General features: G+C 41.1%; 68 protein-coding genes, 3 pseudogenes and 1 riboswitch (1 of these 72 cut by a window edge). Of the genes and pseudogenes, 9 read left to right on the forward strand and 62 right to left on the reverse strand.

Annotated elements, in window-relative coordinates; genetic code table 11:
• A protein-coding gene (locus SB847_RS05915; protein ID WP_265971487.1) for a type III polyketide synthase crosses the window boundary here: on the reverse strand, window positions 1–577 show its 5' portion. Its footprint begins 524 nt before the window's first position; 577 of the gene's 1101 nt are visible here — the first part of the coding sequence; the start codon lies at window positions 575–577; its stop codon lies beyond the left edge, outside the window.
• 164 nt (window positions 578–741) lie between these two features.
• Between SB847_RS05915 and SB847_RS05920 the strand changes: the two genes are divergently transcribed.
• The gene (locus SB847_RS05920; RefSeq protein WP_265971486.1) at window positions 742–1350 is read left to right on the forward strand and encodes a GNAT family N-acetyltransferase; all 609 of its coding nucleotides are present in this window, start codon (window positions 742–744) and stop codon (window positions 1348–1350) included.
• A 28-nt stretch (window positions 1351–1378) separates the two neighbouring features.
• Here SB847_RS05920 and SB847_RS05925 read toward each other — a convergent pair whose 3' ends face one another.
• Window positions 1379–1687 carry an MGMT family protein gene (locus SB847_RS05925; protein WP_007612133.1) on the reverse strand — a complete coding sequence of 103 codons (309 nt, stop codon included), beginning with the start codon at window positions 1685–1687 and terminating at the stop codon, window positions 1379–1381.
• A 221-nt stretch (window positions 1688–1908) separates the two neighbouring features.
• On the opposite strand from SB847_RS05925, the gene SB847_RS05930 reads away from it, so the two are divergent.
• Both SB847_RS05930 and SB847_RS05935 read left to right on the forward strand, forming a co-directional pair.
• Window positions 1909–2172 (forward strand): hypothetical protein, encoded by a 264-nt coding sequence (locus tag SB847_RS05930; protein ID WP_003153557.1) that lies wholly within the window; start codon window positions 1909–1911, stop codon window positions 2170–2172.
• A gap of 391 nt (window positions 2173–2563) precedes the next feature.
• Window positions 2564–2707, forward strand: a pseudogene (locus SB847_RS05935) (DUF421 domain-containing protein); the annotation flags it as partial.
• 248 nt (window positions 2708–2955) lie between these two features.
• Here SB847_RS05935 and SB847_RS05940 read toward each other — a convergent pair.
• The gene (locus SB847_RS05940) at window positions 2956–3522 is read right to left on the reverse strand and encodes a cysteine hydrolase family protein (protein ID WP_265971485.1); all 567 of its coding nucleotides are present in this window, start codon (window positions 3520–3522) and stop codon (window positions 2956–2958) included.
• A gap of 315 nt (window positions 3523–3837) precedes the next feature.
• Between SB847_RS05940 and SB847_RS05945 the strand changes: the two genes are divergently transcribed.
• Window positions 3838–4095, forward strand: coding sequence for a hypothetical protein (locus SB847_RS05945; RefSeq protein WP_410561702.1), 258 nt, complete (start codon window positions 3838–3840; stop codon window positions 4093–4095).
• Between the two features lie 444 nt (window positions 4096–4539).
• Here the strand turns inward: SB847_RS05945 and SB847_RS05950 are convergent, their stop codons facing one another.
• Window positions 4540–4770, reverse strand: a complete 231-nt coding sequence (locus SB847_RS05950; RefSeq protein WP_032863647.1) for a MerR family transcriptional regulator — start codon at window positions 4768–4770, stop codon at window positions 4540–4542.
• A gap of 248 nt (window positions 4771–5018) precedes the next feature.
• A complete protein-coding gene (locus tag SB847_RS05955) occupies window positions 5019–5162 on the reverse strand; it encodes a hypothetical protein (protein ID WP_162918044.1) in 144 nt (47 codons plus the stop codon).
• Window positions 5163–5341: 179 nt separating this feature from the next.
• On the opposite strand from SB847_RS05955, the gene SB847_RS05960 reads away from it, so the two are divergent.
• Window positions 5342–6034, forward strand: coding sequence for a hypothetical protein (locus SB847_RS05960; protein WP_014418178.1), 693 nt, complete (start codon window positions 5342–5344; stop codon window positions 6032–6034).
• Between the two features lie 92 nt (window positions 6035–6126).
• Here SB847_RS05960 and SB847_RS05965 read toward each other — a convergent pair whose 3' ends face one another.
• Entirely contained in the window at window positions 6127–7617 is a 1491-nt protein-coding gene (locus tag SB847_RS05965; RefSeq protein WP_335433438.1) for a glycosyltransferase, read from the reverse strand.
• Window positions 7618–7797: 180 nt separating this feature from the next.
• Here SB847_RS05965 and SB847_RS05970 point away from each other — a divergent pair, with 180 nt between their 5' ends.
• Window positions 7798–8736 carry a DUF6414 family protein gene (locus SB847_RS05970; RefSeq protein ID WP_101311979.1) on the forward strand — a complete coding sequence of 313 codons (939 nt, stop codon included), beginning with the start codon at window positions 7798–7800 and terminating at the stop codon, window positions 8734–8736.
• Here the strand turns inward: SB847_RS05970 and SB847_RS05975 are convergent.
• The 50 genes and pseudogenes from SB847_RS05975 to SB847_RS06220 all read right to left on the reverse strand — a co-directional run bounded on the left by SB847_RS05975 (window position 8724) and on the right by SB847_RS06220 (window position 45824).
• Window positions 8724–8918 (reverse strand): hypothetical protein, encoded by a 195-nt coding sequence (locus SB847_RS05975; protein ID WP_335433440.1) that lies wholly within the window; start codon window positions 8916–8918, stop codon window positions 8724–8726. The two genes, SB847_RS05970 and SB847_RS05975, sit on opposite strands and share 13 nt — an antisense overlap.
• Window positions 8919–9013: 95 nt before the next feature.
• The gene (locus SB847_RS05980; protein WP_335433441.1) at window positions 9014–10171 is read right to left on the reverse strand and encodes a peptidoglycan-binding protein; all 1158 of its coding nucleotides are present in this window, start codon (window positions 10169–10171) and stop codon (window positions 9014–9016) included.
• A gap of 45 nt (window positions 10172–10216) precedes the next feature.
• The gene (locus SB847_RS05985; RefSeq protein ID WP_040221739.1) at window positions 10217–10639 is read right to left on the reverse strand and encodes a phage holin family protein; all 423 of its coding nucleotides are present in this window, start codon (window positions 10637–10639) and stop codon (window positions 10217–10219) included.
• 49 nt (window positions 10640–10688) lie between these two features.
• A complete protein-coding gene (locus tag SB847_RS05990) occupies window positions 10689–10874 on the reverse strand; it encodes an XkdX family protein (protein WP_156240392.1) in 186 nt (61 codons plus the stop codon).
• On the reverse strand, window positions 10874–11236 hold the full coding sequence (locus SB847_RS05995; protein WP_156240393.1) for a hypothetical protein: 363 nt from the start codon (window positions 11234–11236) through the stop codon (window positions 10874–10876). Before SB847_RS05995 ends, SB847_RS05990 begins: the two co-directional genes overlap by 1 nt.
• Entirely contained in the window at window positions 11233–13056 is a 1824-nt protein-coding gene (locus SB847_RS06000) for a BppU family phage baseplate upper protein (protein ID WP_335433443.1), read from the reverse strand. Before SB847_RS06000 ends, SB847_RS05995 begins: the two co-directional genes overlap by 4 nt.
• A 14-nt stretch (window positions 13057–13070) precedes the next feature.
• Window positions 13071–15635: a peptidase G2 autoproteolytic cleavage domain-containing protein gene (locus SB847_RS06005; RefSeq protein ID WP_335433445.1), complete on the reverse strand. Its 2565-nt coding sequence runs from the start codon at window positions 15633–15635 to the stop codon at window positions 13071–13073.
• Window positions 15636–15688: 53 nt separating this feature from the next.
• Complete coding sequence (locus SB847_RS06010; protein ID WP_335433447.1) at window positions 15689–17392, reverse strand: phage tail spike protein; 1704 nt, start codon at window positions 17390–17392, stop codon at window positions 15689–15691.
• 14 nt (window positions 17393–17406) lie between these two features.
• The gene (locus SB847_RS06015; RefSeq protein WP_129004154.1) at window positions 17407–18246 is read right to left on the reverse strand and encodes a phage tail family protein; all 840 of its coding nucleotides are present in this window, start codon (window positions 18244–18246) and stop codon (window positions 17407–17409) included.
• Window positions 18240–22727, reverse strand: coding sequence for a phage tail tape measure protein (locus SB847_RS06020; RefSeq protein WP_335433448.1), 4488 nt, complete (start codon window positions 22725–22727; stop codon window positions 18240–18242). Before SB847_RS06020 ends, SB847_RS06015 begins: the two co-directional genes overlap by 7 nt.
• A 196-nt stretch (window positions 22728–22923) precedes the next feature.
• Window positions 22924–23301 (reverse strand): phage tail assembly chaperone G, encoded by a 378-nt coding sequence (gene gpG, locus SB847_RS06025; protein WP_014418189.1) that lies wholly within the window; start codon window positions 23299–23301, stop codon window positions 22924–22926.
• Between the two features lie 61 nt (window positions 23302–23362).
• The gene (locus tag SB847_RS06030) at window positions 23363–23971 is read right to left on the reverse strand and encodes a major tail protein (RefSeq protein ID WP_014418190.1); all 609 of its coding nucleotides are present in this window, start codon (window positions 23969–23971) and stop codon (window positions 23363–23365) included.
• Window positions 23972–23985: 14 nt separating this feature from the next.
• Window positions 23986–24369, reverse strand: coding sequence for a tail completion protein gp17 (gene gp17 / locus SB847_RS06035; RefSeq protein ID WP_014418191.1), 384 nt, complete (start codon window positions 24367–24369; stop codon window positions 23986–23988).
• Entirely contained in the window at window positions 24366–24764 is a 399-nt protein-coding gene (locus tag SB847_RS06040) for an HK97-gp10 family putative phage morphogenesis protein (RefSeq protein ID WP_043021774.1), read from the reverse strand. The genes gp17 and SB847_RS06040 overlap by 4 nt, the downstream gene beginning before the upstream one ends.
• Window positions 24765–25079 carry a phage head closure protein gene (locus SB847_RS06045; RefSeq protein ID WP_335433449.1) on the reverse strand — a complete coding sequence of 105 codons (315 nt, stop codon included), beginning with the start codon at window positions 25077–25079 and terminating at the stop codon, window positions 24765–24767.
• Window positions 25069–25371: a head-tail connector protein gene (locus tag SB847_RS06050; protein WP_014418194.1), complete on the reverse strand. Its 303-nt coding sequence runs from the start codon at window positions 25369–25371 to the stop codon at window positions 25069–25071. The genes SB847_RS06045 and SB847_RS06050 overlap by 11 nt, the downstream gene beginning before the upstream one ends.
• Window positions 25372–25388: 17 nt before the next feature.
• On the reverse strand, window positions 25389–25805 hold the full coding sequence (locus SB847_RS06055) for a collagen-like triple helix repeat-containing protein (protein WP_335433451.1): 417 nt from the start codon (window positions 25803–25805) through the stop codon (window positions 25389–25391).
• Between the two features lie 22 nt (window positions 25806–25827).
• Window positions 25828–27120, reverse strand: a complete 1293-nt coding sequence (locus tag SB847_RS06060; RefSeq protein ID WP_335433453.1) for a phage major capsid protein — start codon at window positions 27118–27120, stop codon at window positions 25828–25830.
• A 38-nt stretch (window positions 27121–27158) separates the two neighbouring features.
• Window positions 27159–27785 carry an HK97 family phage prohead protease gene (locus SB847_RS06065; protein ID WP_014418197.1) on the reverse strand — a complete coding sequence of 209 codons (627 nt, stop codon included), beginning with the start codon at window positions 27783–27785 and terminating at the stop codon, window positions 27159–27161.
• Window positions 27748–29028 (reverse strand): annotated as a pseudogene (locus SB847_RS06070) (phage portal protein). Before SB847_RS06070 ends, SB847_RS06065 begins: the two are co-directional and overlap by 38 nt.
• Before the next feature lie 4 nt (window positions 29029–29032).
• Window positions 29033–29203: a hypothetical protein gene (locus SB847_RS06075; protein WP_014418199.1), complete on the reverse strand. Its 171-nt coding sequence runs from the start codon at window positions 29201–29203 to the stop codon at window positions 29033–29035.
• 13 nt (window positions 29204–29216) lie between these two features.
• Window positions 29217–30926: a terminase large subunit gene (locus tag SB847_RS06080; RefSeq protein ID WP_410577461.1), complete on the reverse strand. Its 1710-nt coding sequence runs from the start codon at window positions 30924–30926 to the stop codon at window positions 29217–29219.
• Window positions 30923–31438, reverse strand: coding sequence for a phage terminase small subunit P27 family (locus tag SB847_RS06085; protein WP_335433458.1), 516 nt, complete (start codon window positions 31436–31438; stop codon window positions 30923–30925). Before SB847_RS06085 ends, SB847_RS06080 begins: the two co-directional genes overlap by 4 nt.
• Window positions 31439–31665: 227 nt before the next feature.
• Window positions 31666–32031, reverse strand: a complete 366-nt coding sequence (locus tag SB847_RS06090) for an HNH endonuclease (protein ID WP_335433460.1) — start codon at window positions 32029–32031, stop codon at window positions 31666–31668.
• Window positions 32032–32338: 307 nt separating this feature from the next.
• A complete protein-coding gene (locus SB847_RS06095) occupies window positions 32339–32977 on the reverse strand; it encodes a hypothetical protein (RefSeq protein ID WP_410577463.1) in 639 nt (212 codons plus the stop codon).
• A gap of 49 nt (window positions 32978–33026) precedes the next feature.
• A complete protein-coding gene (locus SB847_RS06100; protein WP_335433463.1) occupies window positions 33027–34076 on the reverse strand; it encodes a Kiwa anti-phage protein KwaB-like domain-containing protein in 1050 nt (349 codons plus the stop codon).
• Between the two features lie 139 nt (window positions 34077–34215).
• Entirely contained in the window at window positions 34216–34428 is a 213-nt protein-coding gene (locus tag SB847_RS06105) for a helix-turn-helix domain-containing protein (protein WP_335433464.1), read from the reverse strand.
• Between the two features lie 252 nt (window positions 34429–34680).
• Complete coding sequence (locus tag SB847_RS06110; protein WP_283002405.1) at window positions 34681–34830, reverse strand: hypothetical protein; 150 nt, start codon at window positions 34828–34830, stop codon at window positions 34681–34683.
• Between the two features lie 138 nt (window positions 34831–34968).
• Entirely contained in the window at window positions 34969–35181 is a 213-nt protein-coding gene (locus SB847_RS06115) for a helix-turn-helix domain-containing protein (RefSeq protein ID WP_335433466.1), read from the reverse strand.
• A 297-nt stretch (window positions 35182–35478) separates the two neighbouring features.
• Window positions 35479–35616, reverse strand: coding sequence for a hypothetical protein (locus SB847_RS06120; protein ID WP_167348363.1), 138 nt, complete (start codon window positions 35614–35616; stop codon window positions 35479–35481).
• Window positions 35617–35720: 104 nt separating this feature from the next.
• Window positions 35721–36236: a sigma-70 family RNA polymerase sigma factor gene (locus SB847_RS06125; protein WP_335433469.1), complete on the reverse strand. Its 516-nt coding sequence runs from the start codon at window positions 36234–36236 to the stop codon at window positions 35721–35723.
• A 14-nt stretch (window positions 36237–36250) separates the two neighbouring features.
• Window positions 36251–36380: pseudogene (locus tag SB847_RS06130) on the reverse strand (hypothetical protein).
• 127 nt (window positions 36381–36507) lie between these two features.
• Window positions 36508–37710 (reverse strand): DUF6575 domain-containing protein, encoded by a 1203-nt coding sequence (locus tag SB847_RS06135; protein WP_014418207.1) that lies wholly within the window; start codon window positions 37708–37710, stop codon window positions 36508–36510.
• 1 nt (window position 37711) lies between these two features.
• Window positions 37712–38086: a hypothetical protein gene (locus SB847_RS06140; protein WP_014418208.1), complete on the reverse strand. Its 375-nt coding sequence runs from the start codon at window positions 38084–38086 to the stop codon at window positions 37712–37714.
• Between the two features lie 236 nt (window positions 38087–38322).
• On the reverse strand, window positions 38323–38580 hold the full coding sequence (locus SB847_RS06145) for a hypothetical protein (RefSeq protein WP_335433472.1): 258 nt from the start codon (window positions 38578–38580) through the stop codon (window positions 38323–38325).
• A 35-nt stretch (window positions 38581–38615) separates the two neighbouring features.
• Window positions 38616–38819: an XtrA/YqaO family protein gene (locus SB847_RS06150; protein ID WP_025852610.1), complete on the reverse strand. Its 204-nt coding sequence runs from the start codon at window positions 38817–38819 to the stop codon at window positions 38616–38618.
• Between the two features lie 82 nt (window positions 38820–38901).
• A complete protein-coding gene (locus SB847_RS06155; RefSeq protein WP_229045370.1) occupies window positions 38902–39102 on the reverse strand; it encodes a hypothetical protein in 201 nt (66 codons plus the stop codon).
• Window positions 39103–39116: 14 nt separating this feature from the next.
• The gene (locus SB847_RS06160) at window positions 39117–39545 is read right to left on the reverse strand and encodes a RusA family crossover junction endodeoxyribonuclease (RefSeq protein WP_047935875.1); all 429 of its coding nucleotides are present in this window, start codon (window positions 39543–39545) and stop codon (window positions 39117–39119) included.
• Window positions 39546–39640: 95 nt separating this feature from the next.
• Window positions 39641–39784, reverse strand: a complete 144-nt coding sequence (locus tag SB847_RS06165) for a hypothetical protein (RefSeq protein WP_335433473.1) — start codon at window positions 39782–39784, stop codon at window positions 39641–39643.
• Window positions 39781–40728: an ATP-binding protein gene (locus SB847_RS06170; RefSeq protein WP_335433489.1), complete on the reverse strand. Its 948-nt coding sequence runs from the start codon at window positions 40726–40728 to the stop codon at window positions 39781–39783. The genes SB847_RS06165 and SB847_RS06170 overlap by 4 nt, the downstream gene beginning before the upstream one ends.
• A complete protein-coding gene (locus tag SB847_RS06175; protein ID WP_064107575.1) occupies window positions 40613–41314 on the reverse strand; it encodes a DnaD domain protein in 702 nt (233 codons plus the stop codon). The genes SB847_RS06170 and SB847_RS06175 overlap by 116 nt, the downstream gene beginning before the upstream one ends.
• 197 nt (window positions 41315–41511) lie before the next feature.
• Window positions 41512–42345, reverse strand: coding sequence for a PD-(D/E)XK nuclease-like domain-containing protein (locus tag SB847_RS06180; protein ID WP_410577466.1), 834 nt, complete (start codon window positions 42343–42345; stop codon window positions 41512–41514).
• Window positions 42269–43189 (reverse strand): hypothetical protein, encoded by a 921-nt coding sequence (locus SB847_RS06185; protein ID WP_410577468.1) that lies wholly within the window; start codon window positions 43187–43189, stop codon window positions 42269–42271. Before SB847_RS06185 ends, SB847_RS06180 begins: the two co-directional genes overlap by 77 nt.
• Window positions 43186–43374: a hypothetical protein gene (locus tag SB847_RS06190; RefSeq protein ID WP_335433477.1), complete on the reverse strand. Its 189-nt coding sequence runs from the start codon at window positions 43372–43374 to the stop codon at window positions 43186–43188. Before SB847_RS06190 ends, SB847_RS06185 begins: the two co-directional genes overlap by 4 nt.
• Window positions 43375–43475: 101 nt before the next feature.
• Window positions 43476–43673, reverse strand: a complete 198-nt coding sequence (locus SB847_RS06195; protein WP_032863598.1) for a YqaI family protein — start codon at window positions 43671–43673, stop codon at window positions 43476–43478.
• A complete protein-coding gene (locus SB847_RS06200) occupies window positions 43670–43927 on the reverse strand; it encodes a YqaH family protein (RefSeq protein WP_032859261.1) in 258 nt (85 codons plus the stop codon). Before SB847_RS06200 ends, SB847_RS06195 begins: the two co-directional genes overlap by 4 nt.
• A complete protein-coding gene (locus SB847_RS06205; RefSeq protein ID WP_335433479.1) occupies window positions 43924–44496 on the reverse strand; it encodes a helix-turn-helix domain-containing protein in 573 nt (190 codons plus the stop codon). Before SB847_RS06205 ends, SB847_RS06200 begins: the two co-directional genes overlap by 4 nt.
• A 57-nt stretch (window positions 44497–44553) precedes the next feature.
• Window positions 44554–45282: a Rha family transcriptional regulator gene (locus SB847_RS06210; RefSeq protein WP_335433481.1), complete on the reverse strand. Its 729-nt coding sequence runs from the start codon at window positions 45280–45282 to the stop codon at window positions 44554–44556.
• On the reverse strand, window positions 45279–45593 hold the full coding sequence (locus SB847_RS06215) for a hypothetical protein (protein ID WP_032863594.1): 315 nt from the start codon (window positions 45591–45593) through the stop codon (window positions 45279–45281). The genes SB847_RS06210 and SB847_RS06215 overlap by 4 nt, the downstream gene beginning before the upstream one ends.
• Before the next feature lie 12 nt (window positions 45594–45605).
• Window positions 45606–45824, reverse strand: a complete 219-nt coding sequence (locus tag SB847_RS06220) for a helix-turn-helix transcriptional regulator (RefSeq protein WP_025852635.1) — start codon at window positions 45822–45824, stop codon at window positions 45606–45608.
• Between the two features lie 152 nt (window positions 45825–45976).
• Here SB847_RS06220 and SB847_RS06225 point away from each other — a divergent pair, with 152 nt between their 5' ends.
• Window positions 45977–46354: a helix-turn-helix domain-containing protein gene (locus tag SB847_RS06225; protein WP_014418220.1), complete on the forward strand. Its 378-nt coding sequence runs from the start codon at window positions 45977–45979 to the stop codon at window positions 46352–46354.
• Window positions 46355–46716: 362 nt separating this feature from the next.
• Window positions 46717–47913, forward strand: a complete 1197-nt coding sequence (locus tag SB847_RS06230; protein ID WP_335433482.1) for a tyrosine-type recombinase/integrase — start codon at window positions 46717–46719, stop codon at window positions 47911–47913.
• Window positions 47914–47956: 43 nt separating this feature from the next.
• Here the strand turns inward: SB847_RS06230 and pbuX are convergent, their stop codons facing one another.
• From pbuX to SB847_RS06255, 5 genes are all read right to left on the reverse strand, one after another.
• The gene (gene pbuX / locus SB847_RS06235; RefSeq protein WP_410577472.1) at window positions 47957–49261 is read right to left on the reverse strand and encodes a xanthine permease PbuX; all 1305 of its coding nucleotides are present in this window, start codon (window positions 49259–49261) and stop codon (window positions 47957–47959) included.
• On the reverse strand, window positions 49258–49842 hold the full coding sequence (gene xpt / locus SB847_RS06240; protein WP_012117825.1) for a xanthine phosphoribosyltransferase: 585 nt from the start codon (window positions 49840–49842) through the stop codon (window positions 49258–49260). The genes pbuX and xpt overlap by 4 nt, the downstream gene beginning before the upstream one ends.
• A 99-nt stretch (window positions 49843–49941) precedes the next feature.
• Window positions 49942–50041, reverse strand: a riboswitch (purine riboswitch).
• 132 nt (window positions 50042–50173) lie between these two features.
• Entirely contained in the window at window positions 50174–51676 is a 1503-nt protein-coding gene (locus SB847_RS06245; RefSeq protein WP_410561696.1) for a carboxypeptidase M32, read from the reverse strand.
• 111 nt (window positions 51677–51787) lie between these two features.
• Complete coding sequence (locus SB847_RS06250; RefSeq protein WP_044802168.1) at window positions 51788–53707, reverse strand: ATP-dependent DNA helicase; 1920 nt, start codon at window positions 53705–53707, stop codon at window positions 51788–51790.
• Between the two features lie 103 nt (window positions 53708–53810).
• Complete coding sequence (locus SB847_RS06255) at window positions 53811–54002, reverse strand: hypothetical protein (protein ID WP_216061693.1); 192 nt, start codon at window positions 54000–54002, stop codon at window positions 53811–53813.
• Window positions 54003–54167: 165 nt separating this feature from the next.
• On the opposite strand from SB847_RS06255, the gene SB847_RS06260 reads away from it, so the two are divergent.
• The gene (locus tag SB847_RS06260; protein WP_003153548.1) at window positions 54168–54320 is read left to right on the forward strand and encodes a YpzG family protein; all 153 of its coding nucleotides are present in this window, start codon (window positions 54168–54170) and stop codon (window positions 54318–54320) included.
• A 40-nt stretch (window positions 54321–54360) separates the two neighbouring features.
• Here SB847_RS06260 and SB847_RS06265 read toward each other — a convergent pair whose 3' ends face one another.
• Window positions 54361–55527 carry a THUMP domain-containing class I SAM-dependent RNA methyltransferase gene (locus tag SB847_RS06265; RefSeq protein WP_015417697.1) on the reverse strand — a complete coding sequence of 389 codons (1167 nt, stop codon included), beginning with the start codon at window positions 55525–55527 and terminating at the stop codon, window positions 54361–54363.
• Between the last annotated feature and the right edge of the window lie 33 nt (window positions 55528–55560).

Below are 55560 nucleotides of genomic sequence, written 5' to 3' on the forward strand. Positions count from 1 at the left end.
GGGAAGTTCCGATTAAGTTGCTTTTTGACTTGTCGTTCGGCTGAAACGTTAAACTGCAGAGTTCAGCCGCGATGACAAGCACGTATGCTTCAGGATACGCGCGGCAGTATTCGTACGCCCTGGACAGGCCGGCCGCTCCGCCCGCGCATCCTAAGCCCCAGATCGGTATCCGTTTTGTTTTCGCAGAAAACGGAAGCTGATTCATCACTTTCGCTTCAATGCTGGGTGTCGAAAGCCCGGTGCTGGAAATAAAAAAGATCGCATCCACTTTTTCATATGGAAAGGGATTTGTTAAACAATCCGGGTTTGTTAAACAATCAAGTGCCGCATGCGCGCTATGCTTTACGGTTTCTTCCGTATACAGCCGGTTTTTTTCTGAAAAACCCCGTGCCGTTTTATACCATTCAATCGGCCGGACAAACTGCCTTGATTCAATTTCGCCGTTTTGAAAGGCTTTTAACAGCCGGTCAATATCCTTAAATGAATCGGCAAACATCCCTCTCGCAAAATCTGCCGCCGTTTCTTGCGAGACATGATATTCCGGAATGCTGGTTCCGACCGATAACACATATGCCATGCCCATCACCTCTTCACATAAAGGTTTCCGCTTTTTCCTGAATGTATGCATAAGTGTGAATCGAGGATTTCACTGACATGCCATTTTAATAGGAAATTGGCTCTTTTGAATGATAAACCGTTCGACTATACTTGATCCATTCATAAAAAAAGGTTGTGATAAGAATGCTGAAGCCCGTCCTTCTTAAAGGGTCACTCGTTCAGTTAGAGCCGATGACGATTGATCACACTCAGGCACTTTGTGAAGCTGCTTCAGAAAATAGGACGACTTACGCTTACACCCATGTTCCTGACGGAATCGAAGAAACAAAGCGTTATATTGAGCGCGCGCTTTCCGATTATGAAAAAGGACTTGCATTGCCATTTGCAGTACGGAGTCTTGAAACAGACCGAATCGTCGGAAGCACGCGGTTTATGGAGGCGGAAGTGTTTACGCGGCCGACAGACGCAGCTCCGGAAGTGTGTGAGATCGGCAGCACATGGTATGCCTCTGCCGTGCAGCGGACCGGTGTCAATACGGAATGTAAACTTCTGATGCTGACTCATGCGTTTGACGTGTGGCAAACTGTCAGAGTGACGCTGAAAACCGACGTTCGCAACCAGCGCTCACGGACTGCGATTTTGCGGATCGGAGCCCAATTTGAAGGAATCCGCCGCGCACACATTCCGGCTGTCGACGGCGGCCTCAGAGATACCGCCTACTACTCCATCCTTCGGGAGGAATGGCCTTATATCCGGCAAAACCTTTCTGGCCGGCTCGCAGCATATAACTGAAAAACCTGCCGATATACGGCAGGTTTTTTTACATATTCGGATCATGGACGTATAAATTGAGATCGATCCGTCCGTCTGACGTGACCGCTACCCCCTCAGCTTCAAGAGACAGCTTCTGTACAGAAAACATCTCTTCGTCTCTCAATCCGATTTCGCCCTTTGCATTGATGACCCTGTGCCAAGGAAGACGATGCTTTTTACTCATGGAGTGAAGAATCCTCACAACCTGCCTCGCTCCCCGCGGACTTCCCGCAAGATCGGCAATTTGACCATACGTCATCACTTTTCCTTCAGGAATCTGTTTGATAATGGCTACCGCCCGTTCCGTAAATGTCATGCAACTCCTCATTTCGCAAAAGCAGATGATTTTCGAGAAAATCAGCCACTTCCTGATCTTATTTTTATAGATGATAATTGCTTCATCATCATACTTATTACATCTCTGCGTTTAAATAGATTATCTGTTTGTTCACAAAAAATTAACAAAGATAAGCATGTACTTATTTAACATAATATGTAATAATACAATTGTATTAAAAAAGAAAAGGAGTGTTTACAATGAAAATGAAAAAAGCTTTAGCCGGATCAGCCCTATCACTCGCTTTACTCTGTTCTGCCGCCCCTGCTTTTGCCGCAGGTCCTGCTGATACACCTTCTGCAGAAAGCAAAACGAAGGAAGTATCTGCTTTGGCGACGTTCATACTTAATGGTTATGGCCCTGATTACCCTACTTCAATTTACCGGAATGGAATCACCTATTATTTAGACAACATCACCTTCCATGGTGCTGATGGCACTTGGACAGCCGTCTACAAAAGCTGATTTTTCATGACGGCGGAATGATTGTTCTAAGTAACAACTAAAAATAATCCGTATGTTACCGTGCCGATAAGAGAATAAATGATTGCTAACATGTTACTTTTTTCAACCAGACATTATTTTTCTCAATTCTATATTAAAGAAGTGTCAAAATTAAAAACTATTGACATGTTCTGTATTAAAGAAACTAAGGGTTAAGAACTTGTGCAGCAGATCATTTTGTTCCATGTTTGTTTTCCAGAAAAGAAGTTCCAAATATCTATTTTGACGGTGTCAATAATTGTTTTATCATGGAACGGAATCTGGTATGGGAATGATGAGCGCTGTTACGAATATGAAGGGGGCTCTGTCCCCTTTTTCTAGTTTCACTGACCTTAATAATTGATCCGATATATATGCCACTTTAGAAACTAATGGACAATTAGGCTACGAATTAAAAGAGGACTGTAAGCCTTTAACCATCAAAGATCTTAAAAATGTGATCGATCCAAAATGTCTTAACAAAGAGACCCAGCAAAAGCCAAAAAATCTTGAATAATTCGCTGATTAGTAAAGCCTTTTGTTATTCAAAACCGATGCCGAATCAGACCGTTAACCGCGCCATCATTTTTTACCGAAACCGGTTGACAAGAAACAAAAAAAGCATCTGAAGCAGATGCCTTTTCAGTCGATATTGCGACGATGAAAAGAGTCGGCAACCCCCGTATTTCCGACGAGGTCCTTGTATGCGCCTGAATATGCTTTTCAGCCGCCTATATCCACCGCCGCCCTTAGCCATAATGTTAGTCAGTTTGTTTTTATAAAATCATTGATTAATTGATCAGTCGTTAATATTGTGGCAAATTCATCATGCAATGTTGCCAGAGATATAGTGTGAATAGTCTCTGCATCATAATATGTATCATTTTGGTCTCTCATTCCGAAGGCTGCTGTTGCATCTGAAATCAGGTATGTATCAAATCCTAAATTACCGCTCATCCTTGTGGTTGTTGAAACACAGTGCGGCGTAGTCAAGCCAGTGATTACGACAGTTGTTATATCATTTGCTTTTAAAAGCTCTTCTAGATTAGTCCCAATAAAGCTGCTGTTTACTTTCTTGGTTATAATGACTTCTTTATCCATAGGTTTAACGATTTCCTTTATAGCAACCCCCTCATTTTTTGGATAAAATAAAGAACCAGGTTTATCAGAAGTATGTTGTATGTATATGACTGTCCATCCTTTTTCTCTCCATAATTTCAGTATTTTGCTGATATTTTCTTCCGCCTTTACGTTATTTCGTTCTCCCCACTTTTTATCATCAAAGGCTTTTTGTACATCCACAATGATTAAAGCTTTTTTCTTTTCTGCCATCAGATAACCTCCTATATTAAATTTCGTATTTATAACATTTTAAATAAAGTTTTTACTTTTGTACAATTGATTAAATTACTATCACATCTTCCCCGTTGGAAAAGTATTGAAATATCTAAAGTTCACCAGAGGCCAGCAATATTCAACTCTTTTTCTCTATATACTTATCAATATCCTGACATAAGCCCCAACAGTGAATGAAAGGATTGCCCCTAACTAAATTCACGCTCACAAAACATTAACAAAAAAACCCTTGGTTATTTTTGGATTGCATTTAATAATACAAGTGTATCAAAAAACAAAGGAGTGTTTAAAATGAAATTGAAAAAAGTTTTAACTGGTTCTGCCTTGTCTCTCGCTTTACTCGTTTCCGCTGCCCCTGCTTTTGCATCTAGCCCTGGTAATACAAATATCGACTCAACTCAAACAAAAATTTCGACACAAGCGACCAAAGATTCTTTTACAATGGATTACCTTCATAGATGGGATATTCCAAATACAACTGTTAAGAATGGTGTTACATATTACCTTAAGAAAGTCTATCGCGCAACTTTTGAAGGATGGATTAATTAAAAGAAGGGGCTTTCCCTTCTTTTACTCTCTTTTGTAAGAATTTGTGCACAAGATACTCGTTCACGTACATATAGTCCGGGACGGTTTTTCGGCGAAATAAGGCGGATGCCGCATCACTCAATTTTGTTTCTTTTCAAACAATGAAACTGATAAAAAAAGAGGATGCCTCACAATCGGAAGCATCCTCGATCTGGATAAAATAAGATGTTATTTTAAAGAAAACGGATAACTAACCCTCTTGAACCCTTGTTACATCAAGGATTTTTTTCGTTTTAGGAATCATATTATAAATAAGTTGTTCACTTACCGTACACTTTCATAACGTGTTATTTCCCTTTAACTTCAAGCTTTTGAGCACTTTCTAAGCAGAAACAAATTCACGCATTTTCATCCTTGAATGTGATTTTTGTTATTTTTGTGTTATTTTTTTTGAAATATAAATCATTAATCATCATACGGCCGATACTTCTTCCGACCAGCTTCCAGTTCTTTTTTTTGTGCCTCAACATGGCTCAGAAGAAATAAACTCACTGTTCCTACTTTCTTAACCGGATTCAATTTCCCAGAACTCACAAGAGCGCTTAAACGCTGTCTCGTGACACCGAGCAATTCTCCGGTTTCCGCTGCAGTCAGTACTTCTTTTTGAATGAACTGTATCTTTTCATTTTCTGTCATGTCTGTTCTCTCTCCAAATCAGAATAAAACCTTTTAGTATGGTGACGATCGCAGCCATATATAAGATGACAACTGCAATCTTCCCCAATGTTCCAGCTGTTTCAAAATCAATTGCAACAATACCCACTAATATAATAAACAACGTCGTCATATCTAATGTATTGTAGTGCTTTAAATATTTTTTCATATCATCGTGGACGTGATATAATGTAGGAGCAAGGGGATTACTCCCCTTGTCTTACTATGTTTTAGCGCTTCTTGCTTGTCCGGCGGGAGCGCTTTTTTCTGTTCTTCTCTCGCTTCTCGCTTTCCTTCTGCCAAATATCATAAATATTTTTGACAATGGTTACGATTCCAGCGATGATAAGAACTATGTTTCTGATCTCGTCCACTTTAGCACCTCCTTTCGATACTTTTATTATACCAAACCTATTTACGACAGTCAATAGGTTTACGTGAATTAATCTCCATTATTAAAAATTTTTTATTCATATCTTCGCAAAATAAAACTATGGATAAACATCCTTCATTCCATTAAAATGGAATCATCGTCTAAATTTAGGGGGATATTATGGGTATATTTCTAAGTTTTATAGGGGTTTTTTTGTTTATTGGGTTTATAGCAGGCTTGGTTTTATTTTTCATCAAACGAACAAGAAAACTTGGTAAGTTAACAGCCCCACTTTGTTTTGTGGCATCTATATTCTTTTTCTATTTGGGAGGACAGTTTTCAGATACAAGTTCTAGAAATAGAGACACAGGAACAGAATTAGGTGATAATACGAACATTACATCTTTAGATGAAGAAAAAAATGAAATTTCTTCTAAAGACAAGGAAGTATCTGTGTCAGATGATGATTCTACTGTAGTTCATGAATTAAATTGGTCAGAAAAGCAAAATGATACAACGTTTAAAATCGATCGTATTGGAATCGTTAAAGACGAAATGGAATCCGGTGCTGAGGGAACTATAGCTGTTCACTTTGTCATTGACAATGGAAGCAAAAAAGATATCTCAACTTTCCCGAACCAAGGTACCCTCCTTACCAATACTAAAGAACAGATAGATGCCAGTTTATCACTCAGTGAAGATATTGGTGGAGAAATTATGTCTGGAGCAAAAAAAGAAGGGTATGTGCTTTATCCAATAAAAAAATTGAAGGATCCCAATGAAATCAAATCAGTCAGAATAAAATGGGATTTTTGGCCGGATAAAGATGTAACTACAAATGTAAAGGATTTTGATATTAATTTAACTTGGTGAGGAATCGTAATGTAATCAGTTATAATGGTCATCTACATAAGAATAAAGTTGAATTATTAAGAAGCCCCTTTCAAAATGAAAGAGGCTTCTTTTTATTCGTTTAACAAGGCAAACCATGCTTTCTGATAAACTTTTTGGCCAAACCCTTTAAATATAGACTTCGTGCTCTTAGACAAACGCTTTCTTGTTTTTTCTTCAGACATGATTTTTATTACCCTGTCTGCCAATTCATTTTGGGTTTTAACAAGATAACCATTTTTCTCGTTCTGTATCATATCTTTAGGGCCGTATTTAATATCATATGACGTTACCGGTGTACCTGCGGCTAAGCTTTCAAGAATGGTTAGTCCAAATCCTTCAGATTTTGAAGTGAGTATTGAACAAGCTGCTTTTTGATAAACCTCAATTTTGTTGTCTGTAAACCCTTTTAATTCAATATTTTTCGTTAAGTTTAATTTTTCAATTAGTTCTTGAAAGTATGTTTCATGCTCACCCACACCATAAATTTCGTATTTCGCATCTGGAATAACATCAACTACTTTTTTGAATGCCTTTATAGCTTCCTCTAGACCCTTTTCTTTATGATAGCGGGACAAAGTTACCGCTAGGTGCGGATGAACCTTAGAATTATCCTTCTCAGTGTCGGGTTTACTTATTCCATGTGGAATAACGCGATAATTCAACCGCTCTCCAAACTCGTTTGAAAAGTCATTTTTTTGTTCCTCAGTCAAAAACACAATCTGATCAAATTTATCAGGGTTCTTGAATAAAGCATTATATTGTTGACTTAATTCAAAATCACCCTTCTCATTTAAATCGTAATGATTAGTGTGCAACACAACAACTTTTCTAACATCAGATAATCTTTTATCCAATAATAAACTGAAATTTTTAGGGTTGTCAGACATGATGATTGGTGATTCAATCTCTTTTGTTCGATTAGCTATCCAATATGCCGCCAGGTCTTCTAGGTTCTTAAATTCTAAAGGCTCGGGATAGAAAAGATTGCAGCGGAATATCTCTTCATCTTTAGGCTTTAACCATGTTGTGAGATAACATTTCCCATCCTTTCCGAAATAACGATCTAACTTTGGTTTGTTGCTGAACAAATCCATTTGGCGTTCACGTACTAAATAACCATCCTCGTTATATTCTTCTCTGCGAAGCCTGTGTCTAGCTTCATTCATGTAATCAATATATGCAAGCCGTCCGTTGTTATCGAACTTTTTGTACTTTACATACAGACCATCTTTGAAGTAACGAAAAGCATTGTTTGCTTTAAAAACGATGAAGCCTTCTTCTTCTTTATTCGGATTCCCTTTTATACGATGATCTTCTTTACTGTTCTTAGAAGGATCTAGATCATTGAATAAATTATAAACCTTCACTCTTTCATCGAGTTCATTGGCATTATAAAGATTTTGAATGATACTTTTATGATTCTTTTGAAAAAGAATGGTTAGAAATTGAGTTTCTTTATACTCTGAAACGAGTGTATTCGCTCTATGTATTGTTGCTTTGGTCATACCGCCTCTTTTTGCATTTAAGGAATTAAACAAAAAAACAGGACTAACGAGAGACATATTTTATCCCCTTTTCATATTTTTTCACTAGATTATATTACTATAAATGAAATTTTAATGAAATAGTCATATAAAAAGAGAATAATACTTTTTATTTCAATTAATTCACAAGAGAAAAATAATTTTTACCATTCTATAAAATTCCATGGTATAATTATCCTCATCAAAAGGGGGATTATAATGAAAGAAATACTATACTTAGATACTGAGCTAATGAACTCAAATTTAGCACAACTTGATCAAGGGCTTACTACAGACATTTCACATCATAGTGATTCTCAAAAAACTGAAAGTGATGGTTCTAATTATTCAAATCGTAAAAATGCCGAACTCGGCGCTAGACTAGGCATCGTTTCATTAAATGTGAATGGAAAATTAGGTGCTGATGCACAAGAAGGCTTTCATGAAGGGCGGTCTTTTTTAGAAGGAGAAAAAGACATTCTTAATAAATCTTTTCACGATTATTCTTTATCATTATTAATGGATAAGTTGACTGAGGAGGGCTTACTGAAAGAAACAGATTCTGATTTAAAAGAGGGCGACTTTTTTATAATTGAATCTGAATTGAGATTAAATGATTTTTCACTAATTAAGAGGTTTTGCAATCCCGAAAAAACAGAAAATCTATTATTAGCAGAAATCGCTGATTCTCCAATGACATATAAAGATGCAAAGAAACTCACAAATAAAACTAACCCCAATGCTAAAGATCGTGAGTTAATGGGTATAGCTGAAACAATTGTAACTATACATGATTCCGTTAAACCAACACTGTTGATATTAAAACAACTACACGCATTTAGTGATTATTTATCTGATATATTCGATGATCATTCATTTATTAAAGTAGGGAATAATGCAGGGGTAATTAAAAATTCCAGTTTACGGGAATCTACAACTTCCCTTTCGTTAAGATCAGAAAACAATAGGAAAGTTAAATTACTTGGACGCTTCACTTCAAAGAAACAAAGGGTGTTTAATGGTTTTAATCTTGAAGAATTAAAACCAGATGAATTCTATAAAATGCCAAATTTATTCCTTGATGTTGCATTAGGATCAATGCAACTTATTAACGAAGGCGATAACATTGTTAGTCCAATCGCCATTTATTTTGAATAATTATTAAATAAATCTCTTCTTTTTTTTCTTATTTTATCGAACTCTTCAAATTTGTTGTCTAAATTATTACTTCGAGCTTCCATACGTACCCTATTATTTTTTTGTGTTTTATCGAACTGGTCATTTAAATGATTAATCTGATCAACTGCTTGTTTTATTATGTTACGACCAAATTTGAACATTTTTTTCACCTCAGTTTTAAAATATCATATCATAAACCATTTTATGCATACAAAATTATAATGTGAAAAAGCTCCTTTCATTCAGGAGCTTTTTTTCATTTCAATAAGGCTTTAAGTTTCGCCTTTGTATCTGGTCCGTAAATGCCGTCTTGACGAAGCCCATACATTGACTGGAAACGTTTCACTGCATTCGCCGTCTTCGGTCCATACGCACCATCAATACCAAAATTTTTTGCGTTTTTATCCGGATAATAATGAAGAGTCGCTAACGCAGTCTGGATCTGTTTTACAGATTCCCCTCGGGTTAACGGGTTTGTGACTTTAAAAATACCCGCAGGCAGGCTGAATTTTGATTTTTGAGTGGTTTTAGGCTTTGAGGCTGTTACTTTCTTCTTGCCGCCGCTTTTCAGCTCATTATCGCTTTTGATATAGGAGACATTCACATATCCGTGGAATGTCTGGCCTTTTGAATTGGTGTATTCAACATATCCCCATCCGTTGACAGTTGATCCAAGCTGATATTTTACAACCGTGCCATTCGGCAGGTTAAGCACCATGGAAGAAGAGGCGCTCCGTTGTGTACGTAAAACAAGGCCATCGCTTGAAACCACCGTGTTTTTGATAAATCTTCCTGTGTCTGTATGGGTAACATCTGGATTTGATACAGGCACCGTTACAACCACACCACCCATTCGCTTTTTAACACGGGTTTTAAAATCGGCAAACCCCTGCGAGTTGCTTACCCATGGCGCCGGGCAGATTTTATGTGTAATGTCGTAATGTCGCACAATGTCATTGATTGGATCAAGTTTATACATTTTGCACAGCTCGGCACAAACTTGTTCTGCGCGGGCAATGGTATCAGGATGGAAAGTTCCGTCCTTTTCGATGCAAAGCTCCACGCCTGCAGACAAGAAATTCGCATTCGGCTTCAGCGCCGCGACACCACGGTATGGCTGCCCGTTGACGAATTGCTGAACGTCATTCGCATGATAGGCCACCTCATTCAACGGAATGATGCAAATAGCCTCTGTACGATCGACAAAGATATGTGCCGATGCAAACGTCTGTTTTTTCTCAGACAGATTTCTGTTCTGTACGGGGAGCGTTTGACCAAAGTATCTATAATGATTGGCAGCAGGCGCGCCGGGGTTTGCCGTGTAATGCACCACCAGTTTCTTCACGCCGTTGTTTTTGATTCCCGGCCGCGTCCATTTGTTAATATCAATATATTGGTTTCTGTATGCTGACATAAAAATCTCTCCTATTCTGTTTTTGAATACAAAAAAGCAGCCGGATTAACCAGCCGCCTGATCGTCTTTTTCTTTTGTCTGATCGTTGTCGCTTTCAATTACGTGTAGCCGGTCAGTGATGACGGCCGGGATTTTAACGCCGATCTGCGCCAAATTCTCCGTAATGGACAGTCCTTCGTTTGCGATGTAAAAAAGAACGGTTCCAAAGGTCAGGACGCCGTTCAAATTTGTTATCGTGTCAATAATGTTGGCGACGATGACCACCATAAAACTGAGCATCTTCCGCACATATCCAAACCATGCACTGCGGCTCCGGAGCTGCTTCATTTTCCATGCTTTTATAATGCCTGTGATAACATCCAAGATGCTTAGGATCAAAAGTAAATCAAGGTATTTCACCTCCCCGAATAGATATGTTCTTGCGATCTGTAAGCTTTCAAAGTTCAACATCACTTGTATTCCCTCCATTGTTAATCACCTCCTTCGAGGCAAAATAAAAACACCTCTAGGGTGTTTATCAGCTCCCTGTCCCGCCCACATCCACACTGATTGGCTGTTCTATAGCGGGATAAGTTAAACCAGTGATTTGTTTATATTGCTCTTCAGTAATTCTGTTCAATTCAACAAAACGGGCGACATTCGCGTTTGTATAATAATTCCGGCCCCAACCATAAATGGTCTTGATATTTGTAAACCAATCCATTATGCTTTTCCTCCCTCTGCCAACATAAGAAGCAAGTCAGCCAATATTCTTGACTGTTCCTCGGCTGCGCTTTGAGTTTCTGCCAACTGCTCCATAATGACAGCATTCTGCTGTTTTAAAATATCAACAGCCGTTGGCCCCTGAACATTTTTTGCGTGCTCTAATATAGAATTCTTTTCTTCTCGTGTAGCCGATTCTATCCATACCTGTTTGCTAGGATCGAATTTCGCCTTAAAAAATGAAGGTGGTTGAATTAGCGTGCAATTTTCAGGAATAATATAATTTCCTTGCTCATCTACTTCGCTAATAATAGAAGGTCCGATAAAAATAAAATCTTCTCCATACTTGTATGCTTGAATCATGTTGCAGTTCCTCCTGTTTGTAGCGGCACAGATACATCTATATAAAAACCATCTAATCTATTTGAATCAAGTGGCGTTGGATATTTAATCTTTAAGTCACCATCATCGTATACAATCAAATTTGCCGTTCCCCCTGTTCCGCTTAGAGCAACCGAAACGACAGCCCCTCCTATCGGCGTGTACTCAACTGGTATTGACCCAAAAATAATTTCTGCATCTACCCTTACGTGACCTCGTAATAACAACAAAGAACCCGATTTTGCATATATTGGCGTGCGTGTCCCCACGGTAGCACCGTTTTTCAGCGTAATATTTTGCCACACAGGATTTTCAAAATCATTATTTGTAATAATCCGTTTCCACCCTTTAAAAACGCCGTCAGTATGAACCGTGGTATGCCACAAAGTGTTATCATGGCTACGCCAAGCTATGATGGACTTTCTCCCGGAATCGCCTTCGATAACATCATAGTTGAACCAAGAACTATCATTTACAACAGGATTGTTTTTAACTGATGTGCCATTCGCATAATAATAACCTGAACTTAACGCTAGAACGTCTGTCTCATTTACTAATTGTGTTCGTTTTCCGTCATCCTTTGTCAACTTCGTCATCTGGCCGCCATTCCATTTGTCTTTTTCAGTTTTTGTTACGTGAATGTCCGTTTTATCGGCATGAATATCGACTTTTGACTGCGCGCCTTCCACTGACTCAAACTCACGCCATGACGTCCAAGAATCCGAGCCTGAGATTTTATTACGCATAAACTTTCGGCGGCCTGACGACGTTGAATCGCTGCTGCTATAGGACGTATATTCCTGATATGCATACGTTCCGTAGTTGTGGACGAATAGATACCCGTTATTATTCACGGGCGCATTTAATGCTGTCGTGACACTGCTCATATAGTATAAGCCTGTATCCGTTACCGTATTGAAATCAGCACCGCTTAGATACTTCGCCAGCCCATTATCTTCCGTTAATTTAAAGAGCTGTCCTGCATTCCATTTATCCTTTTCAATTTTTGATGTATGTCTTTCTCCGTTGTTATCGTGTTGTCGAAAAGCATAGTAATCAGCCTGTTTGATATTATCGACTTTATCAAGTCCAACTTGTGCCGCAGTAACCTTGTGCGGATTTGAAGTGTCAGAGGTGTGTTTGTCAAAATCCTCTTTCCTTGCTTGCACGTCATTTGTTACGGCAGATAGCCCTATCTGCGCTTTTGTTACTCCATGTGGGTTACTTTTATCCTTTGAATGCTTATCAAGATTCACCTGAACAGCGTCAGCCTTTTCTTGCGAGCCCTTTTTCGTTTCAACAGCTTCGAGATCGGCAAATTTCTCCCGTAATTCCTCAACGGTTTGACTGATTTCTTCAATGGTTTGGTTTACCCCGTCTCTCAGCGTTTCAAAGTCGTCAATGTAGTAGTCAGCTGTCGGAACGATGTTCTGATCTTCTAACGTTTTAGCGATAGAAAAGGTGAAAAATGAAGTTACCAGGGATTGTCCGTTTGTATAATATAGTTTGATTTCGGCCTTAACGGTTCCGTAATGCTTCAGTTCCTCATCAGACAAAATGTATTCAGCTGTACCATTGACTTTGTCTATAAGCGTAAGACTCTTTTTATAAAATGATCCGTCAGCATATAGCAGAACGATTTTTGCATCCAATGCTGACAAAGGCAACGGTACGCCATCCTTCACAAAAGAAAAGGACAGCTTGGCGCTGCCCGTATCTTGCGTCATAAATTGTATGTTAGTGGTTCGGCCGTTTGACCGTCCGGCATTAATATCGAATGACACGCTCCCCGTTTTATACATCTTTGATTCCTCCCTTAATGCTGCGGCGTAACTAGCATCTGCGCTACCCCGTAACCTTTTTTCACATCGAACGGAATTTTGATTTTCATAACAGTTCCGTATCCGGCGCTTTCCGCCTTTGTTGCAACACCATGGATGGCAGAAACACTATCGCCGACTGTTACTGTTTCGTCGATCCTAACGAAGACTTGACCGATCAAACCGATTACATGCCACTCGTCCCTTTCCTCTCTTGGTTTGTATTCCGCTTCAGGCTTATAATTCGGATTTTCAACAGGGATCTGAAGAATTTCATTTCCATCATTCACCTCACGATAAACCAGTCCGCCAAATTCATCGCGGAGATAACGATCATTCCAATAAAACGATGCTCCACCGAGCACAACGCCGGCTGTTTTTGAAACAACGCCAAGAATCTTGTCCCCTACATGAGCTTTACGAATCTTATCGCCTTCTAACGCAACAAGATAAGATGCCTCAATCTTTGAGCCGTCGGCAGATTCAAAATACTCCGCTAAGTCCTTTAAATTAGACACACTTTCAATAGCGCCTGTAGCTCGAACAGTCCCATTTTTAGCATTAAGTTCAATCTTTTTATTCGCTTCTGATGCGCTGCCATCACCGTGCCCCATCGCAAGGGAATAAGATTTACTATTCTTTGTAGCCTTTGAAAACATAACACCCGAAGAAGCTCCGTCTCCGGTCGTATGCGAATCGTACGAAAACATTACACCATTTCGTGATCCTTCTGTAGATGCTCCACCTGCGTTACCAGCAATCAGATTTCGCTCACCCTTTGCAATTGTTGATCCGGTATTTGCAATGATAGCACTGTAATTCGTAAGTGGATGCCCGGAAGATGTTGCTGCGCGGAAACCACCTTTGACGTTATTAGGAACGACAGAGTGCTTTTGGTCACCTAATACTGCCGCGTTTCTATAGCCATAAGCCCTTACTGCAAGGATGTTCGTTTGAGTATTCGGCGATGTAATGCCAGCTATACCATTCGAACCGTGCAGTAAACCATTAACTAAATTTACATTGTATACGCCGCCTCCTATTCCGATCCCATTAGGTGCTGATTCATGGCTTACAAAATCGGAAATGAAGACATCATCTGTTCGTTGATCGCCGCCAACAATCCGAATGTCATATTCAGCAGTTTTAAATCCAGTTACTTGAAGATTGGTAACGTTTATCTTTCGACTTTTATATTGAAATGCAATAACTGAATCTCCTTTATAGTCGTATGTCGGATCCCCAATCGCTGTAAAACCAATGATTTTCACTCTCTGATATGCCGAAACAACTAGCGCCTTTGGAGCTAGTCCTTCATAAAGCGAATTGAACCTTGGTTCTCTTGACGTGCAGTCTACTAACGTCACATCACGTGCAGTCTCACTCCACGGATCCGTCGCTAAATGATGCCCAATGTGTCGCAAATCAAATGATCGGACGTCCCGAAAGGATTCATGACCTCGAATATGGACGTTACAAGGTGCCGGCCATTCTGCATGGGCCTTAACTTCTACCCCGCGGACGTTACCTTCAGTATAGTTATCAATCACCCATATATGCTTAGAACCATCATCTACTTCAATACCGTTTGAATTGGCCCCGCCTTTACGATGTGCCTTCCCGGTAGGGTTTGTCATAACATTATGTGTAATGAAAACGTATTCGCTGTAGTGTGTGGTAATGCCATCGTCACCATAACCAGAGCCAACACAGCGGTCAATCCAAATATACTTACTGCCAGTTGCGGTATAATTTTTAGCAGTTATATCATATGTCGGTGCAGTTATATCGAAGCAATGCAACCCCGGATTAATACCCTCAATTTCACGGATAATGCCGAACTTGACTTGCGCAAATGTCAAGCAGCTTGAATGTATCCCGCCAGTCGCTCCTACACCGCCTTGACGTTCCGGATTCCAATCAAGAGACATACCTTCAACAACAATATTCCGGTTGCCTAACGTATGATCAGCATTTGTAACAACCCACTCGCTGGCCGGTGTATCTTCATGGAGCTTAAGTGTAGTGACACCCATACCTTGACCAATCATATATGTCCAAGACGGAAGTTTGACTCCTTTAACAACATATGTGCCGGCTGATAGCATGAGGCGAACCTTACCAGTGCCAATTGCCCTTTTAAACGCTTCTGAACTATCGGTTTCTCCTGTTGGATCAGCACCGAAGTCATCTACATTGACGGTTCGTTTAATCTTTTGGAGAAGCTTGTTATACTCTTTATCCAGCCGCTCCTTGAGCAATGGAGTTATATTTCCTTCAGCATCAACCCGCGCATCCACAACTTCTTTTACATTTGTTCCATCAGCATTTAAAATCAGGTTGCGTATCCGGTTATATAGACCATCGATATATGAGCGTAAAGAAAAGCCGCCGTGGTCAATTTGCTCCGACGAGTGGGCTTTATTGCTCTTTTTATGGCTGTTTATCTCGTTTTCAAGACTATTCAATCCGTTTTCAACGGTCTCAGCATCTGCTCTTTGTTCAGCAATATACCTTGCGTTTCTAGTGGTGTCATAATCCTTGATTAACTTGAATCCCAATGTGTCACTCTCCTTTCAAGACAAAATAAAAAACACTCTTAAAAAGAGCGCTTCTAAATCATCATTCTCAATTTTTGTACATAACGCTTTTGATCTTTTAATCGCTTTTCTTGCTCCATCCGGATATCCTGAATATCTTTACGGAAATTAGCAAAGTTCAATGTTGGCTTTGCATATGGATTTAAGGGCTTATATTGAATGGAAAGCAGCCGGACATCGTCTTCATAGGTTACGCCATAAACTGTATCAGCCAACACATGAAGTGTGTCTCCTTTCCAAAAATCATCTTGTATGTCAAGAAGCTTTGGCTCATAGATGTATTCATAATCCACTTCGATCTCCATTTTCGGGTAAGGATTCACGTATTTTTTAAGCGCCTCCATCATGCTGGACTCTTTTTTATAACGCTCGTCGCGCAGTGGCTCAGCCCACCGCGGCATGCCATCAAGCAGGAACTTATTTTCCTCAGGGTGCTTGTAAAGGACCGGCTCAAAGACGTACTCCGTTTTTTTGCTGTCGGTACTGCTGTTTTCCTTTATTGCTCCGTATCCCCGTGCTCGGGTAGAGCAGCCGTCTGTCGATGTTTTAATTTTAATGCCGGGCATATTATAACGAGAGTCGAGAGTGTGATTGATACGCTTTCCCATCTTTTTATAAACGTATATCTTGTAATTATCCACATCAAGCTCTAAGCCGTAGTCTTCCACAATTTCGCTTATCAGCTCATTCGCGAACTTATCACCAAAATTCTCCTGCTCCACACTTTTAAATTCACTTTCCTTGTCTTTGAAAATGTAAGAGAATTTCGTCCCCTTCAATGTGAAATCAAGCATTTTTCGTACAGTCAGTGTGCCGCTGATCGTCTCTTCTACATAATGGTTGTTCAAAACGGCAACGAAAACATGGCTTGCAGAAACTTTCTTGCTGAGTGTCTTTTCCTGATCGACTTCGATCATCGTGATAAAGTATTTTTGATGGTTAAATTTCTTTTCGTCCAGGTAAAGAATATTGTCATTTATGAGCAAGTCATATTCAATGCCGTTATCAGCAGTCCGAGTGATCGTAAACTCAATATCTTTTTTTCCGGTAGTGTCATCTAATAGATCCGGATCGGCACCAATGACTTCGACCACTTGATTTCCGTCTTGGCTGGAAACATGCAGCTGAGGGAAGTAAACGTCTTTTGGCAAATTTTGATTTAGCGTAATGTCTTTACCATCATATTCTTTACTTGGTATATCCGGCTCAGGATCTGGTGTGCCCGGATTACCCGGTTCATCTGGTACTCCCTCTGATGTATCATATTTCGTTAATTTATAGGTGAAAATGAGGCTATTCAATTTTGTTGCGTAATTTGGGTCAGTAGCATACCCGGCTTTGACAAGAGCCGCAGTTGCTTTCTGATAGTCTGTTTCCCCGACGACAGCTTTATAATGTTTTTTGTCCCAGCTAAGGCCATTTAAGTACAGGTTCGCCAGGTCTTGTATAGATTCTTTCCATGAAGGGTACTTCCTGAATTTAGCCGGAACTTGTACGTTTTCTCCGTTGATAACTTCCCATGTTTGCATGATGACATATTGGCCGTTGTATTCGCCCTTCATACCGAAAAGGTTATGTCCTTTTGTCGCCAATTCACTTGTGCCCCAAGCGCTTTCTAAGCATCCTTGCGCAATGATCAGTGATGCGAGAATACGGTGCTTTTTATATATTTGCTGGGCGTCGCCGGCAATCTCTTTAATAAAATCTGTATTCGCCATATAAACCGCCTGCCTTACAAGTAGTAGAACCGTGTGTCAAATTCTATGACAAAATCATCGGCATTTTGAATTTCAAACTCATTCCAGCCAATTTCGAGATTCGGCAGACGTCCAGATGTTTTTATTGGTTTATTATTGAGCAGCGCGTACTGCTTTAAAAATGATACCTGCTGTGACTTCTTCAACTCCTGTTCAATCGTTAATTTCTCGCCATTAGTATGATTGATTAGCGTTACATTCTTCCCCTTGGCCTTCAATAGGACGTTATACGCGTGATCTAGTGGATTGATTTGGACATCTCCGGAATTAAAGACAGAGAAACGTTTCTGATTCTTAAAATAATAGGCCAGGTTGTCATCTGATTGCAGGTTCATACCAATGTTCCAGTTCTCTCCTGACTGATTCTGCGCTGTTTTGGTTGAATGCTTAGATTCTGCCATTCCGGTAATATTGGTAAACTCGACAGAAAAAACAGCATGTGTTTTCTCCTTTTCTTTGGAAATGCTGAAATTCCCATCACACATAACAAGGAAACGGCGATTCGGCCATAAGTCAGTAGAAATATAATAGGCAAATGGCTTCACCAATAAAGCATAGAGCTGATGCCTAAGCATATAAAAATTGTTGTGAATTTTTGAATTCATATATACTTCTACAGTGACTTTTCTTGATGAATAGGTCACATCACGTGGATGCTGTGCTGAGATAACACCATGACGCCGCGGGATCGTGATTGTTTCCCGATTGATAGCCGGCGCTTCTGCCAAAAAACTCAACACTTCAAATTGAGGGAGCAAGCTGTCAAGGCTCTGCTCCCCCAATCCGTTATCAAAATCCAAAAATAGTTTTACCAAGCAGGCTTACCCCCATTTCTATATTGTTTTCTTCTATATCGGTCAGCGCTCGTTTGGTCTACTCGGGCCCCGTCAATATAAGTGTTGTTATCTTTTAAGACCAGCTGTTGCAGTAGCTGAATGTTCTGCTGGAGAGCGTCAATCTGCTGCCCCATCATGCTGATTTGCCTTTCTTGATTCTCCACGACCCGAGTCATATCGATATTGACACTTCTATCATTTTCAGGCTGTGCTGCGGATGCTTTTTGGAGTAATAGCAAAGCCTTTGAGATCATCCCTTCTTGCAGTGAAGGCAGTACGCCAAGCTCACGCCCAACCCGCGCCCACAATCCGATATTCCTTTCGCGGTATGCCGGATCTTTCGTAATGGTGGTTTCATCGTACCCTCGTTCGTTGAGGACGGCGAGCTTGGAGCCGCCGCGCCCCGGAGAAGTACCGCCCTTTGCATATCCCACATACGGGCCGCCGCGCGCCATTGATTTCAAGCCGGGATGATTTGATATATCTCCATATCGCCCTTTGATGTAATTAATGGCCGCCAGAATGTTGTCCACCGGATTAAGAATGTTGTTATGACCCGGAAATGCGTTAGAGGAAAACGTACTCGGAATGGTCTGCATTAACCCCCTTGACGGGTTTCCTGCTCTTGCATTGGAATCTGTAAGGTTAATGGCATTCGGATTTCCTCCTGACTCTTTCATGGCAATCGTGATTAAGCCGGGAACCCATGAAAACGGGACACCAGCAATGCCGACCGCTTCCGATACCCATTTTTGGACCTGGGCAGATCCGGTTGCTCCTTTATAGGCATCTGCAGTAAAAAATCCCACATCCGGCAAGACCCCTTTTAAGAATTGAAGGGCACCGCTTTTTAGCGTTTTGAGAATACCAGTCCCTAACCCGTCTATTCCGGTCCCTGTTTTAAACGGGATCATTCCTTTGAAAATGCTGCTGATTATCTTTTGCGGTCCTTTGATAATCATATCCATAACGTCAGAGGCGACGTCCTTCGTTTTGCCAATGACATTCTTGCCGACAGAGACAGCGCCTTTCACCAGCTTTTTCGACCCCTCAAACGCATTCTTGAAGAAGTTTCCGACCCCATTTGCATAACCGGGAAGTCCTGTGGCAGCTGCTTCTTTCGACTGAGCGTGCGGAAGAACAGACGTGCCGCGCGGAAGATCCCACACTTGCGGGCCGCCCATTCCGACAATGTAAGTGCCGATGCCGGGCGTGTGAGCAAGCTCCCATCCTTCTTCGCCGACTAATGCCCGGCCGCCTGGGTGGAAGTCTGTTCCCTTGGCATAGGATAATCCTGGTGCGATTTGCATTGTGGAAGACTGGCGACTATCGTACCCTGCTGGTTTCCATTCTGGAATTGTAGGCGCATGAACAAATTTTAAAAATGCATTTATCCCATCAGTAATGGCATTTACTTTGGTTGCCAAATCAACTTTGAATAGATCCCATTTCCCGAGCACTTCTCCTGTTTCCCAATCAACCTGATCAATATGCCCTTCTGCTTGCTTCTTCGCTTCCTTTACGACGCCTTTATGAGTTTCCTCTGCTTCATTAATTGTCTTTTTAGCCTGACTCCTTGCGTTTTTAACTGTTTTATCGTGTTCTTTTTGAGAAATTGATCCTTTTACATAACGCTGCTCATCCGCGGCATCAATAACGGCATCACGTTGTTTCTCAGCTGCTTTAATTGTTTTTTCTTTTGCCTTGTTACTGTCTTTTATAACAGCAGCCGCTTGTTTAGCAGAAAGATTAGACGCCTCTTCTTTTAACTTCTTAGATATCTTTATCTGCTCAGCCTTACTTCGTGAGAGCGCAGTTTCCATTTCAGCAAGCATTTCACCTTTAATTTTTGCTATTTCTTTATCTTCTTTTTCTGTGGTTTTTCGATTTTCCCGGGCGGCAGTTCTATAAATTTCATCCACTCTGTCAACATACTTTTGGATCTTCTTTTGTTTTTTCTCGTTATAGGCATCGATTTTGCCAATGATTTTATTTTCTTCTTTGTCAGACATTTCGTTATTAGAAGCATAAAATTCTTTCAGCACTTTAGTTGCATTGTTAGCGCTGGTTTTGTATCCGTTTTTCAAAGAATCACCCATGTCTTTAAAGCGCTTTGACATGTCACCTGCGATGTCGTTCGTGATGGTAGCATTGGTCGCTTTCAGGGTGTTCAGCTTGGCTGTAACCTCAATGTTCATGTCTTCATAGGCGTTGACGGCTTTTGCTGTGGATTTTGATACACCGTCTCCAAAATCAATTGTTGCCGGGAGCACTCGTTTCTTTAAATTGTCGTAATACTTAAATCCGGCATCAGCTAAAAGAGTCACACCCGTAATTAACGCGCCGACTGGACCGCCTAACAATCCAAGTCCGCCACGTAAAAGACCGACAACAGCAGTGCCTTTTTTAAGTATGTTAAACAGGCCGAAACCGCTTTTTGCAAGCTTCATAAATCCGCCTGCCCCTTTTACGGCATTTAATCCGGTTTTGATAATTCCGGCACCGAACTTTAACAGCTCAGGAGCAAAGGTAAGAACGAGTCCGGCAATTGTCCCGATTGGACCTCCGAATAGAGTAAGCCCAGTACCGGCCACCCGGGATGCGCCGCCAAGCCCGCGCATCGCTTTCGAGCTTCTATTTGTCGATTGCTCCAGCCGGCCCACTCGTGTCGCTGCCACGGCGTTTGTTTGGTTGAGTCTTTCCATCCGGGTGGCTGCTACCGTTGCCGCAGTAGAAGTTGTCGCAATGCCAGCTGCCGCTGTTCGGGATGCAGCGCCTGCCGCAACGGCTTCAGTCGTATAAACGCCGAGACTTGTCGATGCCCGATTGACGTTACCGGTTAAATATCCCCCCGCTGTGCGGAGCATGTTCCATCCTGCGGCGATCCTCGGTAAAGCTCCAAGTACCAACAAAAAAGCCCCGCCCAAAAGAGAAAATACCGTAACTGCTCCACCTGTAATAGCAATAGTGCTTGCGACGGAGTGCGGTAAGGCGTCGAACCACGTCACTAATGAGGTCAGACCCTCAGTAGTAGCTCTGATGATCGGTATAAACTGGTTTCCCATGGTGATGACGGCGTTGTTTGCTGCAGATTTCAGATATTCTACGGATCCGGCCAGATTGTCCATCTGCTTGTCAGCTACTTTTTCAGCAATGCCGCCGCTGTTTTCTATTTCCGCTGTAAATTCTTGCAGTTTATCTTTCCCTGCATGCATGAGTGTGATAAAACCAGATAGAGCATTCTGTCCGGCAAGCTGCTTGGCGATCCGGATCTGTTCTGTTTCAGTATAATTTTTTGTCTTTTCTGTGATCTGTCCCATGATGTCGGCCAGTGGGCGCATCTTGCCGGTAGAGTCCGTCACTTTCAGACCTAATTCCTCAATTGCGGAAGCTGCCGGCTTAGGCGGAGCCGCCAAACGTGTCAGCGTTGCTCGAAGGGCTGTTCCGGCCATGTCTGCTTTAATTCCGCTGTTTGCCATAATACCGGTTGCTGCAGCCAACTCTTCCATGCTGACACCTGCTGTTTTAGCAGCCGGAGCCGCGTATTTCATCGTTTGGCCAATCTCTTGCAAAGTGGCATTGGAGTTCGTGAACGTATACGTCATTGCATCAGCAACACGGTTTGTGTCCTCTGCCTTAATATGAAATTCAGTTAAGATGTCAGAAACGATATCAGCCGTAACGCCGAGGTCGGTTTGTCCGGCGGCAGCCGTCGCAAGCAAGCCGGGCATAGCACCGATAATTTGGTTCGTCTTATAGCCGGCCATCGCTAAATACTGCATGCCTTCGGCTACTTGCCCATCCGTATATTGCGTAACAGCGCCGAGATGTCTAGCTGTTTCTGTTAATGATGCCAATTGATCGTCCGTTGCGTTCGCCAATGCGGCGACACGGCTCATATCTTTCTCGAAGCTTGCTGCGGCCTTAACGGTTGCACCGATCCCAAGCGCTCCGGCGGCACCAATCCCCGCTAACGCCTTTCCTGTGGCTGTTGCGGATTTATAAACAGCGTTCAGCTCTTCTGATACATTCTTTGAATCCTTTTTAAAAACAGAAAAAACGCCTGCAGCCCGACTGCTGCTGTCTGACATGGTCTGAAACTCTTTGCTGACTTTATTCATCTCTTTGCCGAGATTCTCATGAACCGCAATAGCATCATTCAAACGCCGCGCCTGAATCTGTGTCTCACGGTTGTCTTTTCCTTTTTGTCTGACCAGTTCTTCATACCGTTGACGGTGTTCCTGAACTAATCTGCCTTGAATCTTATACTTATTGCTTAAGCCCTCCATCTGTGATTGCAAGAGCTTTGATTGGTTGCCAGCATTTTTATAAATGCTTCCGGCTGCCTTCATTTCTGAATTTGCCAGGCGCATCTGCCTTTTTAAGCCTTCAATTCCTCGGTTAAATCCTGTATCATCAAGACCGACCTTAACGACCATATTTCCTATAGGTTGAGCCATATGTATCCACCCCGCTTTCCTGGCAAAGATTCAACAAAAAAGACAGGCTATAAGCCCGTCTAAAAGAAGACATCTTCAAATTTCACTTCTTCTGGTTTATTGGTTTCGGTCAATATCTCTAAATAGTGATATATGTCCATCTCGTCAATTGCGTTCATACTCCACCCTTGTTGCAGGAGAGTGGCGTAAATTTCATTTATTTGCTCGATTCCGCGCTCGTAGGTGTATTCTTCTCCGTCTGTTCCGGCAAAAAATCCTGATCAGCAGCCTCAATTTCTTTATAGCCAGCAACTTCCGAGAGAATGCGGCTCACTTCTTTCGCAACTTCAAAAGATTCCAGCCCCTCAAATAATTGATCATAAGTAAATTGATTGCGGAATATCCCAACAATAAATTGCAGCTGTTTTTCGAGGATTTTGATGCTTTTCTCCAAATTATCCGCTGTTTTTTCCGCTTCTGCATTTAATCGTAATGCTTCAAGAAGTGTTTTTGTATTGGTCCGGGGTGCAATAAATGTTTTAAATTTCTTTTCATCTTCGAACCATAGTTTAATAGAAATATGTTTTTGAGCCATGTTGACTCCTCCTTTTCATGCGAATACAAAGGGAAGCTCTTAAGCTTCCCTAATCCCTAAGTTAAGCACCTAGATCTGTACTTGTTTTTTGATCGGCAGTGGATGATGTATAGGCACTGCCATACACTTTTTCATAAAACTTATCTAAATCGAAATTAGGAGCATCTTCATCCGCGATCACTTTATATACATCATCTTGGTCTCTTTCAAGAAATTCAGCTGACAACTTAGAAGTTTGAAAGTCCACTTTTTCTTTTTTTGTATTCCAGTCGTCATCAGGCAGCGTAAACCGACCTTGGACTAAGCCGACATATCGTCTTTTTCCATTAGCTTTCACACCAAAGAAAGTCATAGCAATCCAAGGCGGAGTAACATTCTTCTTAAATAAATACAGTCCGTCTGTGGTTTCCTCTATCCCAAACAAATTGACAAGGTGTTCTGGCGGAACATCTCTCATCTCTAAGTCTAATTTCGTTGAACCAGTTGAAACAGCAAGGTCAACTACCTTGTTATCAGCATATTGCTTTTCTGTAGATGAATCAGTTGCCATCTTTGCATTTATTGCATGTGGATAGTCGACAATCTTGCTGGCAACCCACAAGCCGTTTTCTTTTTTTAATGGTGCGTATTGAACGCCTTCTAATCCCACCATTGAGCTGTATTCAGGCATCATAAAACCTCCGATTATAGTAAAATGTTTGCCTCAAACCGATAACCTTTCCGAATGAGGCGCTCTGATTGTAGAAATTCATTGATAAGAACTGTCGTTTGAAAATCCAGTTTTCCCATAACATCCAAGATAGCCGCCATAATTGGATCACACGACTGGTTGTGATACACATCAATTTGATACAAAGTGCTATCTTTAATTGGATGCCCGTCTGCCCATTCAGTCGTTCTGTACTCTAATTCTTGAACCACAATGTAAGGTGGTTGGCTTTCCAAACCTTCTGGCACAGCCAGTTCATAGATGTTTTCAGGGCCAGTCAGCATTAAAAGCGCTGGATCTTTTTCCAGCGCTTCAAATACTTTATTTTTTAGTTGTGATGATCTTTCTACTAGATTCACAGTTTAAAGCCTGCCTTTATGACTTTTTCCATTGCATCAAGCATCTTGCCATTCGCCTTTACCATACTCCGGTGAATAAATGGATTGGCAGCTTGATGGAGCGTGCCGAATTCCGGCAAGTGAACACGGAATTTTGTATCTTTTGTAGGGCCTACAACTGCGTATATCTCTCCGTCTTCATCCCTTCTGATTCGGCTGCCAACGATAATATCCTCATCAATGTGATGGTGGCTGCCGCCGATGGCAGAGCGCGGCGCTTCATCGTTGATCTCTGCCGCTAAAATTGTTCCTCCTGCTTTCACAGCTGCTTTATGGATTTTTTCATCCTTACGGGCCAGTTCTGCGAAAGTGGACTCCAATTCTCTAAAACCTTTCAATTCCAGTTCGAAATTCATTTAACTCACCACATTTGCCTTGATCGTAATAAAATGGCGGCGCGAATAGTTCGGCAAGATAGCCTCAATTTCATATGAATCGCCCTGAAAGACGATTCGCATATGTTCATTGATATCTTCCCGGTGCCGGATTGTAAATTGAACTGTTTTTTCTTTTTGTATGGCCGCTGCAGCATAATATTCCCGGCCCTTTAAGCCCTCCGCCTTTGCCCAGCATTCAATAACTGTTTCCCACCTATCATTTCCCTCAACAGGCAGACGGCCGCCGGGCTTCTTTTTTTGAAATTGAATGCGGTAACGCATATCATTCAGCATCTGACGCCCTCCCCGGCAATGTATATTTCAGCTGATTGATTAACGAGGTCAGCACACCGTCTAAATTAGATGTTGTACCAGCTATTTCCCTGTTCTCATACCAATGTGCCACAAAAGCATTTACGCACATGGCGGCCCGGGCTGATTGATTGGGAAAAGCAAGGCCCGTTGCCGAAGTGATGTATTCTTTTGCGGAGGCAATGAACGCGAGAATTAAATCGTCCTCCAGGTCACCATCAACCCGGAGGAATTTTTTCGCTTTTTCTAATTCTATTTTTTCAGCTTCTGTCATCTGGCATCACCTGCCTTTCATTCTGCAGGAGTAGTTGATTTCAGTTCATCAATTTGTTTTTGCATACCATCAAGTACAGCCTTCACTTCACTGTTCAGATGATCCATCATGACGCTGCCTGTTCCAATGTTATTGCTGCGAACTGATTTGTCAGCAAGCATTTCATGTACAATGCTGCCCTCATCAATAACTGCTGGATCACCTTTTTCGCCTTTAGGACCTTGCTCGCCTGTTTCACCTTTCGGACCAGCAGGACCAGGTTCCCCCTGCGGTCCTGGTTCACCCGGATCCCCTTTAAGCCCCTTTACAAAGAGTGGGTTTTCTTCGCTATTGTCAGCAACAGAAATATCCGTAATAGGCGCTCCTTCCCCGTTGTCTCTTGCTGACGTTAGCACACCGTTACTTTCGTTTAGAATGTTGTTTAGTTTTGCCATCTTTTAATCAATCCTTTCAGTATTAGTTTCCAAGATCAGCAGATTGTTCAGGTGTTTCCACTTTTGCATCCTCACCAACAACAAGATCAGTTACAATGATTGCAGCTTCTGGATCCACTACTTTTCCGTCGAACCGCTCAATACCGCGGAAATATGTCTGATCCGTAAGAAAGGCATCTCCGCCAACATCTGTAGATTTGATTTCAAATTTTTGACGATCAAACATGAAGTAGCCGCGTTTAAAGTCGCCGAAAAGAATGTGTGTTTTCTGTGTTTTATCATCCGTAAGGACTTCATCATAGATTTCAACCGGACGCCCAAATAGCAAGAAATTATCCTCATTTCTTGGATCCTCCGCTAAAATGCCGCGGCCGTTTTTGTCTTCGATATTTGCTAGGGTTTCAAACGCTTCAGTATTCATCACCCAAACAGCGTTACGTCGATAACCGCGCTTAATTTGGTTTTTCACTTTTCTTAAAAACTTAATCGTAATGAGTGACGGCGCTTTAATAGACTTGAATTTGCCGCTGCTAATGATACCTTCAACGTTTTTCTCACCACCGTCTCCATAAAAAATTTCATCATTCTCTGTTACAACGGCTGATTCAGACAGCCAGTCCACGATCTCTTGAACAAAATTCACAAATGAATCATTTAACAACTCACTGGAAACAGGCATGATTCCGGCAAATTTCTTGACGTTATACCAAATTTGATCAAATTCCATATTCTTCAGTTCTTTAATCTGTTCTTTCTCCGCTGTGTTATAAAGTTTTCCGGCAACGCCTTTACGAACCGTATAATTTCCGGATGGCGCAGTTTTCGGAACAACACGGATCAGATTACGAACAGAGTTTAGTTCCTGGATAGATTTCAAAATTTCTTTTGAAATATCATCCGGCACTGTATAGCCGCCGTCTTTATCGCTGCCTGCAGATAATGCACGGTTTTCTTTCAAAACGCGTTCCATCATGTTTCGCTCTTCTGTTTCAAGATCATGGCTGCGGCCGGTTAGCACCTTCAACCACGCTTCCCGGTATTCTTTCGTCGCTGTTAAGATATTGCGATCTTCCGCCTCTTTCTTTGGTTCACTTTTGATTTCTGCAGCAAAGTTTCGTTCCTCGCCAATCTCCGGAAGTTCTAAACTGCGGCCCTCTGTCATTAATTCAATTTGACCCTGCAGCTCTTTTGCTTCTTCAAGCATGCTGCGAGCTTCTTCAGGCTTTCCATCCTCCAAAAGATTTGAAGCCTCTTGTTTCTTTTGTGTGAATTTTTGTCTTAATTCACGTTCCTTTTTTGTCATTGCTACTGGCATTCGGGTATCCTCCTTAGATTTGAACATAAAAAATAGACCTATAACGTTAGGTCTAAAAGTTCCAATTCCATTTTTAGTTTTTCTATTGGCGCATCGCGCATTTCTTTAATCTGTTCAACTTTTTCTAAACTGCGTTCACCGATCACAGCCTCCGTATCGTTATAAGCAGGCGTTGTAACAAGTGATATGTCAAAAATACGCTCGATGTTATTGATTCGACGTTCATATACATCTTCTTCATCATTATGACGCCATTCATCCGGCTCATTCTTGTTATAATTTAGTGAAAAGGCGAAGGAACACTGATTAATGACTCCGCTTCTGATATTCTCCATTAAATCTTTAGCATACGTCGTATCTGTGGGGGTAAAACGGAATTTTAGACCAATAGCATCTGTCTCTAATTCAAGCCGCCCAGCATCGCCAGAAACGGTGTTTCTCGCTAACGGATAATCCTGGCGGTGATTAAAAAGCGCTACTACGTTTGAAAGGTCCGTGGAAGCTAATGCATCCCGGCTGATGATTTCTTTAAACCATCCACCTAAACGCTCAGACCATTTTTCAAATTTTAAGGCGTAACCCTCAATAAAATCTCTTTTTTCTTCCCCTTCACCAGCAGAACGCAACTCAATCTTCGTTGTTAGGTGGCGAACTTCCTTGCTCATGTATGTCCTCACCTCCCTTAACGGAACCTGATTTGTTCATTTGATACTCCTCCAATGAATCAAGGAATGTATAGTTAAGCGATACAAGGTGCCTATCACCGTGTTCAATTGCGTTTTTCTCTTCAAAAGCACGAATTTCATTTATATTTAATGCACTGATCCGTTCCATAATTTCATAATACTCCGCCCTAGATTTCGCATCACCGCGCAGCTCGCTGTTTACATTGAATTTGATATAGAACCCGTCTTTAATCTCTTCATCAGTAAAGAGTTTCGTAATAATTTCCTGTTCAAAAGAAACCAGCCACGGCTGCAGCGTGTTTTTTACGTATTCAATCGATTGGTGTTCAATATTATTGAATGTTGCCCGGTCCAGCTCATTGATTTTATGCAATGGAACTTTAAAAATAGATGCGATTTGTGCCTTATTAAATTTCATAGACTCCACAAACTGAGCTTCTTGCAACGGCATAGATATTGATTCATAAGAAAGACCGGCATCTATAATTGCAATGTTCCGACCGGCATTTACCTTTTCCCATTCATCTCTTGCCCGCTGTTTTGCATCTTCGTCTATTAAAGTCGGAACTTATAAGATTCCCCGCGGTGTCGCATCATTTTTATATAATTTCGCATTAAATTTTGTGGCAGCCGACTGCGCGCCAATATGCTCCCTTATAACTCCGATAGGACTCTTACCGTTGATCCCGTCTTCTGTCATACCCTTGAAATGCAGGATTTCATCTGCATACAATTCAACACTTTTTGAATTAATGACCGTTTCATACCACAGCATACCTGTGTTTGGGTTTACATAGGCTTGCGTATTGGCCGGGTTTAATGGCAATAGAGCTGTAATAAAGCCATTCCGATCTGTTTTTATATAAGAATAGGCATTCCCCCACGTACAAGCATGAGTCATCATGAGCTTTTTCCAAGTAAAAGCCGTCATGTATTGATTCGGTTTGAGATAAAGCAATTGGGCAACAGGATGATCCATACTGCTTATAATATTTCCTTGCTTCTTTTTGAATGTATGGACGGCAAGCTTCGCAATGTCATCAGACAAGACATTTACACATGAAAAAACATCTGGGTGGATAAGTGCTGTTGATTCACTGACGCGTTCACCGCTAGCTGTTTTTGAGCCGCCGAACATATCTATAATCCAATCAGGAGGATTTGCGAGGCCCCAAGGCTCTTCATCATTTGATCTCTTAGAAAACAGCCCTTCCAAAAACAATTAATCACCTCCTTTTCTTACTGAGCAGCAGTGCATAAAATATAAAAAAGACACCTGTCAAAACAAGACCGATGTCTGTGTGCAAACGATATGCAGCTGCCAATATAAAAGCAGCACCTATGATAAAAAGAAAATCATTTAAAAAAAGCATCATGGCTGTCAGTATTTTCTTCACTTCTACACCACCTTTAGAAAGAAAATGAAGCTGACTTGATATATGCGTTTAAATCAACCTCATTATTGATTTGAGAAGCCCGTACATACGCATTTACAAGCGCGGCGGCCGGGTCAATCCGTTGGGTTGATTTTGATTTATCCAGCATGATGTTCTCTTGAGCATCAACTTTTGTTACAGCGTTCCCCATTGCCCAAGTTAGAAGATCATTTTTCGGGTGTATGATTTTTTTGGACTTGACCTTTGCTCTGAAGTCTTTTGTCGGCTCTGAGAGTGTTGCCACCCCTTGGCGGATTTCAACCATTACATATCCGTCTGCCTCCATTTGCTGAGCGAACTGAGTAGCGTTATATGGATCGTATCCGATTTCCTTGATGCGCCAGCCATGTTCCTTCTCCATTTTCTTAATATACGCTCTGATATAATCGTAATCGACGACAGCACCATCTGTTGTTGTTAACCAGTTCTTTTTCTCCCATACATCGTAAGGGACCTTATCCGTGTTCATCCGCTCATGGAATGTATCCTCTGGCATAAAGCCGTGACTATCAACCGCAAAACTGCCGTCATCTAACGGGAAGATGAAAGATGCGGCGGTTAAATCAATCGTTTTTGACAAGTCAATGCCGACATAACATTCTCGGTTCTTCAGCTCAGGAAATTCATCCGAACCGCAATCCGCCCAAGCTTGCATATCCATATAACCATTCTCGCGCATATTAACCCAAATGTTCATATTCTTTGTCATGAAATTTCTCATCTTCTCCGGCACAGCAAGCGCTACTTCCAATTCTCCACGTAAATAATTCAGCCCGTATTCGTTAGCTGCCACAATAGGGTTTGCTTTTATCCAATTGCGCTCATCTTTAATGTCATCGTCTTTATCTAACTCATTAATCATCACAAAATACTTTTCATTTTGCTCAACTTTATTGGGATCCAGTATACGTGAAACGTAATCGTATTCCACACGATAGGCGGGATTATTTAGCTCAAACCCTGCTGTCGTAATAATCATCATTAACGGTTGAGCACGAGCAGCCATACCAGAAGCGAGTACATCGTAAATCTCTGAAGTTTTATGAGCGTGATATTCATCGATGATGCCGCATTGCGGGTTGAACCCGTCCCCCGTTTTACCTGCATCTTTCGAAAGCGCCTCTATTTTTGACTGTGTTTTGGGATGTTCAATCTTACCGTAAGCAATTCGGTATTTCTTCTCCGGCTTATTCAAAAGGTCACTTTGCATAATCTGTGCTTTAATTTCGTTCCAACAGATTTTTGCCTGTTCCGTTTTTGTTGCACCTATGTAAACCTCGGACATGTATTCGTCGTTAGCCATTGCCTCATAGGATCCAACACATGCCAGGCTTTGTGTTTTTGTGTTTTTACGGCCAACCTGCCAATACACTTTTTTAAATCGTCGATAGCCGTTATCCTTATGCACCCAACCGTACACATTGCCGAAAATAAATATTTGAATAGGCTCCGGCACAATATTTTCACCTTGCAACGGCCCTTTCGTATGCTTGAATTGTGTCATCCAGTAAAGAAAGCGACGCGCTTTCTCATCATCAAAGACGTACGGAAACTCTCTGGTACCTTCTCGGCTGATATCATTTAAAAAGCGCTGACAAGCCCACACGTGTTTTTCACATGCGACAATCTCACCCGATATAACGTCGCGTGAGTAATCAATAAGAAATTGTTTTATTGTCTTCATACATTACCAAACTCCTTTTCCGCAGCCGTCTTTTCTCGTTCCTCCTGTGTGCGGGTAATAGCGAGTTTTGCCCGGGCAGATGGCGTAAGGCCGAAATCATTCGCAGCTGATTTCATTTGATCATAGTAATTCTTTTGCCGCTTCAATAACGGATGCTCTTCACCAATCAACTGAATAGGATTTCCATCCTCATCATGTCCCTCGGTATGCACCATGATTCCATCTTTTTCAATGATTTCTGAAATGGAAACATACTGAGAGTACGCATTACAATAGGCGGCCAACATGCTGATATCTGCTTCAGTAATAATCTCCACCTCAGATAACAAAGCAGCAACCCTTTTAAATTCTTTTTTCGCAATTTTATTTAACCAAGGTGGCGCTTTAATATTGTCGGAGCGCATTTTTATCTTTTTTTCGTGGTCAGCACGGGCAGCCAGCTCATCCGTATTCTTTTTGTTAGGATTGCCTTGAATTAATTGAAGTGTTGCAGATTTAGCAGGTCTCGGCATGTTTTCACCTCATTTCGTTTCAAAAAAGTACGTTTTTTTCTTGTTTTTTTCACCAATCGTGATACGATGGAATCAAACACAAAACCAGTCGTACCAAGCCCTCTCGGTTGATTTGCCGAGGGGGCTTTCTGCTGTTTCCGGAACTTTGAAAAGCGGTGTTTGTTTACAGAAGGGGGATCGCCGTTCTCCGTTCGTTTCCCTTCCAGAGATTTGTTAGGGGGGGAGGGTCACTTGCCCTTACTGCCGTGAGCCTTGTTATGACAGGCATTACACAAGCTTTCAAGGTTCTTTATGTCCAATCGTTTCGACCAATCTTGCTTTACTTCCACTATATGATGCACCATGTCAGCCGGAGTAAAGCAATGATTTTTCAAACAATGCTGACAGAGATAATTGTCTCGTATCAAAGCAAGTTGTCTTGTTCGTTTCCATTCAGTTGATTTATAAAAACTTGTTATTGTTTTGTTTCTTGAATGTTTGTTGTAATGTTTTGTTTCTTCTTGTTGTCGTGTCTTGTGTGCATCACAGTACCTTTCCCGGGTAAGAGCATGGCAACCACGGGAGGAACATTCCTTTAGGGGCTTGGGCGGCATGAACTTACATCCTTGTTCCTTTGTTTCGGTGTGAATGCCAAAAAGAATTGAAGTTCATATACATTGATTCCATCAATATCCCTTCATTCTGTCCCGCCATATTTATCCCCTTACATGTCTTCGTCTCTTTTTCTATGCTCTCTCCATACTGTGTTATGAATCCCATGTATGCAACCTCCTTACATTCCCTCTAAACCGACACCGTACTCAAGCCGTTAGCCGCCAATTGTCTCCTTGAGATTTATCGGAATCAGTTTACAGGGAATATAAAAAAGCACCCCGAAGGATGCTTTAAATAATGAAACGTTTATGCTTTTGTAATAAGATATATGTTGCTTATTAATCTTCTCCCTCTGTATCTATCATCTAAGTCTGGATTTTTGCTTTTAGTGATTATGATTGCTTTGATTCTAACTGATGGATCTTCTTGCTCAGCTTCTTTAGAATGTTGAGAAATAATTGCTTCATAAACCTGGTATCCAGTCGTAAAGAAGAGGGGGCAAACGCTTATAAAATCAGTTTTCACGTATATAATAATAACAACAACAATAATTAAAAATGAAACAGCTAAGTTAATAAATGATTCATAGTCTAAAGAAAACAAAGGTAGAAGAAGAGACATCAGAAAAAAAGTATAGTCATTTACACTTAATTTTTTTATGCTTCTTATTGCAAATTTCAAGCCTGTATTTCCTCTGTTTAAATTGCTTTCCTGATCTTTAAGTAGCCACCTAATAACGAGTTTATACATTAGGTATGAAAACAAAATTATAAGCAAGATAACAATAAATTCAACACCATTTTTAGTTAAGGTCTTTTCTATATACTTTATTATTTTAATATTCCCAAACAAATTAAGGCTATCAATAAACCGATAAACCATAATTAAAAAGAGAGGGAGGTATGCAGTATACCAGAGATAATATTGTTCTTTTTTCCCCCACAACATCATTTTCTCCTCTCCATTTAAAAAAGGGAACCCTTACTAACAATTATTATTCATAAGCTGCTACTACTTTATAGTTCTCAGTTAAAAAAGATCGAGCAATCTTATCGGCAAAAAAATGAATTAAAGGTTTTGGATTTTCACCTTTTTTAAACTTTATTCTTTTATTTTCAAAATCAATAAAACTAAATAGATCCCATATAGTACCTAGTTCTTCTTTATATTTCTCTTGTTCTTCTGGATTTTGCGGTGTTCTCTGTTTTAAAATAGATAATTCATTACATCTTTCTTCAAATTTTTCTTGAAGTGCATCTAAAGTGTCTGGTTGTATTTGGGCTAATCCTCTAGAAAAAATAAATCTTTTACAACTTTTCTCGAACTCTTCGATATCCGCCTCAGGACCCTCAAAAAACGGCATGGAAACTATTGTCTCAAGGTTTGCATCCCTCTTCTTATTAATTTCATCTCTATAATCAAATGTATATTCGAAGTTTGTAACATTGTCGATAAAAATCATATTATCAATTAAAATAAAATCAAAATTTCCACCTAAATCAATTACAGTATGTTCAACAAACTCAAATTGGTTAGTGTTTTTAAAAATTAGCTTTCTCTTCCTCGAAGTATTTTTTTTAGCCCCTTTGTCACCTCTATAATAACCAAATAACGCTTCTTTCCCATTATAAATAACTCGAGCAATAATAAAGTTTGTTTTTTTCTCGTCATACATTTCACTATTATTTCTAATAGCTTTAATTAAATCATCTTTCTTCTTTTTCAAGGTTTGTGATTTATTTATATCTAGTTTAGCTAATTGTTCTTTTCTTTGTATCTCGTCATTATAGTCCCCTATATAAAATTGACCAGCTTCGTCACCATCCTGCTTTTTTAAGTCCTTTAACTTACCTACCAGCTGTTTCTTAGCCCATAATAGGACATCAGAGGCTAAAGCCACTTCTGATGACTGATAATATATATCAGCTTCTTTTTGCTTTTTTAAAAGGTATAAAGAAAAATCAAATTTACCTAAGTCATCTTCTTTTCTTTCATCCAGCTCCGTTAGAACATTGATTATATTGTGTGTATCGTTTAAATTCATATTCTTCCCCCCCTTTTTTAATTATCGGACAACTATTGGGGGAAAGAAACATTCTGCAAAATTTGTCGAACGAAAGTAGCCTTTCATAAATAGATGGCAACCGTAAGACGAAAAAGCATCATTTTACTATAGGTGCAGATTAACGTTTCTTTTTATAAGCAGCAATATCTTTTCTTAAGAAGAGTCGATCTCTATTCGTCATTTTGATTGGCTTCAGTGTCCCATGATCAACTAGCTGTTTAAGGTTTTGACGAGTGCATCCGATGATTTCAATCGCTTCTGATGTGGTTATGACTTCTTTATCAAGGAACTCTCTCAATTCTTCGACATCACTAAATACAAACTTATCCATCCTTTGAATTCCTCCATTTCATAACTACGTTTATAATCGTCAGTGTGAGCCAGATAACTGCCAGCACAATTGATATTATGTCCAGTACATTTAGGTTGTTATAATCCATTCGAGCGAATTGTAAGCAGAACAAGACGAAAAATAACAGTGTTGTTGAGTCTAATATTTTTTTCATTATCCCCGAGCATGGAATTTTTCAATGGTTTTGTTTAATGTTATAGTATAAGAAGGGGAAGTGATTCCCCTCGTTAGTTATGAGCGACGTTTCTTCTTGCCGGGAGAACGTCGTTTTTTGTTTTTATCACCCTTTAGGTCTTTGATGTTCTTGATCAGTGTCGTAATCCCAACGAGAATTCCGACTAACCAAGCTGTATCCCTTAGGATGAATTCAACGATTTCCATGCTCGTTAACACCTCCTTTCGATACTTTAATTATAACACTTATATTTACCACCGTCAATATTTGTATATGAAAAATATTGATTTTTTTCCAATAAATTTTTATCATTACATAAAAAAAGCACCCTATTTTTCGGATGCTCATTTCCGTCTATTCTTTTGAAAATCCAAAATATCCTCTTTCAGAAAAAGCCTGTCCCGAGGCATTTCTTTCATTGGCTCCAATTCCCCGGTCTTTACTAACTGGTTCAGATACTGACGGGTAAAGCCCAATACTTCAAGAGCTTCACTTGTATTGAGTATCTCTTCTTTTAAGAATTTCTTAATTGCATCACGCTCTTTAGGCTTGTACACCTTTGAATCATCCTTTTCTCTCACGATATTTCAAGTAAAGGGAAAATGCTTTTTCAATGATTGAAACAATAAATAAAATGATTAGACTGATGTCGAGAGCTGTTTTCAACGGGCCCGCTGCTACATCCTGACGGAAAAACAGCATATAGGCTAGGGCGAGAAGAACAACAATATCGGTAGTGGACTGTACACTTTTCATTTTTTGAAAGTGGCTGGCTTTCAAGTATTTTTCTTTATTCGCTGGATTTGTTATACTTGGAGCAAGGGAGAAGCGCTACCTTCTCCCTCGGCTCAAAATCATCTGCGCTTTCTTGGTCGACGGCGTTTTTTGATTTTGGGCTTTTTTGTTTTAAGCTTTTCCCTAATGATGAGGATTTTTTCAACAACTGTGAGAGTTGTGAGGATAATCCCCAGTACCAATGCGATTTCAGCCACTTTCTTTCCCTCCTTTCTATACTTTAATTATACCTCGACGCTTTACTTACGTCAAGTAATTTAATGGGCTTTTTTCATTATTTCTCCAATAAAAAAGAGCCTATTCACGCTAAACAGAATAGGCTGTGATCTGCTCTATTTTTCATTTTCAGACGGGAACGTTCAATGTTCTTCTGCACAGTTCCTTTTTTAATCCTCAATAACTGCGCTATCTCTTCGAAAGACATGTTTTGCACAGCATGCATAATGAATATGTCTTTTTCTCTTTCTGTGAGCACGGAAAGGGCGTCAGCGATTCTTTCCTTATCCCAATCGCTTACCTCCCCTTCAGCTTCCTGAACGATTGCATAATCTTCCGACAGCGCATCAATTAAACGCGGATCAGCAAGAATTGTTCTTTGATAAGCGTCTCTTCTGTCAGCACCTCGGCGGGCGCCGGGCTTTCTTCCGTTCTGGAGCCATTCGAGAGTGAATTCAATATCACTGATCATGCTACTGATAATCTTTTTATCGTTGATCTGTTCAGCCGTCAGATTGACTTCAGCTGTATCTTTGTAGAGCCGATACATTTTTCTTGTTTCTCTTAAAGCTCGTTTGTATTCAATGATTAAATCTTGCATTCTGATTCCTCCCCTTATTTGCGCTTAAATGCGCCGCCCTTGCCTCGTTTAAGTGTTTGTATGTTTCGTGTTCATGATTTGTTACGAGAAACGTTCTGAGCGCTCCTGCGTGTTTTTATTGGGCTTTTTCTTTTCCTGCTTCATATCATTCCTCCGTTCAAATAAAAAACGGACACCAATCAGAGCACAGTGATTCTGTGCAATGATCAGTGTCCGCAGGCTTTCCGTCTTGGACTATATTCGATTATGGAGTAATATTTTTAAAACCATCCTACTCCTCAGGCTGTTTATAACCAGTTAATTCGTACTTTATTTTCGTTGTATCCTCTACTAAGTCTTTTATTATTTCTTTTCTAACTGTCGCTTTTATAACACTTGGTACACGGAATTGTATGTTTCTATTTTTCAAGTCCGCAAATAATTCTGGTGCTATTTTTCCTTTAATGTCACCAATTGAGGTTGTGGAAACTCTGAACTGATTATAAGCAGTGTTTACACTTGTTAGTTCACCTTCCACTTCAATATCCTCATAAGCAATTTCACTATTTTCTTTAAGAATATTTATTAAAATATCTAATTTTTCATATGAATTTTCTCCAAAAGTAACTACTTTAGAATCACCGTTAGATTTTGTGCTCCCTTCCAGCTTAAACGTGTATTTATTTTCAGATACCTTTGTAAGCATATTTTTTAAACTCTTTATACTTTCAAATGAATAGGACTCATCAAGAAAAATCTGCTCTTCGATTTCTTTTTTATTTTTTGTTGTAATATCCTGTATAATTTCAAAAAGATGGCTTAATGATTTTTCTGGAACTTCGAATATATCATCAGAATCCATTTTTATCCAAACTCCAAATGATGACGGTTGTAACGAGTCAACTCTAAGTTTAATTTCTTCAGAAAAGCCTTCGCCTACTAAATTCTTTCCAACATCTTTTGCAATATCATTGATTGTTTTTTGGAAGTTGCCAAAAATATCCAACAGGAAGTCCAAACCTATGTCATGACTATTTTGAAAATCCTTAAGAACCAGTTTAAATTTGCTGTCTATAATTTCTTCTTGAATTTTTGTTAATTCCTGATTTGTAACATAATCATACTCTACATAAAAATCTTCTTCTGGAAAACTTTCAGAATCAAAATTATTTGCGTCAACAACTTCAATATTTAGTTCTGTATTAGGTTCAGTTATAGAGGGATCTATAAAAAGATGATGTAAACGCCTTTTTTGGTACAGTTTGTTTAATAATTCTAAAACCGAAATTCTTTGTTCCAATAAACTTTTGCACTCAATAACAGAAATTCTGCAAAATAGCCATTTATCTATATTATCTTCACTTTCTTCAATATAATAATTTAGATAAAGTTCTTCTGTAGGAGACTTAGAAATGAAAAATAAAGGAAAGTCATAGTATTCAAATATATGAATCGGCTTTAAGCTTTCCAAATCGGAGTGTTTTTTGATTTTCATTTTAACCCTCCTCTATATCCCCTGCAAACATTTTTAACATATCGACATCCTGAAATAGCCATAAATTTAAATGTGATCCTCTTATGTTGTGTATCCCGCATTCTTCTGTTATTTTCCCTTTGTTAATTACTTTATTCCTAAAATGTTTATGCTTTCTTCTTAATCTCTCTGCTGCTTCTCTTTTCGTAAAAAATGAAATAGCCAGTGCTTCACATTCAAGATCTGAAGGATAACGTTTTTTACTCTCTCTGTGATTGAGAAAATCAGCCTCTTGTAATGTTTCACTTTTAGTCAACCTAAATACAGGTTCAACATCTTGTTGAATAGCATCCGAAGGTGGACACTGAGGAGGAAAATTTTTTTCTTTGAAAACCATTCTGCTGTATCCTTTCCTTAATTCATTTAAAAAATACCCAAAATTTATAATTGTTTATGTAATTTGATCTAAAAACAACTATAGCAGTGTTTTTAATTTTGAGTACATATTCGACAAATAAAGACAGGAAAAGACAGAATGTTAGTTTTTCAAATGAAAAAGTTGCCATTCTAACTGTGTTTCTTAAAGCACGTTCTAATAAATTTCTAATATCAAATTTGATGTAGTTTTATTAATCACTCCCCTATCCCTGGCAGGACAGAGATTACAAAGAACACAACCGCTACAACCGTCAATATCAACCAACCATTAGTTTTATCCCGTTTTGCAATAATGGTTTCATCACCAATCATCTTTAAATCATCTGAACGCGCTACAAGGACCGGTATATATTGTTTGGGAACTTTCAAATAATCTGCTGCCTGTTCGACGGTCATCGCTTCATCTTTCGTTGCTTTGACGACACGTTGTAATTTGACTTGTAATGGCATCAATTCAAAAACCCCTTTTCTGAATAATTACATTCGTTTTATTTCACCTTGAATCCTATTTCGTGATCGACTCGCGCAAAGCTGCCTTTTGAGGTTTGGATGATGGTCTTTCCGTGCTCTGGGACATCCAATACATGCGCTGTTCCTTCAGTACCATCTAAAACGATGATACGGATTTTCCCAGGCTCCATACTTTGCTGAATACTTCCTTCATGATTTTTAATTTCTTTAGGGTTGTACACCTAGACTCCTCCTGTGCTATGATAGAAGTACCAATTCGAATCATAAGCACTGAGGCATAAGCTTCGGTGTTTTTTTATATCCTTAGTACGGATTTTCCCAGCCGCTCATTGTGAATGCTGGAGACGGCTTTAATTCCTCTCGGTATATGATTGGATGTTTTTCGACATATGCTGCCAGTTCTTCCGGCGTCATCTTCCATTCCTTTACCGGTCCTGGTACGTAAGGATTGTTGTTGTTTTCTTGCATGTTATTGACCTCTTGATTATTTAATTTAGGATCCATAGAAAAGCTACCTTTCATGACACAATCTCAGTTATAATGACTTCCACCCGCGGCTCTTCACTGTAAAACTTACTGACCTTCAAATCGACTACCTGACTATCATCCTTGTATATCAGATGGTTTAAAGCGTCTTTGACACCTTTTACATAGTTATCGACGTCCGGCTTTGTTACAGGGCGTAAAAGGCCTTTTTCAGCGTTCTCCTTTTTCCTCTTCGATCCGGATACAGCTTTCGGCATCGGTCTGAATACTCTGACTTCCATTGCGACAGGACCAGTAATAACCTGCTTTGGCCGATGCTGAGATGCAACCAGTGCCACATACTGCTTAAAATTTTTTGACTTTACAGGATCGTACATTCTAACCTTTCCGTTTTGAATGGATCCCCGCGGCCGTCCTTGTGCGATCGGCTCTCCATAAACAATAAACTGAATAGAACTCAACAGCCTTTTACCTCCCGTCAATCTGTTCCCAATGCTCGATCTGCTTTTCCTTGTAAGGTGCAGTCAGTAATATGACTGGCAGCGCCGCAACTGCTTTAAGCACTTCTCACCAGCTCCAATTGCCTTATTTTCTCCTCCAGGATCCTAATCGCCGGTGTGAGATCCTGTCCGCCTGTCTGTTCAGCCGGGCCGAACATGTAAATCCCTCCGGATCCTTGAACGTTCGTTTTTAAGCTCATTCCCATTCTCCTAACCTATGATTTAATTGCATTCGGTCTCCCTTGATGATTACCGTATAATTACGGCACATCTGATGGATCCGTGATCCGAGCGCTTCGTCTATATCTAATAATGCTGCTGTATCTAATTCTGATGAAATCAGCAGTGGCTTGTGGTTCAGGTAGCGATAATTAACAACCGATTGGATCTGCTCAACCTGCCAATCTGTGGCCCGCGGTTCTCCCTTTACTGGTTTAAATAAATCGTCGATGAATAGAACGTCCGCTTTTCTCATTGCATCAAGCTTGGACTCTAGTTGGTCAAAGTTATCTCTTAAATTCCCCATCCCTTCAACGTAAGGGAAATACATGCAGTAAACAGATTTTTTCTTAATAAGGTTGTTCATAATTGCCGTTAATAGGTGCGTTTTTCCGCTGCCAGGCTGCCCAAGGAGGGCGATGCTGTTCGAACGTTCTCCTTTAACTTTTTGAAAATCCTTAAAGTATTCCATAGCGCACTCATATGCTTCTTTAATCATGTCAGGCTTTCCGTCTGTAATGAAATTACCGAATAAAAGCATTTCAAATTCCTCCGTAATGCCGCTGGCCTTCATAAGCCGCGCGATCTTTTTTCGTTTTACACACTCGCATTGCTTTGAAAATGTGGTTTTCCATTCCCGGGCCTTATCCGGTAAGCACACTTTTCCTGCAAGGTAATCCTCTTCCCTCACCATTTGATCAGCATTTAGACTCTCCATTGTTTTTTGTTCTTTTCTCAGCTGCCGTTCAGTATCTTGGTGAACCCGATAAACAATGATTCCTTTGTCCTTGCAGTCAGGACAATCATATTCAGCCTTTTCTTCTGAGGCGGCCTGTTCCGCTGAAAATTGGGCTGACCTGTCCTGTAGTTTTTTGAGAATGCCCGCCATTGCCATGTCCGTACTTTGTGTTTTGTGAGCTATCATGCTGTTTTTTCTCCTTTCTTCTCTGCGTAAACGGATTTGATAGAACTGCTTCAATGTAATTTAAACCAACCTTGCTTCCCTTGTTCCTGAAAGCCTGTTTCATAGCCTCCATGACCTTCTCCTCGCCGTAATCTTCAACCATATAGCCAATTCGCTGAGCTTCAATTGGTCCGATAGTACGGGCGACTTTGTTCTCGAATAATTCAAAGACATTTTTCACTTTTTCATCAACTTCCTTTCTTTCTTCCGACACTTGGACAAGGTCCTTCTTCTTGTTGTAATTGCCAAGCTGTATGTAATCCGCGTAATTCAGAACTGTAACAATAAAGCCGCGTTTTTGCGGCAGCCTGTCCAGTTTTAAATACTCCTGCTTGACCATTCTGTCTAACGAGTATTTGATCTGATCGGATGACCAATTAAAACGCTTTGCTAATTCCACAAGCTTAATGATTGTCTGACCGAGTTCTAAATCCTGATCCGCTCTATACTCTGCCCGTTTGAATAAATGATCGTATATTGTCTCATCCCGTGAATCTTTAAATGGCAGGCGGGGTAAAATGACATATCCTAATCCTTGCGTATCCATATCGCTCACCTACTTCCTTTTACACACTGCTGTTAGAGACTTAAAATCAATATCTGTTAATTCTAAAGATGGTTCATTTGTCTTCAGATAGTCCGTTACATACCGTGTATATAAGCCCTTCCTCATATCACGCCTTACTGTCTTAACCAGCCAGTAATAACAATGCGGAATCGGAACCTTAATTAAATCCTTTTCCATCAGCTGATCAGCTCCGAGAAATGAATGATACTGTTTAACTGATTTGTTGCACGGCAATATTTGCATCTCTCACATCGCTCCGGCTTTTCGCCGCCGTGTTTCACTTGCAGGATACGACCCATACGCTGCTCAATTTCTTCAAGCTCTACTTCCATTCGGCCCTTATCGATATTGATGACTGCCTTATCCGGCGGATCCTCTTTAGACACCCCCACGATAAGAGGTTCAAGCCACTCGTTACGCCCAGTCATACGCCTTTCCATTTCTGCGTAGAGCGCCATCTGTCCGATGTATCCGTATGCTTCGACAAACGAGCAATAGCCTATTTCCGGATTCCACACCTTTTCTCGAAGTGAACGGGTTGTTTTCAGATCTGCAAAACGGCTGCCGGCCGGGTTGTATACGTCCAGCTTGCCTTTCCACGGAACGCCGAAAAGTTCAGCCGTTACGATAACTTCCTTTGCTCCTTGCAGAACGAACATACAGAGTTCGTCATGTTGAATCGCCTCAATCATCAGATCAGCTAACTGATATTGCTTGTACAGCTGGCCTTTTTGTGTAAAAAGTGATGGCGTGTTTCTCTTGAATTCATCAAATACCTGTTTCCCTTCAAGCCAGGCATGAACATATTGACCGAAGAGGAGAGCTTCTGAACCCGGCGACACCCATTCACCGTTAATCTTGGCCATTGTTGCCGCCTCGCATTGCAGAAAGCTCTTATATTGAGAATTTGACATGTAATATCTATCAATCTCGTTAGAATAGTAATTCTCCTTGTTTAGCGCCGGAATCATCCTCATCAGCAGGATCACCAGCCTTTTTCTTTTTTTCATCTGCCTTCCCAACTTGCTCTTTTTGCTTTTTGAACTCTTCTTCAGCCTTTGACTTAGTCGCGCCTGTGGCCTTGATATTGAAGTAATCCTCTTTTTTTGCCATCCCATCACGAAGGGACGTGTAAATGCATCCAATTTTCAAGAAATCTTGTTCAGTGAAAGCATCGATCGCATTGCCGATGTATTCCTGGATCATTTCTTTTGTAACGCCAAACTCTTTTTTGAAAAGAGATAAAGCGTTTCTGAGACGATCCTCCAAAGGTTCTTTATGACCGCTGATTAATGTTTGCTGACACATATCAACCGCAGCATCTACGATATCGCCTGGAATTACTCCAAGTATGCAGGCACGCAACCGTCGCGCGCCTTGATTGGCAACCATTTCATAAATATCCCTTGGATCATCAAGCTTTGTAATAGCACCGCGCGCTTTCCGTTCATGCTTAACCGTGAAAATCTTGGTTTGACGGGTATTCGTTTCGAGGTCCCAGGCATAAGCCATGACAGACGATTCTCCTGCCTTCTGTTCCAATTCCATAATCCCGTAATCAATGTTCCCCCAGTTCTGCGCCAACGCTTCAGCAAGACGTATAGAAGGACCGGATACTTTTGAGCCGCCTCGCGGATATTCATACACCGCGTTCTCGGCCAACAGTCTCCGTTCACATGCTTTCTTAATCCGATCGAACGCCGCGTATACATCCCGCGGAAATTGCTTAGCGATAACCATAGCAGCCTGAACCTCCTGAGCTTGACGACTGATCATAGCTTCGGTAGTCACGCTGGTTGCCTGTTGAGGTGCGGGCATGTAATCTGAGTAATCTACCTGAGATAATCCATTCATTTCGCTGCCACCTTTCTCAAATAAGCTTCTGTGCCGAGCCTCTGCCATTCTCGGTATGCGTCCATTGACGGAAAACTGAATACAGGACATCCATAGTTGTCAAATGTAATTGAACCGCCAACCTGACTTAAACGTTCCTGGTCGTCCGCCCGGTCGCTGAATGACACTGTAATTGATTTTGCCATTTATAAAACCTCCATTGTTTTCTATGAGGCGTTTTGATATAATTAGATTCCAATCAATAATCAAAACGCCTTACGAAGTCCACTTTGCCGAGTGGGCTTTTTTATTGCGCTGTTTGAAATTCAAAACCAAGCTGCTCCTTTAAGTACCGTTCAAGATTATCCCTCAAAATTACCTCGCCGCTGTCGATTACATAATCATCTGTTGGCATTATGATGTCCCCAAAAAAATCCTTTTTCATTTCAGGTTCTGATGTTTTATCGTGCCAGTTGTTCAAAACCATTGGATTTTCAATGTTCATTGCGAGCACCTGCTTATTACAGTTAAATTAATACCTCGCTGCTGCATTTTCATAGCTACATCGTACAAACGACCTTTGTTTGCTAACCGGTTAATATCCTCCGTCAAAACTTTTATGCTTCCGGCTAAGCTAATGGCTTCCTCGTAATCACCATCACGCAAGGCCTCACATAGCATAATCGCCAATTCTTCTGCTGAATCCACTTTCCGTTTAGCAGCTTCTAAATCTGATGTAAGAAATTGATTATTGTTCATATCGTAATTGCCTGCCTCTCCTCGTGTTTTGCCATTGCTACTTGATCAACTAGCGCTTTTCTTGTCCACCTATCCGCTAGTTCTTGTATCTTTAAACCGTGTCCGCGGGCTAGTGAATAAACGAGTGTCTTGTTTGCTGGGATAAGATCGAAAATCTGTTTAATATCACCCATTGGCAGTTCCCCTGCCCTCCTACCCGGCCTGTCACTTGCCAGCCAACGGGCTAGGTGTTTTGTTGCTTCCAAGGCCTCTTCCAACTGATGGACCATATTGATTACCGCGGCACTTGCACTTTCATTTAATGCAGGATCAATGGGTGCAGCCGCTGTTGGGTGCAGACGGAAAAGATAATGCACGAGATCAATATGTTCATAGGCTTCACATATTTCAAACCACTTAATGCATAGTTCAGGAGTGAGTTTGCTAAAGCCATTTTCCACATCAGAAACATATCGTTGATCCTTTCCCCCAATTAAATTACCGATTTGATACTGTGCAAGGCCTGCCGATTTTCGGACACTACGCATAATCTGCGGTAAATTTCGCAAATTGTATGGGTTGTTCTCCATATGTTTGCCTCCTGATATATTCAGTTTTTTACTGGTAAAATTTAAGTAATGAAAATACTAACTTGCCAGTTGCTTTTTCAATTTGTTAATGATGTAGGCTTGTCCCTTTGGTGTAATCTTCATTGTGAGCCACGTTTTTGACTTTCCGCTTACTTCTCGAACTCCCTGTGCTACTTCAAAGTAACCGCGGTTCACATATTCTTGATAGGGCTCATTTTTGTTGGAGAAGATCATCTTCCAATCTCGTAATTTCTGAAACAACTGCCTCTCACCAATAACAATGCCTTGTTTTGATGCAAGTTTTGCAACCTCTCTGACAAGCAGGGACTTTTCAGACGCCATACACGATTCAGCAAAACTGACTAAAGGCTCCTGAATTCTCAATGTTTGTTCAAGTTGTTGCCGTTCTTCCTGTTCGGTGATCCATCGCTTTGCTCGGCTGACTGGATCATCAATCATATAAGATGGCTGCTTTAGTTTCTGAAGCTCATTTTCCATTCGGTTAAACTCCGAAATATACTTTTCCTTGAACAGCGCTGCCTTTGCACCTGTGTAACCAAAAACTAAGAATGTAAGACCATCACGCTTGATGAGATATTTTTTATAAGTGCGATTTCTATTGTCCTTATATTCAACCTCCCCAAAATTGTGGAGATTAAATTCTTTACTAGAATCAAGGTTTTTAATATCACGTAAAACATGATCATGACGCTTTCCGAATACCTCAGCAACAGTCAGGCTATCGGTTACAACTTGATCGCCTTCAATAAAAACAAGTTGATTCATGCGGTTGCCCCCTTACGGAAATACTGGGTATTTTCCTCCACCCAACGGGTATTTCTTTCAATCCATTTAAAAAGCAGCTGGGTTGGAATTTTCTTGCCGAACTCATCATTTACCGGGAAATCAGGTCGCGACATGAGTTCAGACATTTTTGTTTGACCGCATCTGAGTACTTTCATCGCTTCTTCTCTGGTTAAGATGTGAGGAAGCTCATTCAACGCCCCTAGTCGCTCAACCAACATATCTGTTGCCCTATCAGCAATTTTTGCTGCAATTTGATCAATGAAGTTATCGTCGTATTGCATGGTAAACATATTTGGTACCTCCTATGCTGTGTTTGATTTTTGTTTCGAAACGACGACATTTTCTTCAAAAAAAAGCGTCCAATCGACATCAAAGTTGTTAGCAATTCTCTTTGCTAGTTTTACTGAAGGATTTCTCTTTCCTAATTCAATGTTCGCGTAAGCACCTCTAGAGATACCAATTTCCTCAGCTGTTTCCTGTTGGCTTTTGTCTCCACGGATGTCTATCAACCATTTCCTCAATAGATTCACCCCCTATTTGCGTCGAAACGAATCATTTGTTTTTATGATATCGTCCATTAGAAACAATGTCAATAACTTTTTCGTCGTTTTGACACAAAACTTTATTTGTTTCATTTCGACACGTTATAATGTTTAATGAATGAGGTGAAATTATGTTTAAAGACCGGTTAATTCAACTCCGTAAAGGCAAGAAGTTAACACAAGAACAAATGGCTGAAAAGGTTGGCGTTCACAGGGGCACATATGCTAATTATGAAAGAGGCCATAGACAGCCAGACTATGAAACATTAGTTAAAATAGCTGATTTCTTTGAAGTCTCTACAGATTACTTGTTAAGAGGTCAAGAGTACTACCAAGATAAAGCTAAAGAACTCCGTAAGCAGAATGATGTTCGTTTTGATAATGTCGAAGGACAGGAACTGATGACGGAGGATGAAAAAGATAAATATCTTGCAGATGCTCTAAGGCGACTTGATGGGATTGAAAAAATGATTGCAGAGAATTTCAAAAACAAAAAAGAGGAAAAGTAATTATTCTTTATTGTTTATTAAGTTATTTCTGTTTACTAATAAGATCGGAACTTGAACCGAAATACAAATGAACCCGATCCGAAAGGATAATTTCACCATGTTCCTAATCCCTTATGGTTCAAGGGTTTTCAATCTTATTCTCATCTGAAACTGATCCGGACTTGAACGGAATCTCATCAGCAAAAATCGAGTCGTTGAGAAAAGTCCTGTTTTTTAAATTTTGATTAGCCCTTGTAGGGCTTTTCTTTAAACAAAACACCAGAACATAAGTTCTTTTCCAGAATGCATCAACTCTCCTCCCCTACTTATTAATTTCATTTGTATTTATAACAACTCCTATACTTAATCTAAGAGGTGAAAGAATGTATACCAAAGAATTAATCAAGGGTAAAAAGTGGTTAGCAGTTGGAGAAGGCCCTCGTGACCCAGTCACCGGCAAACGAAAGCAAATTCCGCGGCGGGGTAAAACAAAAAAAGAAGCTGAGCAAAGAGTCCGTGATGCAATAGCAGCTTTAAATGAAGATGGCATCGATGAATCAAGAGTGAAAAAGATAACTTTTGATCAAGTCGCAGCCGAATGGCTGGAAGAGTATATGTTAACAGGGAAGAAAAAGAACACTGTCCGAATCAGACGAGAAGAGATAAAAATATTAAATGCCTACTTTGCCAAATCCATCATCAATAAAATAACCTTGAGACAGTATCAAAAAATACTTAACAAACTAGCAGAACAAGGGTATTCACGAAGCACTATGAATGGAGTACATACGACAGCAGGCATGATATTTAAGTATGCTGTTAAGGTAAAGTTTCTCAAAAGCAATCCTATTGCAGATGCTATAGTGCCTAAAAAAAGAATAACCGTTGAAGAAATTGAAAATAACAACATAGCTGAAAAATACCTCGAAAAATCGGAGATCGAGGAATTTCTTTTAGCAGTTAAAAATCACGGTCTACACATGGATCTGGAACGATTTTATTTACTTGCTTTTTCAGGTATGCGATCCGGGGAGTTATGTGCCCTCAAATGGTCTGACATCAATTTCGAAACAAAAGAACTCCGAATAACTAAAACCATTTATTCAGAAAGTAATAACATGAGAGAGTATGAATTAACTCCACCCAAAACACCTGGATCAATTCGGACAATTGCTATAGACGATCAAATTATAGCCATGCTGAAAGCATATAAAACGAAAGTGAAAAAGATGCATTTGCAATCACAAACAAAATTATCTGAGTACCATAATGAAAACTTTATTTTCGCAAGAGAAAACGGGTACCCTTACCTGCCAAAAAGCATCATTTATCGGATGGAAAGAATTCTAAAAAAAACATCCATAAAAAAACATGCGACTCCTCACATATTCAGACACTCACATATCAGTATGTTAGCTGAAGCAGGTGTCGATATTGCGACTGTGATGAAAAGAGTCGGCCACGATGATGTGAAAACAACAATGAAAATCTATACCCATGTTACAAATAAAATGAAAGAGGATGCCTCACAAAAAGTTCAACAAACTTTCGGAAGCATCCTCGATCTCGGGATTTCATAAAGAAATGTTATTAAAATGTTATTTTTTTAAGAAAAACGGGTGACTAACCCTCTTGAACCCTTGTCACATCAAGGGTTTTTTTCGTTTTAGGAATCATATTATAAATAATATTCAAAAGGACGGCGGTAAAGCTTCCGGCGACGATTCCGTTTGTGGTCAGCAGATTTAAGTAAGACGGCAGGTGCTTAAACATATCGGGAACGACGGTTACACCGAGTCCCAATCCGACCGAACACGCGACGATCAGAAGGTTTTCCTGCTTTTTAAAGTCAATTTGACTGAGCATTTTAATGCCGTAGGAAATGACCATGCCGAACATGGCCACCATCGCGCCTCCCAGTACCGAAGACGGGATGATGGTCGTGAAGGCTGCGATTTTCGGAAAAAGGCCGAAGAGCATTAAAAGTGCGCCCGTGACACCGATAACCGCGTTTTTCTTAATTCCTGTCAGCTGCACGAGGCCGACGTTTTGGGAATAGGCCGTATACGGAAAAGCATTAAAAATGCCGCTGATGAATACCGCCACGCCCTCCGCGCGGTAGCCCTTTGCTAAATCACGTTCAGACAGGCGCCGGTTTGTCAGGTCACCGAGAGCGAAATAGACGCCGGTTGACTCAACAAGGCTGACAATGGCAACGATGGACATCGTAATAATCGGTGCCGCATGAAATGTCGGCGTCCCGAAGTAAAACGGTTTAATCATTTGAATTGCATCAGCATTCGCCACATTGTCAAATTGCACTTTTCCCATAAAATATGCGATGGCCGTCCCGATGACAATGCCGATTAAAATCGAAATGGATTTCAAAAATCCTTTTGTAAACCGATAAAGCAGCACGATGATGACGAGCACCGTAAATCCGAGGGCAAGGTTAGCCGGATCACCGAAATCCTCGCTGCCTTCCCCGCCGGCAATATGATTCATCGCGACCGGCATCAAGGTCATCCCGATAATCGTCACGACAGATCCGGTTACGACAGGCGGGAAAAAGGATACGAGCTTACCAAAGAAAAACGACAGCAGAATGACAAGCAGACCCGATGCCAAAATGCTTCCGTAAATGGCTGAAATCCCGTATTCCTTACCGATCGAAATAATCGGCGCTACCGCGGTGAACGTACAGCCGAGCACAACAGGCAAGCCGATGCCGAAAAATTTATTCCTCCATACTTGAAGCAGCGTAGCCGCCCCGCACATAAAAATGTCAATTGATACGAGATATGTCAGCTGTTCTGCGTTCAGTCCCAATGCCGCTCCTACAATTAAAGGAACAACGACGGCGCCGGCATACATGGCAAGCACGTGCTGGATACCGAGGGAAAGTGTTTTGGCATAGCCGTTTTTCATGAACGGACCTCCTGTACAAATGTCACTTTTCCATCTTCAAGCGATTGAATTCTCGCCAGTGATTCGACCCGGCATCCTTTTTTCACCAGCTCATCTCTTCCCGGCTGAAATGACTTTTCAATGACGATTCCGATCCCGCAAACCGCTGCGCCTGCTTGTTTTACGATGGATAAAAGTCCTTCTGCCGCCTGTCCGTTCGCTAAAAAGTCGTCAATGATTAACACGCGGTCATCTTTCGACAGATGATTTCCGGAGATTGCAATCTGACTTTCTGTTTTTTTCGTGAAAGAATAGACGGATGCCGTCAGCAGATCATCCGTTAATGTGAGAGACTTCCTTTTTCTCGCAAAGATGACGGGAACGCCGAGTTCAAGGCCAGCCATCACCGCAGGGGCGATACCCGAAGATTCAATTGTGACGATTTTGGTTATCTCGTCTTTTTCAAAACGGCGCGCAAATTCCCGGCCGATCTGCTGCATGAGAACCGGATCAATTTGATGGTTTAAAAAAGAATCCACTTTCAGCACTTGATCAGAAAGAACAATTCCGTCTTCTGCTATTTTTCGTTTTAATGCTTCCACAATGATTACCCCCGCTTATAAAAAATAAAAAAAGCATTGCCCGCTCTCCAAAAAAAGAGCAAGCAATGCCGAATGATCTACACGTAACGGCCGAATAAAGCCGTCCCATTGCTCACTCATAGTCGGACATTTACGGTGACCGGTAGAAACTTGCGTGCCATATCCACGCGATTATATGAGTGTTCGTATGATATTAATCAAATTATAACAAGATACACTTCTTTTGCATAGTGAAATTTGAATATTTCCGAACTTTTACAAAGAATCGGTTTCGATTATTCGTCTTTTTAGAATTTTTAGAAAAACACCCGGTGTATGCCGGGCGTTTCGTTTATAAATATAAATTTGAATATTTGCCGACGAGATACTCAATGAGATATTGAACGTTCAGCTCTTCTCCCGTTGCATCTTTTATGATGTCAAGCGGCATTTTGCGTCTTCCGTGCTGATGAACCTTTTCTGTCAGCCATTGTTTGATCGGCTCAAAATCGCCCCGTTCTATTAATTGGTCAAATTCAGGCAGATCGTCAAGCATGGTATGCTTCAGCTGTGCCGCATACATATATCCGAGCGCATAGGAAGGGAAATAGCCGAAATCGCCGCCCGCCCAATGTACGTCCTGCAAAATGCCTTTTGCGTCAGATGGCGGCGTAATGCCTAAATAATCATGATATTTTTGATTCCACAATGCAGGCAGTTCTTCCACTGTCACTTCATTACTGAAAATTGCTTTTTCAATTTCATAACGGATAATAATATGAAGCGGATACGTCAGCTCATCGGCTTCAATTCGGATAAAGGTCGGTTTCGCCTCGTTGACAGCGCGTACAAAGTCCTCTCTTTTCACATCTTGAAATTGATCAGGCGAAGCCTCAACCATTTTTTCATAATAGGCGGTCCAGAAATGTTGATTTCTGGCGATAAAGTTTTCATAAAATAACGATTGGGATTCATGAATTCCCATGGATGCACCGTCAGATAAGTTCGTTCCGCTCAGCGCTTCGTCAATATTCTGCTCGTAGATCGCATGCCCGCATTCATGAATCGTTCCGAAAATCGCCGTGCGGAAATCGTTTTCGTCATATCTGGTCGTCACCCGTACATCGCCCCGGTTGATTGTCGTCGCAAACGGATGCACCGTCTCGTCCAGGCGGCCGCCGTCAAAATCATACCCGAACTCTTTTAAAAAATACAAGGAGAGGTCTCTTTGTTGTTCTTTCGGAAATGTTTTTGTGATAAAGGCTGTGTCCGGTTTATTGCCGGATGCCGTCACTTTTTTGATAAGCGGAATGATCGCTTCCTTCAATTCAGAAAACAGCTGATCCAGCACCTTTACCGTAACACCCGGTTCGAAAATATCGAGCAATGCATTGTATGGATGATCTTCATAGCCCCAATACGAAATAAACCGCTTATTAAAATTAATCAGCTTCTCAAGGTACGGAGCAAACATAGAGAAATCAGAGGCCGCCTTTGCATCCTCCCAAGCCGTTTCAGCTTTCGATGTTAAAATGACATATTCTTTATACTCATCTTCAGGAATTTTTTTATTATGATCATAATCTTTTTTCGCAAGTTCCGCCGCTTTCACTGTATCTTCAGAGAGCTCTTCGGCATGCGCGAGAAGGATGTCGATCAGTTCTTTCATCCGGTCGGATGTCTGGATTTGAAAAACGTCAGCCGACAGCTGTCCGATGCTTTCCGCCCGGTCATCAGAGCCTTTTTTCGGGGCTCCCGTTCTTAAGTCCCAATGCATAAGCGCAATGGCTTCGACATAGTGGGATACTCTTTTTAACAGATCAAAAAACTCTTTCTCATATGTATGTAAATCCATATCCGTTCCCCTCCCTTTTCACTATTAATTACAGGCTAATGGAACGCCGTGACAAAGTCAACTTCCCGGATTTAAAAAAGCCGCAGGATAAGAATCCTGCAGCTTTTGTTTTTATACGATTTTCGGTGTAACAGGCAAGATCTTTTTGACTTCGGCCAGGACCCGTTCACTTTCTCCGCCCGCATAAATGGATATGGTTCCGCTGTCCTGATTAGAACGGATGAGGCGGCCGATTCCCTGCCGGACTCTCAAGAGCATGTACGGCAGATCAACTTCCTCAAACGGATCTTTTTTCGCTCCGTTCCGCTTTGCGGTAAACACGGGATCATGAGGCGGATACGGCAATGCCCAAATGGTCACATTCCGGAGCGAGTCACCTGGAATGTCAAGACCTTCCCATAAGTGGACGGAACAAAGCACGGATTCTTCATCCCGCTGGAATTTTTCGACCAGACTGCTGATCTCTTCATCACCTTCGTAGTATATCGGATACGGCAGCTCCCACGCGGCAGCCTGTTCTTTAAATTCCTTCATGTCTTCAAAGGAAGGGAAAAGAACGAGGGTGCGTCCTTCATTCTTCTTAATGGTTTCAATCGTTTCGGCTGTTTTCTGCTCAGACGTCATGTCACCGTAAAGCGCAACAGACATTTGCTCCTCGTAATCGTACGGAGATTCAACGGTGAATGATAAAGGATCACGGATTCCGAGGCTGTCAGCGATATAATCAAATGAACCGCCCTCAGAAAGAGTGGCCGATGAGAAAATATAAGGGATCTTTTTAGAAAAGACCTTTTCTCCCAAAACTTCGGCTACTGTTCTCGGCATAACGACAAACGTTGAGTCTGTATCCCGCGTTTCAAGCCAGCTGATGGCATCCTTTTGATACAGCGACAGCGAATATGCCATTTGTTCGACGTATTCTTCTACGACTGACAGCTCGTACTTATCGATCGTATACATTTCCGATTCAAATACGAGCGCCTCGCCGATTTTATCGAGCAGACGGCACAATTCGTCAGCCGCACGCTTAACACGCTGATCGTTTTGGATGTCCAATCGGTGAGAGCCGGCGATTTCCTTCGATTCCTCTGACAGCACATAGAAAAACTCATCGTTTGCGGCAAGGGCATCTTCAATCAGTTCGGCGAATTCCTCTCTGATGTCATTTTGAAGCAGGCGCTCTAAAAACAGCTCGAGCGTCGACTGCTTCACGCGATAGGTTAACGCTTTTTGCGCGGCGAATTCCAGCAAATGTCCTTCATCAAACACGACGGCGCTGTGATCCGGCAAAAGCGGCAGCTGTCCTTCCCTTTTGCGTGATTCTTCCGTCCATACATGTTCCATGTAGAAATCATGGGAGCAAACAATCAGATCCGTTGATTTTCTGTAATGATCTCTTGAAAGTGTTAAACCGCATCTATGTCTCATATCACATGTTAAACAATCTTGGAAGGAATCATAGCTGACGCCTGCCCACTCTTCATTCGTCAGATCAGCGTACTGTTTGCGGTCGCCGTACGGATAAAAGCGCTGCATCGCTTGTGATTCGTGTACGAATGAAGGCAGCGACTCATAAAGATCCAGCCACTTTTCATCATCAGAACGCTGCATCGTTTTCTCAAGCTTTTTCAGACACAGATACTGCTCATGGGATTTGGACAGCCGTGTATCAATCTGCAGATCCAAATGTTCTGTCAGCTTGGAAATGTCGCCTTCTTTTTTGACAAGCTGTTCAATTAACGTTTCATCGGCGCATGCGATAATGGCCGGTTTACCCGTATATCTGGCATAGCTGATGGCAAACAGCAGATACACCAGCGTTTTCCCCGTACCGACTCCTGCCTCAGCGAACATGACCTTTTTCTCTTTAAATGCCCGTTCAAGCTGAAACGCCATAAATACCTGCTCATCCCGAAGGTCAAAGCCTTTCTCGGGAAGGATATCGTAAAACACGTCACCAATCCAATTGTTCAATTCTTCGTAAAAATTCTTTTCTTTTGTTAAAGCAAAAGGCAAACGTGATGTTGTCACCCAACTCCAACCCCTAACTATTCGGCATTCAGACCATCTATAATATCATTTAACCCTTTTCAATACAACAAAAAAACTTGGCCTCGCCAAGTTTTTGCCATTATCATTTCCGGTTAATGATATGTGTACATAGGAACGGATGGTCTGTTGAATGTGTATGTTTTACCGCATTTTCAAGTTCTTCCTGTGCGTGTGTCATGGCGGAAGGACCGAACTCCGCTCCGGCTTCCTCCAACCGGAAAGCAGTTGCGTCTAACGCCTTTTGTATTTTAGTGAAGTGCTCGCTGTTCAGCATAAAATAGATCACCTCTCAAATAGAAATAATCATCATTCTATGCCGATGCTTCACTTTCTATACATGCCATTCTGAATGATCCGCACCTGACCTGCACAAACTACAACAGATATTCGATTGAATATCCATCTTCACAAAATTATTCTATCCGGGAGTGATGGTTACATGAGTTATAAAGATCGATTAGATCAGCATTCTGAATTGTTTCATCACAATTGGACGCGGCCGAAACGCTCTAAATCGCAAGTGAACGGCCACACCGAAATGTCCCAGACCAACATTATTTTACGGAGCAACGCAAAAGCGCACCGCTGGTAATGGCAGAATAAAACGTAAAGATGCCAGAGAAGACGCTGTTTCAGGCGTCTTCTCTTTGTTGCGGCTTTTTCCGTTGCGGCCGCACTTTAGCCCAGTACTGATAATAATCCGTTTTGATAAAACCGTTAAAGAGCTTCCGTTTTTTGGTTGCTTTTCTTCCGTAGACCTCTTCAAATTGTTCATTTGACGTTAACATGTAGACAGACCATGTATCAAGAGATTCAAATGCCCGGCCCATTTCTTTATACATCTGCTCGACTTCCCTTTTTTCGCCGAGCCGTTCGCCGTACGGAGGGTTTCCGACGATTACGCCGTATTCGAGTTTCGTCGTAAAATCCTGCACCCGCATTTGTTTGCATTCGATCAGGTCACCAAGTCCCGCTTCTTCTGCGTTTTCTTTGGCGATGTTTACCATCCGGTGATCCACGTCACTGGCAAAGATCTGCAGCGGCTGATCATAGTTCGCCTTTTCTTCCACTTCAAGACGCGCCTTGTCCCACAGTTCTTTTCCGATCCATTCCCAGTCCTCTGAAACAAAATCACGGTTAAAACCGGGAGCAATGTTTTGCCCGATTAAAGCGGCTTCGATGGCGATCGTGCCGGAACCGCAGAACGGATCAACGAACGGACGGTCAGGCGTCCAGTTGGTTAGCTGAATTAACGCGGCAGCGAGCGTCTCTTTAATCGGAGCTCCTCCCTGATCAACCCTGTATCCTCTTTTATGAAGGCCTGTTCCTGATGAATCCAGTGTAAGTACGGCTTTATCTTTTAAAAGGGAAATCTCCACCTTGTACTCGGGTCCCGTTTCTTCAATCCATTCATTTTGTTTTCCTGATTGAAGTTTCAGCTTTTCCGCTATCGCCTTTTTGACGATCCGCTGGCAGTCAGGCACACTGGCAAGCACTGATTTCACGGACTTTCCGATAACGGGGAACTTGGCGTTTTCCGGAATGTACGCGCGCCAGTCAATCGCTTTTGTTTTTTCAAACAGCTCATCAAACGTTTTCGCCTGAAACTCGGCGACCTGTACTTTAATGCGGTCAGCCGTCCGCAGCCATAAGTTAGCCCGGCAGATCGCAAGCGCATCTCCTTCAAAAATGACTTTTCCGTTGTCTACTTTGCATTCATAACCTAAATCACGCACTTCTTTGGCGACGATCGCTTCGATTCCCATCGGCGCCGTCGCTATTAGTGTGTACTTCTTCATCGTATCACCCTGTCTCTTTTTAAGCTTTCGTTT

Source organism: Bacillus sp. SIMBA_026, assembly GCF_046535335.1.
GTDB lineage: Bacteria > Bacillota > Bacilli > Bacillales > Bacillaceae > Bacillus > Bacillus velezensis.

What these genes read in the sequence shown, in the direction of transcription:
- SB847_RS05920 (WP_265971486.1), top strand. Translation starts at nt 742, where the DNA reads ATGCTGAAGCCCGTCCTTCTTAAAGGGTCACTCGTTCAGTTAGAGCCG.
- SB847_RS05925 (WP_007612133.1), bottom strand. Translation starts at nt 1,687, where the DNA reads ATGACATTTACGGAACGGGCGGTAGCCATTATCAAACAGATTCCTGAA.
- SB847_RS05930 (WP_003153557.1), top strand. Translation starts at nt 1,909, where the DNA reads ATGAAAATGAAAAAAGCTTTAGCCGGATCAGCCCTATCACTCGCTTTA.
- SB847_RS05940 (WP_265971485.1), bottom strand. Translation starts at nt 3,522, where the DNA reads ATGGCAGAAAAGAAAAAAGCTTTAATCATTGTGGATGTACAAAAAGCC.
- SB847_RS05945 (WP_410561702.1), top strand. Translation starts at nt 3,838, where the DNA reads ATGAAATTGAAAAAAGTTTTAACTGGTTCTGCCTTGTCTCTCGCTTTA.
- SB847_RS05950 (WP_032863647.1), bottom strand. Translation starts at nt 4,770, where the DNA reads ATGACAGAAAATGAAAAGATACAGTTCATTCAAAAAGAAGTACTGACT.
- SB847_RS05960 (WP_014418178.1), top strand. Translation starts at nt 5,342, where the DNA reads ATGGGTATATTTCTAAGTTTTATAGGGGTTTTTTTGTTTATTGGGTTT.
- SB847_RS05965 (WP_335433438.1), bottom strand. Translation starts at nt 7,617, where the DNA reads ATGTCTCTCGTTAGTCCTGTTTTTTTGTTTAATTCCTTAAATGCAAAA.
- SB847_RS05970 (WP_101311979.1), top strand. Translation starts at nt 7,798, where the DNA reads ATGAAAGAAATACTATACTTAGATACTGAGCTAATGAACTCAAATTTA.
- SB847_RS05975 (WP_335433440.1), bottom strand. Translation starts at nt 8,918, where the DNA reads ATGTTCAAATTTGGTCGTAACATAATAAAACAAGCAGTTGATCAGATT.
- SB847_RS05980 (WP_335433441.1), bottom strand. Translation starts at nt 10,171, where the DNA reads ATGTCAGCATACAGAAACCAATATATTGATATTAACAAATGGACGCGG.
- SB847_RS05985 (WP_040221739.1), bottom strand. Translation starts at nt 10,639, where the DNA reads ATGGAGGGAATACAAGTGATGTTGAACTTTGAAAGCTTACAGATCGCA.
- SB847_RS05990 (WP_156240392.1), bottom strand. Translation starts at nt 10,874, where the DNA reads ATGGATTGGTTTACAAATATCAAGACCATTTATGGTTGGGGCCGGAAT.
- SB847_RS05995 (WP_156240393.1), bottom strand. Translation starts at nt 11,236, where the DNA reads ATGATTCAAGCATACAAGTATGGAGAAGATTTTATTTTTATCGGACCT.
- SB847_RS06000 (WP_335433443.1), bottom strand. Translation starts at nt 13,056, where the DNA reads ATGTATAAAACGGGGAGCGTGTCATTCGATATTAATGCCGGACGGTCA.
- SB847_RS06010 (WP_335433447.1), bottom strand. Translation starts at nt 17,392, where the DNA reads ATGGCGAATACAGATTTTATTAAAGAGATTGCCGGCGACGCCCAGCAA.
- SB847_RS06020 (WP_335433448.1), bottom strand. Translation starts at nt 22,727, where the DNA reads ATGGCTCAACCTATAGGAAATATGGTCGTTAAGGTCGGTCTTGATGAT.
- gpG (WP_014418189.1), bottom strand. Translation starts at nt 23,301, where the DNA reads ATGGCTCAAAAACATATTTCTATTAAACTATGGTTCGAAGATGAAAAG.
- SB847_RS06030 (WP_014418190.1), bottom strand. Translation starts at nt 23,971, where the DNA reads ATGCCTGAATACAGCTCAATGGTGGGATTAGAAGGCGTTCAATACGCA.
- SB847_RS06040 (WP_043021774.1), bottom strand. Translation starts at nt 24,764, where the DNA reads ATGAATTTCGAACTGGAATTGAAAGGTTTTAGAGAATTGGAGTCCACT.
- SB847_RS06045 (WP_335433449.1), bottom strand. Translation starts at nt 25,079, where the DNA reads ATGCTGAATGATATGCGTTACCGCATTCAATTTCAAAAAAAGAAGCCC.
- SB847_RS06050 (WP_014418194.1), bottom strand. Translation starts at nt 25,371, where the DNA reads ATGACAGAAGCTGAAAAAATAGAATTAGAAAAAGCGAAAAAATTCCTC.
- SB847_RS06055 (WP_335433451.1), bottom strand. Translation starts at nt 25,805, where the DNA reads ATGGCAAAACTAAACAACATTCTAAACGAAAGTAACGGTGTGCTAACG.
- SB847_RS06060 (WP_335433453.1), bottom strand. Translation starts at nt 27,120, where the DNA reads ATGCCAGTAGCAATGACAAAAAAGGAACGTGAATTAAGACAAAAATTC.
- SB847_RS06065 (WP_014418197.1), bottom strand. Translation starts at nt 27,785, where the DNA reads ATGAGCAAGGAAGTTCGCCACCTAACAACGAAGATTGAGTTGCGTTCT.
- SB847_RS06080 (WP_410577461.1), bottom strand. Translation starts at nt 30,926, where the DNA reads ATGAAGACAATAAAACAATTTCTTATTGATTACTCACGCGACGTTATA.
- SB847_RS06085 (WP_335433458.1), bottom strand. Translation starts at nt 31,438, where the DNA reads ATGCCGAGACCTGCTAAATCTGCAACACTTCAATTAATTCAAGGCAAT.
- SB847_RS06090 (WP_335433460.1), bottom strand. Translation starts at nt 32,031, where the DNA reads ATGCCGCCCAAGCCCCTAAAGGAATGTTCCTCCCGTGGTTGCCATGCT.
- SB847_RS06100 (WP_335433463.1), bottom strand. Translation starts at nt 34,076, where the DNA reads ATGAATTTAAACGATACACACAATATAATCAATGTTCTAACGGAGCTG.
- SB847_RS06105 (WP_335433464.1), bottom strand. Translation starts at nt 34,428, where the DNA reads ATGGATAAGTTTGTATTTAGTGATGTCGAAGAATTGAGAGAGTTCCTT.
- SB847_RS06110 (WP_283002405.1), bottom strand. Translation starts at nt 34,830, where the DNA reads ATGGAAATCGTTGAATTCATCCTAAGGGATACAGCTTGGTTAGTCGGA.
- SB847_RS06125 (WP_335433469.1), bottom strand. Translation starts at nt 36,236, where the DNA reads ATGCAAGATTTAATCATTGAATACAAACGAGCTTTAAGAGAAACAAGA.
- SB847_RS06135 (WP_014418207.1), bottom strand. Translation starts at nt 37,710, where the DNA reads ATGAAAATCAAAAAACACTCCGATTTGGAAAGCTTAAAGCCGATTCAT.
- SB847_RS06140 (WP_014418208.1), bottom strand. Translation starts at nt 38,086, where the DNA reads ATGGTTTTCAAAGAAAAAAATTTTCCTCCTCAGTGTCCACCTTCGGAT.
- SB847_RS06155 (WP_229045370.1), bottom strand. Translation starts at nt 39,102, where the DNA reads ATGGATCCTAAATTAAATAATCAAGAGGTCAATAACATGCAAGAAAAC.
- SB847_RS06165 (WP_335433473.1), bottom strand. Translation starts at nt 39,784, where the DNA reads ATGAGCTTAAAAACGAACGTTCAAGGATCCGGAGGGATTTACATGTTC.
- SB847_RS06170 (WP_335433489.1), bottom strand. Translation starts at nt 40,728, where the DNA reads ATGATAGCTCACAAAACACAAAGTACGGACATGGCAATGGCGGGCATT.
- SB847_RS06175 (WP_064107575.1), bottom strand. Translation starts at nt 41,314, where the DNA reads ATGGATACGCAAGGATTAGGATATGTCATTTTACCCCGCCTGCCATTT.
- SB847_RS06180 (WP_410577466.1), bottom strand. Translation starts at nt 42,345, where the DNA reads ATGAAAAAAAGAAAAAGGCTGGTGATCCTGCTGATGAGGATGATTCCG.
- SB847_RS06185 (WP_410577468.1), bottom strand. Translation starts at nt 43,189, where the DNA reads ATGAATGGATTATCTCAGGTAGATTACTCAGATTACATGCCCGCACCT.
- SB847_RS06190 (WP_335433477.1), bottom strand. Translation starts at nt 43,374, where the DNA reads ATGGCAAAATCAATTACAGTGTCATTCAGCGACCGGGCGGACGACCAG.
- SB847_RS06195 (WP_032863598.1), bottom strand. Translation starts at nt 43,673, where the DNA reads ATGAACATTGAAAATCCAATGGTTTTGAACAACTGGCACGATAAAACA.
- SB847_RS06200 (WP_032859261.1), bottom strand. Translation starts at nt 43,927, where the DNA reads ATGAACAATAATCAATTTCTTACATCAGATTTAGAAGCTGCTAAACGG.
- SB847_RS06205 (WP_335433479.1), bottom strand. Translation starts at nt 44,496, where the DNA reads ATGGAGAACAACCCATACAATTTGCGAAATTTACCGCAGATTATGCGT.
- SB847_RS06210 (WP_335433481.1), bottom strand. Translation starts at nt 45,282, where the DNA reads ATGAATCAACTTGTTTTTATTGAAGGCGATCAAGTTGTAACCGATAGC.
- SB847_RS06215 (WP_032863594.1), bottom strand. Translation starts at nt 45,593, where the DNA reads ATGTTTACCATGCAATACGACGATAACTTCATTGATCAAATTGCAGCA.
- SB847_RS06225 (WP_014418220.1), top strand. Translation starts at nt 45,977, where the DNA reads ATGTTTAAAGACCGGTTAATTCAACTCCGTAAAGGCAAGAAGTTAACA.
- SB847_RS06230 (WP_335433482.1), top strand. Translation starts at nt 46,717, where the DNA reads ATGTATACCAAAGAATTAATCAAGGGTAAAAAGTGGTTAGCAGTTGGA.
- pbuX (WP_410577472.1), bottom strand. Translation starts at nt 49,261, where the DNA reads ATGAAAAACGGCTATGCCAAAACACTTTCCCTCGGTATCCAGCACGTG.
- SB847_RS06245 (WP_410561696.1), bottom strand. Translation starts at nt 51,676, where the DNA reads ATGGATTTACATACATATGAGAAAGAGTTTTTTGATCTGTTAAAAAGA.
- SB847_RS06255 (WP_216061693.1), bottom strand. Translation starts at nt 54,002, where the DNA reads ATGCTGAACAGCGAGCACTTCACTAAAATACAAAAGGCGTTAGACGCA.
- SB847_RS06260 (WP_003153548.1), top strand. Translation starts at nt 54,168, where the DNA reads ATGAGTTATAAAGATCGATTAGATCAGCATTCTGAATTGTTTCATCAC.
- SB847_RS06265 (WP_015417697.1), bottom strand. Translation starts at nt 55,527, where the DNA reads ATGAAGAAGTACACACTAATAGCGACGGCGCCGATGGGAATCGAAGCG.